Origin of the sequence: Anaerovibrio lipolyticus (assembly GCF_021531495.1) — a bacterium.
Classification (GTDB): Bacteria; Bacillota; Negativicutes; order Selenomonadales; family Selenomonadaceae; genus Anaerovibrio.
On record NZ_JADYTY010000002.1, the window covers coordinates 57,672 to 115,342 of the forward strand.

Here is a 57,671-nt window from a genome sequence, read left to right on the forward strand (position 1 = left end):
CGCGAGCAAGATAATACGGACGAAATTCCATGCCCATATCCACTGAGCCAGCATAATGATTCACCAATAAAATATTCATACAACAATCACTTATCCATCAAAAACTCTACTATTTTATTTCCAGCATGACCATCACCATATAGCTCATGCTTAAACTCCATAGCACCACCACGAAGCCTTGCTTCTGCTGACAATATTTTCTCTTCATCTGCTCCTGCCAGACAGTTATAACCATGCTTTACCAACTCTACCCACTCAGTTTCATCTCGTAGAGTGATACATGGCTTCTGAAAGAAAAACGCTTCCTTCTGCACTCCACCACTATCTGTCAACACAGCATCACAATGACTTTCCAGATACAACATGTCAAAATATCCCACCGGCTCTATAGTTACAATATTTTTTAACTGTATATTATGAGCAGCCAAAATTTTCTTGGTACGTGGATGCAACGGCAAAACTACCTTTTTATACAAAGATATCTTCTCTAATGCTCTCATGATAGCTGATATTCTTACTTCGCTATCTGTATTCTCTGCTCTATGAACTGTAGCCAAATAAAAGCTGCCTAATGAATCCACAAGTTGACGTATACCATCTGAAGCTTTATTCTGCCTGCGATAGAATAAAGAGGCATCCAACATCACATCACCAATATTCACCATATTTACAGCAAAATTATCATAACCCTCCTGGCTAAGGTTATCCATAGCCGTGTCAGTAGGGCAAAACAGATATGAAGATACTCTATCTGTCAAAATTCTGTTAATTTCCTCTGGCATATTCATATTGAAAGAACGAAGTCCTGCCTCTACATGAGCTACAGGTATATGCAGCTTGGCTGCTGCCAAAGCACCTGCCAAAGTACTATCCGTATCCCCATATACCAGCACTACATTTGGATTTTCATCCAGCAAAACCTGCTCTATTTTCTCCAGCATCCGCCCAGTATTGACACCATGAGTTCCTCCACCAACATGAAGATTATAGGCAGGTCTAGGAATACTCATTTCCTCAAAGAACACATCAGACATATTGACATCATAATGCTGACCAGTATGTACTATAATCTCCTCTATCTGCATCTGATGCACCTTATTCCATTCACCAATAGCCCGGGAAACCACTGCAGCTTTGATAAACTGCGGCCTAGCACCAACGATGGTTATTATCTTATACATAATGTCACCCTTTTCTCAAATTGCATATTATTGGCAAACATATCATTTAATTTATGGATACATTGCGTAGAAAATGTTATAATTAACTTATAAAATATGTTTACTCCACTGCTTTAAAATAAAATAATATTTCATTCCTTATAGACAATCTCACGGTTGTACTCATCAAACATCAAACCACCATAATGTGTATAATCTTGCCACTGGTAAAAGTAAGGAACTAAAGAACCTCTGCCAACCGCTAAATGAATACAGCATATTTTCCAATAAATATAAAGATTTCCGTAAACAAAACCTGACCATTGACGAATCAGTTAGGGAAGCAACCCATTATTGTTTAGAAAATAATATTATGTATGACTACCTAAAGAACAACGAAAGTGAGGTAATATCTATGTTTGGCTTTGAATGGAACGAAAAGGAAGAACGTGAAGCCCTGCTCGAAGCTGGTGAAGCCCGCGGCGAGGCCCGTGGTGAGACTCGCGGTAGATTGTTGGCACTAAAGGATCTAGTCCTTGATGGAACAGTATCACTAAAAACCGCCTCTCAGAAGGCTGGCATGTCCATAGATTCTTTCAAAAAAGCTGTAATGCTATAGACATCTCATCGCCCTGCACTATGCAGGGCGATTTTTCTCTTCTAACTCAATGCACAATCTATGAAACTTATCTTATTCATACAATATACAACGAGTTCATAATAAGATACACTCTATACCATGCTAATTAATTATTTTTGTATTGTGGCAATATTTTACTTCATTCATTTATACAATACCTAAATTTTTTTAATATTTTTATTAAAAAATTCTTTTTTCTAACTGAACATTCTAATGGTATTTCGACTACGCAACCGTCTATTTGAGCAGCATTTGGCAATAATGCAAAATCACATGTCAACATAGAATATCCACTCCTAGCATATATCCCATTTTTATTTAAAAATTTTATTAATTTTTGCGCTAGCAATTTTTCTTTCGCAATTATAACAAGCTTATATGCATTTTCTTTACCACGTTTAGCTTTTAAAAACCTCATGCCTGGAATTTCTATAGATTGGATAATATTATTACGTATCTTATTCTTAACTATCATATACTTACCTAAAGACTTGGCACATATATGACTTAGTATCGGCTGTTCAAAATCTTCAATACCATCTTCTTTGATGTCAAACACTTTATTAGTAAATAACACTAACAAAGATAATAATTTTCTTAGCAAAACACTAACATTATCATATATTTTGACTCGATTAATATAAAATTCATAGTAAAACAACTTGTGTAACCATTTATGACGTGTATAGTGTATAGAAGAACACATTTCACTCATCCAGTAAAATGCCCCCATAGGACCTGCTGTTGGTTTACCTGGTGAAAAAGAATAAAATCCTGCATCTCCAAAAGTTCCTACATATCGACCATTAAACTTTGCCCCCATAGCTTGTGCTCCATCGTCTATCATGAACCAATTATTTTTCTTACATATTGTTTCCAATGATTCATAATCTGCTGGATTTCCATACATACTTACCACTAAAACAGCAGAAATATCATATTGTTTTCCTATTCTTTCAATAGAAGAAATATTTGCATTCAAATCATCTAAGTTAATATCATAAAATATTGGTTCTATATTTAATAATCTTAACGGTATCAAAACTGTCTCACACACATATACTGGTATTAAGATTTTTCCTTTTATATTGCTATATTTCAAAATATGATATAATGCATATCTACCTTTAGAAGCATACCTCCATTTTTTTCCATACAAACTATACAAATCTACATAATCCATAGGTTCCCACGTGAAACACTCTGGTCTGAATATATCTATTTTTTTTAAATTTTTCATAAGTCATTGCCCATAATGAATTAATTAGTAAAAATATACTGAAAATAATAGTCCCTCATTGAAATACAGTTTAAACATTCCTCGTCTATTTTCTTTAAATATTCCAAAGAAAAATTTGTCAAATTCTTTGGATGTGAAATAAAAGTGATTGTATCTAATTCTGATTTTTTCATTAACTCAAACATGTGTTCTAAATCAAACACACCATCAATTGAAAACATTGCTCTTCGCTCAAATAGTTTTCGCAATAGCACAAATTTACTAACAGTCATACCATGTCCATCACCATAAGATGTAATCTGCTTCTTATTTGTCTTTGCTATCCATCTTTTATACAACTTATTTATAGGATTAGTCTTGAAAGTAGTTATTGGTATTTCAACAAATTCTCCATCTGTTTTTTCTACGGTAATCTCTTTAGAAAAATTATAATATTCTTTGTTAGGAGCATTGCGAAAATCAAAAAAATGACTTGATGACTTTTGATACATTCCTGAGGCTACAGAGCTATCAATTCTAATATCATATTCTTTAAAGGTGTTATATAATTCACTAAAAGGCTGTACACACCATCCACCAGCTCTATAAGCAAGCACTTTATAATTTGCATCCTCTGATTTTGCTATTGAATATAATATTTCTAATCCCTTTGCAAATATAGAACTTTGTTCTTCTTCAGAAAAAGTTTGCAACCTGTACCTTTTAAAATCAACAATGCCTTTATCTGTATCAAGCCAATGAGGATGTATATGTAATTCTATTCTGTGACCACAGGAAAGCACCCACTTTAACTGATTAATAATTCTATCGTATGCGGCATTATCTCCTTGACGTCGCAAATAGTCCAAAAAAAGAACATCAACAAAGAAAGTACCTTTCATTGAATGCCTATCCATTTCTTTTACTAGTTCTGATGTTGGAATCAACAATGAATTATCTATGGTACCAAACTTTACAAAAAACACCTCATAATCATATGTCAGTAATATGTTCTTCATCTATTGCATCTACTTCCCATCTATGTGTTCTAATGAAATTTATAAATTTATAAATCATATATTTATGGGGCTTATAAATATACTTCCAAAGCAATCCTTTGTGTAAATTTCCACCAAATCTCTCTTTAAATCTCTGTATTCCATGTAACTTGGCAGAAACATGATCTGACAATCTAGCTCCTACAAAATCATATTGAGTAAGGCCATTTTCCTTATAATACAGCATAGCTTGCCAATGCAATAAATTTAATGCGCCAGGAAATGTCTTTGTACAACTACCACCAAAAAGATAATATGCTGATTTTTTATCATGCACTATTACTGCACACCCCTGCAAAATATCACCTTGATAAGCAGCAATGAAATCCATTTTATCTGCTAATCCCTTTTTCATAGCTTCAAACTTTTCTAGGCTAATAAAACCATGACAAGATCTTTCTTGTGTTTCCTTTATAATTTCATATATCTGCTCTATGTGAGTTTTATTTATCTTGATTTCTATCCCATTTTTAATGGCTTTTCTTATAACATTTCTGTGCTTTGAATGCACTCCTTTCCATAATTCATCTTCTGTATTAGTTAGATCACATATGTAACTGCCAAAATATGTATATATTGCATTTTCTGGGTAATAATCAAAAATTGCATATGCCGGATTTTGACAAATAAAATCAACATTATGAACTTCACCTAACAACTTAATAGCATTATTTAAAAAACTGTATTTTTCTTCTAATCTACCATAATCTAAACACACTACAGAAGTTTGAAACTCAGCCAAGCAAAATGTTAACTTCTTTTTTAAAATAAACGCTATATAAAATACAATATTGTTATCATTATCTAAGCCATAAATATATCCATAATCCTGCCCCTTGGCTTTCAAAAATTCTTTAGTTGCAAACGCCACCAAATCATTAGTTTTTACTTGACACTCTCTAGAAACTACTATGTTCACAACATCGCCTCAATATTAATTCATAAGACTTGAATACAAAGCAAACAACCTTTGCTCATCCTCTTCCCAATTGTACTTTTCTCTCACTGCTTTTAATGCATTGATTCCCAATTTATCGCTATCTACAGGCTTTGCAAAACACTCCCCTAGACTTCCACTATCATTTGAATTGAATACTAGCCCACAATCATATTCTGACACTATCCTCTTTAATGGGTAGCAATCGCTGACAATAACTGGTTTTCCTAATACCATATATTGAAACAGCTTATGCGGTACTGTATAATTTCCATGTTCTGAAGCATATTGTGGTATTATTCCCATATCGCTTGCCGCAATATATGATGGCACCTGTGAAAATGGTATTCGTCCTAAAAATCTTACTTCCTCTTCAACTCCACACGACTTCACTAATGCTTTCAACGACCTTTCACAATGATCATCTTTGCCGCCTACTATCAACAATATTGCATTAGTTTTTTTCTTCAATATTTGTGGCATAGCTTTAATAACGGTATCAAGCCCCCGATGAAAATCTACGCCCCCAATATACGAAATTACAAATTTTCCCTTATAATTATTAGCAATGGCAGTATCTATACTCATTTTGCCAAAATAATTCATACTCTCAGTATTAGATACAACATATACTTTTTCAGGAGAAATCTTGCAATCTCTTACGATACGCGTTTTAGCTTCATCTACAACTGCTATAACAGCATCTGCTTCTTGTAGTATCTGCTTCTCATAGGCTACCCATCTAGAATATCTGTCAACAGAATACCTTCTAATAATGCTCTTTATAGAGTTATCCATAACATATGATTTGATAGCAGCTGGATAATTTTCATGCAGATCTGCAATTACTTTCATATTAAATTGCTTTGCTAACAATACTCCAACTTTTACCAGTCTTAAATCATGGACATGAATAACATCAAAATGCTTATCTGAAATATACTCCTGACACTTATTTAAAACCCATTTATTAACAAAATTTATTGAACCCCAAAAATAATGAAACCCTGTCCATAGATAGCTATATGACCATTCATGTGGTCTATAAATTGTTAGATTTCCTTCTGTAGTAATTTCTGCCTGATTTCCATCATTAGCAGCCATTATCGTTATGCTATATCCTTTTTTTAAAAGAGAGCTTACTTCTTTTTCAACCCTTATATCTGGATACTTTAGATACAATAACATAAAAATATTTTTTTTCACTTTTGCATCACCATATATTTAACCCATCTTTGAATATTTTCTAAAATTAAAATTCATTCATATATCTCTATCTTCTTATCAAATTTTTTTCTAAACAAGAAGAACATCGTATATGATAATCTTGTAGTTATAGGCAAATTATATAAATATTTCCCAACAATGGGTATCCTATAAAGAATTGACGATACAGGCGTTCCTTCTGTTGGAAGCCATTCTACTAATTCAAACCCAACACTGGCACATAAGGTTATAAAATGCAAAGGATCCCACCCATTAATATGGTGCATTGCTTTGTTATAATTTTCTAGCATTTTTTTAGAATGTTTACGTGCCCTCTTTTGAGAAAAAAACATTAAATTAATGGCATAATTAACATTAACAATATTGGGTAATCCTATCAGCAAATATCCATTTTCTTTTAGCATTTTATTAATATTTGATAGATATATTCCTGGATTATGAACGTGTTCTATGACTTGCGAACTAAATACCAAATCATATTTGTTAGGCGGGAATCCAAAATTATCTAACATTATAAAATCAATCTTATGTTCCCCCTCCGAGAAAGTAATTATGGCTTTCTCTAATTCATTACGTGATATATCTACCGCATCGACATGACAATTGTATTTTGATGCAAATAAATTACTAATTCCTCCCATACCACATCCATAATCTAATACATAGCTATTTTTATTTAAATCATCTGGTAATAAAGATTGCATTTGCATATGTCTATCTCTTTTATTTGTGAATACATGATTATAATAATCTGTTACGATTTTCTTCATTTCTTCTCTAGTATAATATTTTCCATCATGATAAATTTTCTGCACAGCAATTAACACCTTTCTTGTAAAATAATAAATATTAAAAGTTATTTAATATTCCCCACATGCCACGCGTATCAATTACACACTTTCCTTCAAATCTACTTCTAGGAATACAACAAAAATCTTTGTGGTCTACTAATCCCAATATTATATTGCTATCCTTTAATGCCTTATCCAAACTAACCAATTGTGCATTTTCACTACACAAACATACTGGCAATTCTTCTATATATGGTTCTACAATCTGAAGCTTATACCCCATACTAACCAAGCTTTCTGCAATCTTCAACGCAGGACTCTCTCTCAAGTCATCTACATTAGCCTTGAAACTCAAGCCTAGTACCGCAATAACAGCACTATCAACATTGTTTACAGCATCCTTGATTTTGTCTAACACATATTGCGGTTTACTATCATTGATAACACGTGCCTGCTTTATTAACTTTGCCTCCTCAGGAACAGAATCAACAATAAACCACGGATCTACTGCGATACAATGTCCTCCAACTCCTGGACCTGGATTTAAAATATTTACACGAGGATGTCTATTAGCAAGTTTTATCAATTCCCATACGTTAATGCCCAACTTATCGCAAATAACAGAAAGTTCATTTGCAAAAGCAATATTCACATCCCGAAAAGAATTTTCTGTAAGCTTTGACATCTCTGCTGTGCGAGAATCTGTCAAAACTATTTCTCCTTGACAAATTTCTGAATATACATCTCTCGCTAACTCAGATGATTTTTGATTAATACCACCTACTATTCTGTCATTATGAACAATTTCATACAAAATTCTACCTGGCAAAACACGTTCCGGACAATGAGCAAAGAATACCTCATTAACACCTGTCTCACTGCTTTTATGCCCATCAGAAGTTGTGTAGTATAAGTCTTTTCTATTAGCACAAATCCAATTGGCTATTTTTTCAGTTGTTCCCACCGGACTGGTAGATTCCAATATTACTAAAGAGCCCGCCTTTAAATATGGTGCTATAGACTCTGCAGCGGCTCTTACATAAGACAAATCTGCTTCATGATGTTCTTTAAACGGAGTAGGAACAGCTAATATATATACATTTGCTTCTACCGGTGTAGTCGAAAATGTCAACTTTCCTTTTTTTATAGAATCTGCTATTAATTCCTTTAAATCCGGTTCATATATATGCAAAACACATCTTTTTAAATCGTCGATAACTTCCTGTTTTACATCAACTCCCACTACATTTATTCCTTTATTAGAAAATGTGCCCGCTGTTGGCAAGCCTATATACCCTAGACCTACAATGCAAATTGTCATACTTACACCTCGTAATCTTTGATACAACGCCATCATCTTTTACCTATAAATTTCTGATGATTTTTATTATTGGCTTTATTCTTTCACTCATCGCCCAACTCTTTCTTTCAGAAACAATATTCTCTCTATAATTTTCCCATATAGTACGCCTTTTCATTTGTTTTAATATTTCACATAATTTCTCTATATCTGAATACAAACATGAACAACCAAATTTCTTTTTTTCTATTAAATCTTTTGCATCTCCTTTAGGTAAACATGCTATCATCGGTGTTGCTAAATTTATAAATTCGTAGATCTTAGATGGTACACAAGCACCTAAATAATCCGAGGTTAATGATACACATCCACAATCCATTTTTTCGCAAACAAATCTACAGTATTCATCATATTTCATAAAATCATAAAAATGTACATTCTTGTTGCCTCGGAACATACTAACAGGACTATATTTACTGCTATTGCCTACAAAATGAACATGAACACCTTTTACTTCCAAAGCTGCTTTTGCAAATATTTCTGGTCTTTGTAATTCTCCAAAATTACCACCATATACTATATTTAAAGTACCATCATAATTTTTCTCTTTTTTAGCATGCATGTCTTCTATATAACCAAAGTATCCATTTGTTATATTTAATTTTATATTAGAATATTTATGATGTAATGATTCTTTTAGCGTATTTGATGACGTAATTATCAGATCAGAATTACTAATATACTTTTTCTCATTTTCTTCCCGACTTACATGAAATTTTTTGTCTATTTTTTTATTACAAACAATGGTGTAGTCTATTGGATCATGTAAATTTACAATAAATTTACATCCATTAATTTTTTTCAACAGACTTCCAACCTTAATAGAAGCTAGTTCTCCACCACTTGTACAAAACAAAACATCTTCAGATTTTACCCTTGTTCTTAAGTAAGTTACGACGTTACGGCACCAATAATCTAAATAGTCCTCCAGTACACCGATCCTTTCTAAACACATACCGATTCTAAGATTAATAGTATAGGGAAAATATATGACATTAATTCCGTCAATTGATGTTTTATAATAGCTATTATTCCTATAATCAACGGTTAATACCTCAACATCAAATCCATTCTGTTTTAGTAGTTCTACATATTTTTTTCTTACAATAGTTCCGCCTGTATGCATAGGAAAGTATGACCTTGTTATGTAGTAGATTTTCATATATCTCTCCATTTCTATAAAGAAACATATAGTATGAAATAGATAAACTATTTATACTAGCATTACTTGCTCTCAAAAACTAAAGATACTTCATAATATTAACTATAAGTTCTAGAAAATTGATTCTAAAATAATTTGCGTATTTATCAAAATTTTCATTTTATTACCAAGCTATATTCTGTAATAAGTATATTCATACGCGAATTCATTTAATTATTCCTAACTTTTTATAAAAATCTGTTAATGCCCTCTTATAACAAATATGTATCTGCTCTCTCTCAATCGTTGAATACTTATTTTCAAAACTTGAATGAAATTCAAAAAGTCTACCTTTCAATCCTATTATATCGGGACATATCTTATACAACATAGTTTTTATTTTTTCTTTAATGTAAGTTTTTCCTATATATCTTTTAGATGGATATTTATTACTATTCTTTAGTAATTTAATCACATACTCTCCTGCACGTATATGATTTAGTCCATCATCACTTCCTATAATATCAGCACATATTTTCGAACGTTTTTCTTTTAGAGCTTCAAAATCCTTTATAAAACCATTTGCATAAAACTCATCTATATAGCATTGAACTTCATTGGTTGATTTTGCAATTGGACTTCCTGTAAATATTGTAGATCTGTCAAAATCTCCACCTTTAGGATTGATATAAAATGCTTCCTTGCCTAATAGCCAAGCCTCCATAAATGTTGTACTCTCATAACCAATCCATAAATCTGACACATTAATTATATCAGCTATATTTTCTTCATCGTATATAATAATAGTGTTGCGATACTTCTCTAAACCATAAAATTCAACCATAGATATATCCTTAACAGCTGGATGGACCTTTAAAACAAATAATATGTCCTCATTGTTTTTTATTATATTCCTCAACACATCGTTCATCATTTTTTTTGCTTCTTCATGAAATGAAGCCTCTTCACAAAAATATGTAATGCATTCTGGAGAAAATCCCCACCAGGATGGGATACCTACGATTCTTTTATATTCTCCACACGAATATTTACGTAAAAAATCTTCTTTATCCATAAAATTCATAAATTTATAACGATCAAATCCTGCTGCTCCCGGTATACTTATATTAGGATTACGGCTATTCCCTATATATTTTAAAACATAAGAAAATGATCGATAATTCCACATCATTTCTAAATCAGCTAGTATTTCATGCTTTTTGTTCCATCCCCAATAAAATTGTTCCGTCCATGATTCGATATAATCTCCCTCACCCTCATATTCTACGACTTTAATTCCCAATTTTTTAGCATATTTTACAATCTTTACATTATAATCTGATCCTTTAATACCACAGATCAACGCTTTCGGTTGATATTTTTCTAGCATATACACAAAATCTCTTACACAACCACGAACAATATTCAACTTATATTTAATCTCCAAATACGATAATACAGGCTCTACTATATCCACATCTCTGCCTGAACTGCTAAATGATAAATGCATGATATCACATGCCATAATCAAATATCCTCCCATTACATTAAAGTTACTAAATTGACAAATAGAATATTATAAGTTTTTATACTCTGACAAATATTATTAATTCCTTGCTTGCCAAGAATTCGAATATCTACTAGAAAATTTATTCAGTTCGGGAGTTCCCCCCCCGATTTTTCTAATGATTATTACCCATTCGTAGAATGTCTCTGGCATTTTATGAGTATATTTACCTTTGCGCATATCCCCTCTATACGGAAAATATCGTTCTTCTTCTACAGAAACAAATTCCTTCACCTGTTCCAGCATAGATCTTACATCCGTAAAGTAATTAGGATGTCCCTTTCTTCTAGCGGCCTCTTCTGCTATGTATGCCTGTTCATCATCCAGATTATATTTATTTCCTTTGCCTGAAATCAGAATCTTGCCACCATCCTTCACAACTCGAAGCATCTCCATAAGTGCAGCTTCCTGATAACAAGCATCAAACACGCCAACACACACAACCTTGTCAAAGAAACCATCTTCGAAATATAGATTTTCTCCTTCGGCAACCATAAATCTATCCGTATGCAACGGATATTTTTGCTTACAAACCTTTATCATTTGCTCTGATATATCAATACCGTAGTATTCGCTTCTTTGAGAAATATAATCAAAAAATCTCCCCAGACCACAACCATAGTCCAAAACCTTTTCCTTTGGTTGCAAATCCATATTATTCAAAAATTCAGCTATAGTATCAACACCACTAGTACTGTAATCACCAGGCACTTTTCCGTCTACCGTACTGATATCACTGCTCTTTTCAGCTTCATCAGTCATTTTTTTCCAATACTTAACGTAATCATCATTCCAATACTTAATCCTATCAATTTTATCATTTTTCAAATTTTCCATATGTTACCCCTTTTTCAAATCAAAACTAATTCAATAAAGTCTTATTCCATTTGTCAATTTTTTTATCATAATTAAGTATTTCGACTTTTCCATATGCGTTATTTGTAGCAACGCCAATTTTGTCTATATACGGATATGGTACACTGTCAGCATCAAATGTATATACCCAAACATTTTTCTTATAGAAATCAAAATTATCCCATAAATACCTTCCATCATTCAGTTTTAATGCCAAATAAGGCTGTGGCCCGAAAATATCATTTTGAGTTGCTACCTTTAATACTATTCGTCCATCCTCATTTTTAATGTCAGCCTGCATACCTATATCACTGTACTGTAAACCACAACAGCACCTCATTGCAGTAATGGCATCAGAATATAAATATTCAACATCTTTAAACTTGGCAGCTGATTTTTCTATGAGTGCTCTTATTCTATTTACATCAAATTCCATATTTTTATAATCATGATCCGTAAAAGCCAATATTGCTGTTCCCGTTTGCTGTGCACAAGCAAAGGCCTCATCCACATCCTGTTGATTTATTTCACGTAATCTGGCATACATATTCAAGCATCTAGTAATCCATCTGCGACATTCTCCCTTTTTTTGATAATCATCATGGGAGGGATGATATGGCTTCCATTCAACAGGTGCATGGCGCCAATCCCCAAATCGTCCATATGCTACCCTGGGCTGATTATCTATTACATTTGCCACTGCTTGATTTGCATAATCAAAGGGTATCCATTGTTCAAGAAACCAGTTTGAATCTGGTCTTTCTGTATGAAAACCGGGTCTATATACCGTTGGAAACCAGCTTCTATCTATAATTTTTCTTGTCAAAATATCATCAAGTGTGTTTCTTCCCCAATATGAAATACCACTTTCATGGAAATTGCCAGAATGTGGTACGGGATGATGGTGAAATTGCACTATATCTCCTAAATTTTGCTTTTTAATTAATGACATATATTTATCAAAAATCTTGTGATGACCACTATCTCTTCTCCTAGGATTATCTCCCGTAAACCCTACATGATCCATACAGAACCAATTATATATCCAACCATGACCACTTGAATCCAACAGCTTATTTCTGAACTCTGGAGTGGTTATATGCTCAATATTGTGAAATAGTATTTCCCAATCACCGTTTATAGCAAATTTATTAGGATCGATGAGATTATATACACCTTTTGTATTATCTCCAAAATCCAATTCCTTTTTTAATAATTTTTTATAATTCGATTCCGTAGGCATTAATTTTATGCCAAATTCCTTCTCCAATAAATCAAATATTGCTTCATGACTTTCATATAAAGGCCCCTCAGTATCAATACAATGTACTACATAAACTATAGGTTTCACATCTAACATCTCCATAAAACATAAACACAATTATCCAATCAATTCATTAAGTATTTAATATTTCTTTAGCTCGTAGAAATATCTTCCTCATATTATCATCTCTGCTTACTAGATACTCTGCAATTATCTGCATTAGTTCAAAATCACCTTCATTATCTAAATCCAACACAGCAGTATCTTTCATAAAAATAACTCCATTCTGTGCATCTTTCGCACGTTTATTTGATCCTAAAAACGCAGGTGTATACGCATATAACGACGCATTCATATCATAAATAACAGGTGCCTGCTGTCTGGCAACAAAATCAGATTTTATAACTACATGAGAAAATCCTTCTTCATCTATTGTAACCATATTAAAATACGGATTTCTTCTTGCATTTGTCACTGAATATACAATGTCATATTTTCCTTCAGTATATTTTTTTATTAAATTTTCAATATCATGAACAGTACGCAAAGGAGATGTTATGTCACAATCAATAACTACATCGTATTCCATATGATTCTCTGTGCACATAGTCTGCCAAGTATCTCTTATAACATCGATCTTTGCAACATAATCTCCAGCTAACTCTTCTTTTCTATCAATGCAACTAATACCCAAATCTAATCTTTCAATTAATCTAATCATGTCGACACTATCTGTGTTCAAAGCAATATCAATACAATTTTCTGAATGCTTTTCCTTATATAACTCTATAGCAGCTACGGTATAATACAACAATGGGACACCTAAAAACTCTCTAAAGTTCTTACCTTTTATTCCCTTTGAACCTGCCCTACCACATACAGTAAACAAGATATTCATTATAAAATCCCCTTTGCTATTTTTAGCACATCAAACGCATGCAAAATAGTATTCTGATTATTATCTTCGTCAGCCAAATTCAAAAAATATCCTAACTCTCTAAGCTGATAACTATCCCTTTCTTCCTGCAAAGAAATCACTTTACCTGATTTCAAAAACCGTATTTCGCTCTTTGTGAAATCACCAACAATAACTTCATCATCACAATACAATTCTATTTCTCTTTTGGTATAGCGCCCAAAATAATCCAGCGAGAGACTAACTAGCATACTCTTATAAGCTGCAATATAAATTGCTATATCATCACTGGTTATTTCTAAATCAGAATACTTACCACTATACATATTCACGCGTTCTGGCATACCAAATAATTCAGTTAGATAATCCCATTCATGAATAAGCTCTAAACCTATATCGCCGCCACTTTGTTTGCTAGCGCTGTAACATTTTCTGTAATCTATCATGGGACGCCATTCTGGCAAATAACTAGAACAGATTGCCCTAGCACTATATATTTTCTTACTACTAACCAATTTTTTTAAAAATTTAAATACCTTAGTGTAACGTAATGGTGCTGCCACGTAGCAAATTGTATCCTGAGGAATTTCCAATAATGATAAATCTATATTTGCATTGGAAAACACTGGCTTTTCTATAAATATCTTTTTCGCTTTAGAAACCACATTTTTTAGTGTTTCATAATGGAGTGATGTCGGATTAGTTATAAAAATCACATCATACTGTTCATCTATATCTTCATAACTTGTCATTTGCTTATGTATAAGTTTGCAAATTCCTGTTTCGAGCTTGCGTGCAGTTCCTCTCAGTGCATGGATCTCAAATAATTTATGTTTTTCATGAAGCAATTTTGTTATATTCCTCAAATGACGGGTTCCAATGGAACCTAATCCTATAAACAGTATCTTCATATCAATCTGCCTCAATTTCATCAATTAACTTCAATATTTCTTTATCCTGCGTGAATGAATATCTTGGTAGGTCACTTTCATTAATAGTAGCAAAAAAATTGCGAATTTCGTCAGCATATGCATTCTCAATTATATTGCTACTGTATCCTTCTATATGCTCCGCTTGCATATCATCATACAAATTAATAGTATCCATATTTCCAGATTTCAGATTTTTGCAAATCAATCCATGAGGAGTTCCATTCCATTTTAGGAATATATCTTCTCCAAAAACAGATAATTCCCGCACTGCTTCCCTAGAAATAACATCAACAGCCAATACACCTTTATGTCCAGTTTCATGCTCTATCAACAATAAATAATTATCTGCATAATCAATAGGCAACTTGGAAGACTTACTTTTGACAACATCATATTTAACAATCCTGCCGAATGCATTTACTATCCATGGCAACTCTATGGCAAACAGTTCTCTACAACCATTAGTAGCTTTTTTACTGATAAAAAATTCTTCTAATACATCCCACGGATGCCAATCTGGCAAATATTGACCTACATGGTAAGTATAATTGACAGAACAATCAGCTTCTTTTATACAGCGAGCAATATATTGTATTTCTTTTCTATATAGCATGGTCGATGACAAAAATAACACCTTATTATTCCGCTTAGCTAAAGCGATATTTTTTTCATAATCTGTATCTACAAGGTTTAGTTCTGTAAAAACATGTATCCCATGTTCCAGGCAAGTAGTTATTAAACTTGTATGCGCTAAAGGGGAAGTTGCGATAAATGCTGCATCAATTAATTTTTCATCAAGTAATATACTTAAATCTGAAACACATACTACCCCATATTCATTTTTTACTTCTATACATCGCTTCTCATTAGAGTCCACGCCATAAATTTCAACATTTTCACCTAAAATATTTTTTATTAACCTAATACGTCTTTTTCCCATGGAGCCAAGTCCAATCACTGCAATCTTCATGAGTAGCACCTCTATTTTTGTTTATACGATCATAGCTTTCCAAATTCCATTTGTGCCCTTTCAAAATCATCCAATCTACCTATATCTAGCCAATATTCCCTTACTGGGTATATACCTGCCTTTTTACCCTCACCTATGATTTCTGAGAACAACTCTGGCATATCAAAAAATTCTTCCTTGTTAACCTTTGCTACAACTTCGGGATTTAGTACATAAATACCCGCATTAACAAAATATGTCTGTTCTGGCTTTTCTTCTATACTGATAATTCTATCTTCTTCACAATTAATAACACCATATGGCACTTGATAACTATACTCACGCACAGCCATTGTCGCTGCTGCATTAGTGTTTCTATGTGCATCAACCAGTTCACCAAAATCTAACTTTGTCAATAAATCTCCATTCATAACAATAACAGGTTCTACAGGCTTCTCAGGCAGAAAATACAATGCCCCTGCTGTGCCCATTCTTTTCTTCTCATGAATATATTTGATTTCAATACCAAGCTTGCTTCCATCACCAAAATATTCTTCAATCATTTGTGCTTTGTAATTGACTGCTAAGTAAAATCTATGGAAACCGCTATCTATAAAGCTTTCTAAAATATTCTCTAATATTGGTTTATTTCCTATTTTCAACAGTGGCTTCGGACAATCATCGGTAAGTGGTCTAAGCCTTGTTCCCAAACCGCCAACCATTAAAACTACTATATTATCACGTTGTACACAAAACGATAAATCATCTTGAGCAATAACATCTATTAATTTCCCACTTGCATCAACTACTGGCAAATATCGAAGTTTATTTGCCTTCATGCATTTCAATATGCTAGATTTATCAATATTAAATTGTATAGTCTTTGGATATATATTCATTACAGATTTTATTGGTGCTGACAGAATAACATCTTTTAAAATACCACGGCGAATATCTCCATCCGTAATCGTTCCTAATAAATGATTTTGCGAATCTACTACAAACAGAATTTGCTTAGCTGTAATATCCAATAAACGTAGAGCTTCTTTTATACTACTGTCGGGACTTATACACAACTCTTCATAATTCATATAATCAAACCTCTCTTGCAGGTACACCATAAGCCTTGCAATTATCTGGTATATCCTTCACTACTACCGCACCTGCCCCAATAATCACATTGCTGCCAATATGGACTCCCTGTATTACAATTGCACCTGTACCAATATGAGTGCAATCATCTATGGTTACACCACCGCTGATAGTTACACCGGGAGCAATATGCACATGACTACCAATGCTGACATCATGGTCAATGGAGGCTCGCGTATTAACAATGCTATTGTCTCCTATAAATGCACCAGCATTAACAATGCATCCTGGTAACAGTTGTACTCCGTTTGCTAAAACGGCATTTGACGACACAATAGCAGATGGATGTATTACATTGGAAAACAAATATGCTTTATTCTTAAAATACTCGTATATATTCTTTCGCTTATTCATTGAGCCAACAGAACCCATCCCATTTACTAACTCTATTTCATCTGTGTTATAAGAAAAAACGACTTCATCTCCACCTAACACCGGTACTCCATTAACTAAACTTCCCCATTTTTTCTTATCAAAATCTGTTAACCCGATCACCTTTCGTTCACTACTCAGTAATGCATCAAGTAGAACCTTAGCATGTCCACCAGCACCTAAAATTATCACAGGCTTCATAACGCAATCAACTCATCTTCTTCATAATCTCTCTCAGCCCTCTGTCCTAACATCTGCCAATATTTCATAGGACTTATACCATTTCCTGGTCTTTTAACAGCTAAATTATCCCTTGTAAATATTTCACCTTTTTTTATTCTACAGGCAGCAATAAGACTTTTTCTAACTATAACAATATTAGACTGCTCCTTACTTCCCGGAATTTTTATACCATTTCCAATGGCTTGCTCTATCTGCCTGATACCATCTACCATCGCTTTCAACTCATCTGGTTCCAGCGAAGCCTTATGGTCCGGCCCTGGCAGATTTTTATCCAAGGTAAAATGCTTTTCAATAATTTTTGCTCCCTTTGCCACAGCGGCTAAAGGAATAGCAATTCCCTTGGTATGATCTGAATACCCAACCTGTAAACCAAAAGCATTTGCCATAGTTTCCATAGCATCCAAATTAACCTCATCAAATGATGCAGGATATTCGGTCGTACAATGTAGCAATTGAACTTTTTCTTTTAACAATCCCACATTCTGAGCTTCTATGTACGCTCTTGTTAAGTCTGCTAAATCAACTAGTTCCTTGTCATGCAAATAGCCAAAGGCCAACACTGATAAAGCATCTTCTATATCCCTTAGCGTACTCATACCTGTAGAAAGAATTACTGGCAAGCCCGTTCTTGCTACAGATAACAAAAATGGTGCATTAGTAATCTCTCCAGAAGGTATTTTTATCAAAGGAAGTCTGCATTGCTGTACCAAAAATGCCAAACTCTCCTCTTCAAAGGGAGTAGAAAGAAAATCTATACCCTTTTGCTTGCATAAATCTATTAGATGTGGATAGACATCCAATGGCAATTCCAGCTTTTTTAGCATTTCAAATTGACTTTCTGCAGCATCCGTAGTCTTATTTTGGTAATCAGCCTTGGACGCTTTCAGACTGGCAAGCTTTTCAGCTTTGAAGGTCTGAAATTTTATGGCATCTACCCCTGCCTCAGCAGCCACCTCAATTAGCTGCTTAGCCAGTTCGACATCACCATTATGATTAACACCTGCTTCTGCAATAATATAGGTTTTGCCCATATTCAAACCTCATTTCAAATCATAAAACTTCTTTTGACATATATTTGACAGTTCTGCTTGCTTTAACATATCTTTCATTGTAACTGCAATTTTTCCATCAGTATGTGGGATTTCCATAGATTGTATTTTCTGCAAAAATTTACTGTCTCTCAATGATTGAATAGCTGATAATAATTGTTGTTTATCCTCATTACAATCAATAACTGAAAGATATCTCTTTCTTCCCTTTTGTCGGTCACCAATATTAATTGTTGGAACATGCAACACTGGAGCCTCCAGCAATCCACTGGAAGAATTTCCCACCACTGCTGCACATAGCTTCATTGCACTTAAATATCTAAGCTGCCCCAATGATTTAACTAACAGAACACGTTCCTTATTCTTCTTTGCATAAGCTTCTATTTGTTCATTTATAATTCGCCCACCAGCATCACTATTAGCTTGTGTAAAAATTAGTTTATACTCTGGAAACTCATCAAAAACAGCAAATAGTGTTTTCAAAGCTTCAACAGGAGATTTACCCGTCAGCGTCTCTGGATGATATGTAACTAAAAAAAACTTTTTACCTAATGAAAAATTTATCTGTTTCTCTAAATCCTGCAAACTAAGCAATTTCAGTCGTACGATATTGTCTATTCCTACGGCTCCAACTTCAAAGATACTTTCTGGATTCTCACCTAGTTGAATGACTCTATCTCGATATTCCGGCTCAGACACAAAATGAATTTGAGACATTTTAGTTATGGAATGACGAATAGCTTCGTCAATAGCGCCTTCTGTGCTTTCTCCACCATGAATATGTGCAATAGGTATTCTTAATATCATAGCTGTCTGGGCAGCAGCCAAGGCCTCAAACCTATCCCCTAGCAATACCATAATATCTGGTTGCAATCTTGCTAAGGCATCAGCAAAGCCAATAGTTCCTAAGCCTACTGACTTGGCAATACCTACAGGGGAATCACTGGACAACAGCATTTCAACCTTTGCATTTATTGCAAATCCATCAGCTTCGATATTTTTATAGGTAAGTCCAAACTCTGGCGATAAATGCTGACCTGTAGCGATGATTTGTAATTCCAATTCATCATCGGCCTGTATTTCCTTCATAAGCCAATAAAGCAGCCCATATTCAGCTCTTGTTCCTGTAACTACACATATTTTTCGTTTAGTCATTCTATATCGACTCCAATAGACTCCTCCAAAACCTTTTTTATATTTTCCGCTACATAATGTATTTCTTCTTCCGTAATTTGGGTGCTGGATGGAATATTCAATATTCGTTCCGCATAATATGGTGCCTTTTCTAGCTTGTATGTTATCTCGTGGATATATGGCAGCTGCTCGTTAATAAGCCCCCATATAGCTCTGGTTTGAACACCTTTTTCCTCCAGCTTCGTAATAATCTCCTTCATAGTGGCTTTTACCTTATCTCGATTTATTTCCAAGGAATAAAACCACATGTTGGAATCAATATCACTGCGAAAACCTATCATATGGCCTAATTCAAAACCATCGAAAAGCTGGCAATATAATTTATAATTTTTTTGCTTGCGACGAATAAACTCTGGCAACTCCTCCAACTGAGCTACACCTAAAGCTGCCTGAAGATTGGTCATCCTGTAGTTATAACCTACTTCATTATGTATATAATAATGAACATCATCCTTGGCCTGGGTAGACAAATAACGTATATGATCTACAACCTTGGTATCATTGGCAGTTACAGCACCGCCACCACCAGTAGTTATTATTTTGTTTCCATTAAAGGAATAACAACCAAAATCTCCAATAGTACCAGCATATTTACTAGCTAATGGACCATCCATATATTTAGTACCTAATGCTTCAGTTGCATCTTCAATTACTTTAAGATTATACTTATGAGCTATGCTCATAAGTGCAGTCATATCTGCCATATTGCCAAATACATGAACAATCACAACAGCTTTTACTGGATTCCCCTTATATGTTAGTTGTTTTCCATCAAAGGCGCACTCCTGCTGGCAAAAATCCTGTAATTTTGTGGCATCCATACAGAAACTATCATCACAATCTATGAATACCGGCGTTGCAAACTGATACTTTACTGGATTAACAGCCGCTATAAAGGTCAAAGGTGGCACCAATACTACATCACCTGGCTTAATACCAGCCTCAACCATAGCCAGATGCAAGGCAGCAGTACCACTTTGACAGGCCGCCACATTATCAGTATGCAAAAACTGTGCTAAAGATTTCTCCAGCTTATTAATATAGGCTCCACCAGTAGAAACCCATCCCTGTTCAATAGCATCATCTACATACTTTCGCTCATTGCCCTCAAAATTTGGAATTGATAACGGTACAAATCTGCCCATATCTCCAGCCTCCATTTACTACATTTTACTATCCAATGATTTGCCTGTTTCTATATGCTCAAAATTTGGCAAATAATCTGACATAATAGATACAACCTCATCCTTGGTAGTATCAGATTTTTCAAATGCTGCATTTAACTTCTTAAATAAAATTTCAATACGAGATACATCTGGTATCTCCTTATTAGTAACCACGCCTAGGGATTTCATTATGGTGAGATTCACTGTTTCCTTATCCGTATAAAATTCTTCAAAAGCCTTCTCTCCAGAAGTATTAGAACCTGAATAATGTACTGGGTACAAATTACTTCCATGTTTCAGCTCTACAGCCTTATTAATGGCCTCCTCATCACTATCGCACAGCAATACCTGATAACCATGAGCTTCCAAGAAGGCAGTAGCAATTTTATCAAAAGTCATCATCTGAGCTTCTTCCAGCCTTGGGAAAAAAATTTCTCTATTTTCCCCTAAAATACAAGCCAGCATACAAATCTGACCGCTTTCTTCTGGTGAAACAAAATACCGCTTAACATCAGATGGAGCACTAAGCGGCTGCAGTTTCTGCAATCTTGCTATAAAACCAGCTGGCAAAGATCCATTGGAAAATGCTACATTGGCAAATCGTGCTGTTTTTACTGGGAATTTATCAGAATATGCAAAAATCACATCTTCCATGATCCGCTTGCTGGCCCCCATAATATTAACTGGATTGGCAGCCTTATCTGTGGATACACAGAAATACTCCTCTGGTGGTAGCTCTGACAACAAATCCAACAGCTTTTTCGCCTGCAAAACATTATTTTGCAACAGTGCCTCTATAGAATATATATCCTTCTCTGAACGCACATGCTTGTGAGCTGAGAAATTGGCCACGATATCAAAACCGCCACGATTTCTAAACATCTTCTCAAATACCCCAGAAGCAAAATTCATAGGATATGGTACATAATCCTCCGGCACATACAGTCCTTTAGTCGAGCGCAAATCCCGAGTAAGCTCAGCCAAGCCATTTTCATTTATATCAACCACCACAAGGGAAGCAGGACGAAATGGCAATATAGCCTTTATAAAAGACGAACCAATGGATCCAGCTCCTCCGATAACAAGCACCGATCTATCCTTTATTTTTTTGGATAATTCGACCTTATTGTGAGCAATGTCCGCAATAAACATTGATTCTTCTCTCTTAGTAACATAAGTATTAATAAATTGATCTAGACTAAACATATAATTTCCTCGTCTTATACCTTGAAAGCTTGGCCATCCTTAAACTCTATCTTATAATCACATTCCGCCAAGGTACTCAATCTATGAGCTATAGCTATAATTGTTATCTGCCCTTTTAGCTTTAATATGGTATCTGTAATAGATTTTTCAGTATCATTATCCAATGCCGAAGTAGCTTCATCTAAGATTAGCAGCTCTGGCTTTTGATATAATGCTCTGGCTATGCCTATACGTTGGCGCTGTCCTCCGGATAACTTTACACCACGTTCACCTACAAAGGTATCTATACCATCTGGCAAGGTAAGAACAAAATCTGATAACTCAGCCATTGACATGACTCGATTCAATAAAACCATATCTATATCATCTTTATTCTCGCCTAATGCAATATTTTCAGCTACAGAACCATCTATCAAATATATATCCTGAGGTACATAGGCTAAATTAGCTTGCCAACTACGAATATTTTTATTAATATCCATCCCGTCACACAAAATCTGTCCACTAGATGGTTTCAACAACCCCAATAAAATATCTATAAACGTTGTTTTACCTGCCCCTGAAGGCCCCATAATCCCAATAAATTTACCTTTAGGAATACGAAATGACACATCTTCAAGAATATATTTTTGAGACTGGTTATACCTAAAAAATAAATTCTTTACTTCTAAAAGTTTGATAAAGGAAATATGTTGCTCTGAATGCTTTTTGCATGTTTTTCTATTACTACTTAATTTTTCCCTAATTTGTACTAAATCAGGATATATCTCATTGAAGAATGGCATTTGATTTTTTACAGCATTGTAAAAACCAACTATACGATTTGCACTTGGCATTAATCTAAAAGCAGCCAAAGCTAGAACTCCTAATACTGGCACAATGGATTGAGGATTTATTTCTATGATAACCTTATATATAATCAATAATAATAAGCTGCAAATTACAAGGCATTCAATTATTATGCGTGGCATTTCTGCCAAAAAGTAATACCTCTGCCTTGCTTTTGCATATCTTGAATAATCATTGCTAAATGCCTCTAAAAAGAACTCTTCCTTCCTCATTACCTTGGTTTCTTTTATAGCTCCCAATCCCTGATTAATCCATTTTATATAGGATGCTGAAGCTTCATTATCAATCTCGCCTTGTCTGACCATTTCTTTTCTGAACAATTTAAGTATTGACATTACAACAAAGGCCATTATTCCAGCAACAATTGTTGCTGTAAATGGATCAACTACTACGAGCATAATCCATATTGCAATTGCAGTTAATATCTCTGTACACAAGTTCAAGATTGGTACAAGCATCTGACTAAATATAGCACTAGCACCTTGATTGACATTCCTCAACAAAACCGCTGTATTTACCTCAACTAATCTACTATATGGCTCATTTAAATAATGAGCCATTAATTCTTTGGAATATAAAATCTGATTTCTTTCTGCAAATCTACGTTGAATATGTATTTCAAAAGCAATATATATATTTTTCATAATGTATAGAACAATCAATACAACCGCACAAGCTATTATGAGTTCTGTATGATTTTCTATCCCAAAAGGTCTTATTATTTCTGCCACTTCCTTATGATCAGCTAAATAATCAATCTGCCCTATAAGTGAGATCAAAGGTAAAATGGCACCTATACCTACAGCTTCTAAAACAGCCCCAATTATCATAATTGCAAACAAAACGGCAAATTCTTTTTTTTGTTTTGTTGTGAAAATGGAAATGTATTTAAATATATCTCTCATAAATATCCTTAGATTTTATACATAAACTATAATTCTTTTAATGCTTTACAAATTTTGGCAACAATATTTTCTTCAACCCAAGCGCCCATAGGTAAGCTCATTACTTCTCCTGCTACCTTCTCTGCTACTGGTACGCTGCCGGTGCCCTGATGGAGATAGTCAAACATTGGCTGCTGATTCAATGGTATTGGATAGTGTACGGCTGTTGGTATGCCTGCTTCTTTTAGCTTGGCCTGCAGTTCTTCTCTGTTCTGCACCCGTACAGTGTACTGGGCATATACTGAAGTATTATGTGGCTCAATATATGGAGTTATAATGCCTGGTACATCAGCCAAAAGTTCAGTGTATTTTGCGCCTACTTCAGCCCGTAGCTTTACTTCTTCCTCTAAAATGGTCATCTTGGCTAGCAAAACTGCTGCCTGCATGGTATCCAATCTACTGTTCAAGCCCATGCGTACATGATGATATCGTCTATCCTGACCATGCTTGTGAATCATATCCATAGCTTTGGCTAATTCATCATCATTGGTAAATACAGCTCCGCCATCACCATAGCAGCCCAGTGGCTTGGTTGGGAAGAAGCTGGTACAGCCAATGGTAGAGAGTCCACAGGAGCGTCTTCCCTTGTAGGTAGCTCCAAAACTCTGGGCACCGTCCTCTACTACTGGCATATTATATTTTTCAGCAATGGCATTAATAGCATCAAAATTTGCACACTGACCATATAGGCTTACTGGCATAATAGCCTTGGTTTTGTCTGTAATAGCAGCTTCTATTTTGCTGGCATCCAGATTGTATGTTTTTTCGTCAATATCTACAAATACAGGGGTTGCTCCCAATCTGGCAATAACCTCACCAGTGGCTACATAAGTAAAAGCTGTAGTTATTACCTCATCCCCTGCCTTTATCCCTAATGCCATAAGGGCAATCAACAGGGCATCTGTACCATTAGCACAAGTAATGCAATGTTTTACCCCTACATAATCAGCCAGCTTGGCTTCCAGCTCCTGCACCTCTGGGCCTAAAATATATTTACCATGAGCCAAAACCTGAGCCAACCTTCTGTCCAGCTCTGGTTTTATTTTCTCCTGCTGTGTCTGCAAATCTATAAAAGGTATCATCCTATCCTACCGCCTTATATCTTGTTTTATTTCTTCAACTGCACATCTATGCCACATCTTGGACATTTCAACTCTACTGCATCTGCTGGCACTGTAGTATCGCCACAAGCACACATATAGCCATGAATACGGGCTGGATTGCCATATACCATAGCATAATCCGGCACATCTTTGGTTACTGTAGAACCAGCACCTACAAAGGCATTCTTTCCCAAGGTAGTACCGCAAACAATGGTGGCATTAGCACCAATACTGGCACCACGGCCTACCAAGGTTTTCTTGTAGTCTGCTGAGGTATTGCGGGGATATTCACATCTTGGGGTTCTTACATTGGTAAAAACCATACTAGGGCCACAGAATACATAATCCTCCAGCTCCACCCCCTCGTAGACACTAACATTGTTCTGTATCTTTACATGATTACCGATTTTGACATCATTGCCTACAAAGACATTCTGGCCAAGATTACAGCCCTCTCCGATTTCTGCTCCCTTGGAAATATGAGAAAAATGCCAGATTCTGGTTTTTTTGCCAATTTTTGTCCCCTCATCCACATAGGATGATTCATGAACAAAGTAGTCCTTTTCTTCATTATTCATGGTCAAATCTCCCTACAAAATCCAATGTACTGCATTCTTTCAATGGTAATTTCACAGCCTGGCCCTCGGCGGCAGACTTGTAAATCGCCAAGACCATTTCCAGCGCATCCCGCCCAGCCTTGGCATCCACATAAGGCTGGCGATCCTTTTCTATAGCTTCTACCACATCCGCAAAAAGGCTGGTATGTCCATTGCCATATACATTGCTGGCAGCCTCTTCCAAGCCCTTGTTGCTTCTATCCTCGTCTGTTTCATCAGCAAAATCCCACACATCAATATTGTTGGTGGATTTGCCCCCCAGCTTGACAGTGCCACACTGTCCAAAAACATATAAAGTTTCCTCCAAGTTCTGAGGATATACATTGGTTGTTCCCTCTATGGTAGCCACGGCACCATTGGCAAAATTTACCACAGCCATGCCTACATCCTCAGCCTCCAGATAATGATGGAATTGCTGCTTGGTCTGTCCATAGACAGATACCACCTCACTACCCATCATCCAACGCAATAAATCAATGCCATGAATACACTGATTCATCAAGGCGCCGCCATCCTGAGCCCAGGTGCCCCGCCAAGGAGCCTGTGTATAATAGTCCTTATTGCGATTCCAGCGGACATGGATGCTGCCATGAGAAAGCTTGCCAAATCTGCCAGCTTCTACAGCTTTCCGCAGCTTCTGTACGGCAATATTAAATCTGTTCTGATGACAGGCAGATACCTTCACATGGTTGGCTTCTGCTCTACGAATAATTTCATCTGCATCTGCAATGCTCATAGCCATAGGCTTTTCAATAATCAGATTGATGCCCTGATCTATACAGTAAAGAGCAATTTCAGCATGACTGCCACTCTCTGTGGCAATACTAATAAGTTGAATTTCTGGATGTTCCTCTATCATCTGGCGATAGTCTGTGTAGCGAAGGATTTCCTTATTCTCTGCCAAGCCCTGCTTGGAAAGCAGCTCTTCCATTTTACTAGGCAGTACATCGCATACTGCCACCAGCTCCAACTGGTTATTGATAACGGCCTTGATATGATTGATGGCTATTCGGCCACAGCCAATAAGTGCATATTTCATCTTTTACAAAACCTCTATATTTTCACGCTTGCTAATATTCTTCATCACATTCTTGGTGTCAAAAATAGCCTTGGCATATTTCTGCACCATTTCATAATCTACATTGGTGTGAGCTGTGGTAATAACCACAATATCTGCCTTTGCCAGCGCCTCTGGACTCAGCTCCTTCAAACCCTGATATGTTTCTCCCTTATATCTGTACTGAGGCACCCAAGGATCGTAATAGCTAAGATCTGCGCCTCGCTTCTGGAATTCTTCAATAACTCTCAGAGCTGGACTTTCCCGATAATCATCAATATCCTGCTTGTAGGCTACTCCCAAAATCAGTACCTTGGCACCATTAATAGACTTCTGGAAGCGATTCAACACCTCGCCACAGCGGCTAACAGTATATTCAGGCATCCGATCATTAATCATGCCGGAAGCCTCTATCAGAGAGGTATGGAAGCCATATTCTCTAGCTTTCCAGCTAAGGTAATATGGATCCAGAGGAATACAGTGTCCGCCTAGGCCAGGGCCTGGATAAAAGGCCTGAAAACCATATGGCTTGGTCTTGGCTGCATCTACTACCTCCCACATGCTGATACCCAGCTTATGACAAAGCATGGTCAGCTCATTAACCAAGGCAATATTAATATTGCGATAGGTATTCTCCAGTATTTTTTCCATCTCTGCCACAGCAGGAGAGGATACCTCATATATATCACTGTCCAATACCTGACGGTACATCTCTGCAATGACATGAGTAGCTTCCTTGCCAATACCACCTACTACCTTGGGGGTATTCTTGGTTTTGTAAATAAGATTGCCTGGATCTACTCTCTCTGGTGAAAAGCCTAACAGGAAATCCTCCCCGCATTTCAAGCCAGAACCCTTTTCTAAAATTGGCTTCAACAAATCCTCTGTGGTACCTGGATAGGTGGTGGATTCCAACACTACAATAGTGTCCTTGGTTAGATGCTTGGCAATAGCTTCTGCACTGCCTTTGACAAAACTAATATCTGGCTGCTGATGGGCATCCAATGGGGTAGGCACACAGATAGCAATAAAGTCTACATCCTTGACAAAGCTAAAATCTGTAGTAGCTGAAAGCATGCCAGATTCTACCAATGCCTGCAAATCCTCATTAACCACATCCCCTATATAGTTGTGACCTGCGTTAACCATATCTACCTTTTGCTTCTGCACATCAAAGCCTATGGTTTTGAATCCAGCTCTGGCCTTTTCCACAGCCAGAGGCAGACCTACATAGCCCAGTCCTACCACACCTACAGTTGCCTTATGGCTGACGATTTTTTCTTTCAGCTTTGTCAATGTATCCATTCTCTCACCTATTCTTATCCAAATTTTCTAATGCCTTGCTATTGTACGTTGGTATCAAATCCTTGATGGTATGAAGGATGATATAATTGTCTTTTTCATGTTCCAAAGAGGATATTCTTTGCATAATCTCGTCTGTTACAATACTGCCTAAAGGGGCTTCAAAAATCCGCTCATGGCAAGTCTTGCGGGTTCCCTCCTCGGCGGTTAACAGCTCCTCATAGAGCTTTTCTCCCGGACGCAGTCCCGTAAAGACAAATTTAATATCCTTGTCCGGTATAAGGCCATGAAGTTCCACCAAATCCCGAGCCATATCCAGTATCTTCACTGGCTCACCCATGTCCAACAGGAATACCTCCCCACCCTGAGAGAAGGTGCCTGCCTGCAAAACCAGCTGAGCCGCTTCTGGTATGGTCATAAAATACCGCACCATCTCAGGATCTGTAATGGTTATAGGCCCGCCCTTGGCAATCTGCTTCTTGAACAGAGGCACTACACTTCCCCGACTGCCTAATACATTGCCGAATCTCACAATGGCAAATCTAGTCTGACTGTGGAGATTCATATTCTGTATCACCATTTCGGCCAATCGCTTGCTGGCTCCCATAACACTGGTAGGATTCACAGCCTTGTCGGTAGAAATCATAACAAAGGATTCGGCGCCGTATTTGTCCGCTGCCATAGCCACATGCTGGGTGCCAAAAATATTATTTTTTACTGCCTCCACAGGCTGAGCCTCCATCAGAGGCACATGCTTGTGAGCTGCAGCATGAAATACCAGCTGAGGACGATAGGTGCAGAATACTTCATCTATTCGCTCTGCATCCCGAATATCTGCAATAATCGGAATATATCGCTGAGCCCCAAATTTTTCGATTAGCTCCTGATGTATCTCATAGATACTATTCTCACCTCTGCCCAAAAGTAGTAACTTAGCTGGCTTGGCTAAGGAAATCTGCCGGCACAGCTCGGAGCCAATGGAGCCACCGGCTCCTGTAACCAAAACCACCTTGTTTTCTATATATCTGCTAATGGCAGCCATATCCAACTTGATGCTATCTCTGCGCAGCAAATCCTCTAGCTCAATATTACGCAGCTGTTGGACAGATACCTGACCATCTATCAGCTCATATAGACCAGGCAATATCTTGACATGACAGCCTAGGCCACGACATTTGCTGGCAACCTTTTTGATAATACTGCCTTTGACTGATGGCATAGCTATGACAATTTCCTTGATTTCATTTTCGTTTACCAAGGTATCCAAGGCATCTGTATTGCCCAGTACACTATAGCCCAGGATTTTCTTACCTACCTTAGAAGCATCATCATCCACAAAACCTAAAAGTTTTTTGCCCTCGCCACGCTGTACCAGTTCTCTGGCAATCATGACACCAGCATCCCCGGCGCCTATAATAAGCATTTTCCGCAACTGGGCCTCGCTGGCCTCAGACTGACTCATCATCAAAAGCATCCTTACTGACAACCTGGAGAAGCAGATTAGGCCTACATCCAAAATATAGGAGATAATATAAATGCTTCTAGGCAGGTCTACCTGTGTATAAAGACCTAATAGAGCTATAATCACATTGGCCACTGTACAGGCACCAATAATGGCAAACATATCTCGTACAGTTGCATAGCGCCATATTCTGTTGTAAATCCCACACAGATAAAACAGTACCAGCTTGATAACTACCGCCACTGGCAGCACCGATAGCAGCACAGCAAAATAACGGCTGCCTGTATTACCATCCAGCCGTAACAGCAGTGCTACAAAGGGCACCACAGCCAATACAGCAGCATCAAACAACATCAAAAGAATAAATTTTTTCAATATATACACTCCATCCCATGACGGACTTATCAAGCTATGGAAAACTTGACTACTATTTTTTTACACCTATTCATTATAATATCACATTGCTCACTTAACAACAATAAATATCAACAAAATTCCCTAAAAAACAACCTGCAAGCACAACTTTCAAGCATAAATTTACTCTTATGAAAAAAGCTAGTAATACTATATATTTTTTGTCATGATACACCTGCTATGCAAAAAATGCCGCCCCGATATGGGACGGCATTTGCATAGGTATATGGAGAAGTTATGATTTTACTTCTCTTTTATTTGCTTATTTCAGCAGGTTGCTCATGGTTTCAGCTACATTTTCCTTGGTGAAACCGAACTTCTTGAAGAGAAGCTCTGCTGGTGCGGAGGCACCGAAGCCCTTCATGGTTACGGTTGCACCATCCAGGCCTACATACTTGCCCCAACCGAAATCGGAAGCAGCCTCTACAGCTACACGAGCACGAACAGCCTTTGGCAATACCTGCTCCTTGTATTCATCAGACTGAGCCTCAAAGAGCTCCACACATGGCATGGATACTACTCGAACATCCTTACCCTGCTGAGCCAGAATTTCCTTGGCCTCCAAGGAGATACCAACCTCAGAACCGGAAGCAATGATAATACCATCTGGAACATCCTTCTTGGCATCAGCAATTACATAACCGCCCTTGAGAGCGCCTTCCTTGCTGCTTGGGATAATAGCCAGATTCTGACGGGTGAGAGCCAAAGCTGTTGGGCAGGTAGTATCTGCTACAGCAGTGTACCAAGCAGCAGCAGTCTCTACAGCATCTGCTGGACGGAATACCTGCAGATTTGGCAAGGCGCGAAGCATAGACAACTGCTCAATAGGTTCATGAGTTGGGCCATCCTCACCTACACCAATGGAATCGTGAGTCAGTACATAAGTGATAGGCAAGCCCATCAGAGCAGCCAGACGCATCATTGGCTTTACATAGTCAGAGAATACGAAGAAGGTTGCTACATAGGCAGTTACGCCGCCGTGAAGAGCCATACCGTTGCCGATAGCACCCATAGCCAGCTCACGGACACCGAAATGCATATTGCGGCCGCTTCTATCATCCTTGCTGAAGAAAGTCTCACCCTTCATCTCAGTCTTGTTGGATGGAGCCAGGTCAGCACTACCGCCCATAAGGCTAGGTACAATATCCTTCAACTTGTTAATGATATTGCCGGAGAGAGCACGGCTGGCAGTTGGCTTCTCAGCAGGTGCCCAGAAGGACTCATCATTCAGAACAGCCTTGATAGCTTCCTTGTCATAGAACTTGGCATGAAGAGCTGCATCCTCAGGGAACTTAGCCTGCCACTCAGCATACATAGCTTCCCACTTATCCTCAGCCTCCTGGCCCTTGGCAGCCTTAGCTGCATAGTCAGCATAAACCTCATCAGGTACGGTGAATGGATCATAGGTCCAGCCCAGATTCTCCTTGGTAGCCTTCAGGTTCTCCTCACCCAGTGGCTCGCCGTGAGCGCTGGCAGAACCCTGCTTAGCAGGACAGCCATAACCAATCTGAGTGTGAACAGTAATAAAGGAAGGACGAGTCTTGTCTGCCTTAGCTTCCTCAATAGCCTTGCCAATAGCAACCAGATCAGTGCCATCTGCTACATCAATAGTCTGGAAACCAAAGGCCTCCATGCGCTTCTGAACATCCTCAGTGAAGGCAATATCAGTGGAACCCTCAATAGAAATACGATTGCTATCATAGATAATAATCAGCTTGGACAGACCAAGAGTACCTGCCAGAGAGAAGGCCTCGGAGGAAATACCCTCCATCATGCAGCCGTCACCGCCCAGAGCAAAGGTATAATGATCATATACAGGATAGCCTGGCTTGTTGAACTTCTCAGCCAGATGTGCCTCAGCAATAGCCATACCTACAGCCATGCCCATACCAGCACCCAGAGGACCAGTAGTTGCCTCAACACCTATGGTATGACCATATTCAGGATGGCCAGGAGTCAGAGAATCCAGCTGACGGAAGTTCTTCAGATCCTCCATAGTCAGGCCATAGCCAAAGAGATGCAGCAGGGAATACAGCATAGCAGAACCATGACCGCCAGACAGGATGAAACGATCTCTGTTCAACCACTTTGGATTCTTTGGATTGTGATTCATATGGTTGCCCCACAGCTCATAGGCAATTGGAGCACAGCCCATTGGCAGACCTGGATGACCGGACTTAGCCTTCTGAATCATTTCTGCTGCCAGAATACGGATAGCGTTTACACTGGTGTTTTCGATTTTGCTCAAAGATAACACTCCTTCTCTTATATAGAAAATCCCTTAGGAACAGCTGCCCCAAAGCAATGGTTAATCCTTCCAGAATATTCTTGCCTCAGAGCTGCAAATCACAACAAAATATTAGATATTATTTGGAAGCAATAACATCAATCTCCACCAAAGCATCCTTTGGCAGCTTGCTTACCTCTACACATACACGAGCTGGGCAGTTTTCTGTAAAATACTGACCATAAATCTCGTTAACAGTGCCAAAATCCTTGATATCTGCCAGATAAACAGTGGTCTTGACTACATCAGATAGCTGATAACCAGCAGCCTCCACAATACCCTTCAGATTGTTCAACACCTGAGTAGCCTGCTCCTTGATGCCGCCCTCCACCATAGCACCAGTAGCTGGTACCAGAGGAATCTGACCGGAAACAAACAGCATCCCGCCAGCAGTCTGAACAGCCTGAGAATATGGCCCAATAGCTCCTGGACCTTTATCTGTAGAAATAATCTTGTTCATAAACAAAACAACCTCCCTTATACTATGCCTTGGCATAATTACAGCTTTATTATACATGCGTGCACGTGAACGCACAAGCATTTCTCAAATCTTTTTTGCAATATTATTTTCTACCTGCTTACCATTATAAAGCTGTGCACCTGCACAAGCAAGCAAAATCTTTGTATAATCATGATTTCGCTAAATCCGGTCTAAGATTCTGTGCTCGTCCTCTATAGATATGCTTGATTTCTTTTTGCTTTTTATCTGTATCTACCAGAAGCAATACCCTGATACACATGGTCAAGGCTCCCTCCACATCCATCTGGCGGGCATCAAATAAAGGCACCATATCAAACCCCGGCAGGGCTCTGGCTCCCTTGGCAGGAAAGGCTGCCGTTATATCCTCTGTGGCAGAAAAAATAGCCGCTCCAATATCCTCAGTGGCTATTTCATTAGCCTCCAGCATGGCAGTTACTACCTCCTGGGTAGCAGTTATAACAGCCTCAGCTGTATTTTCCTCAACAGTAATAGCTCCTCTGATTCCTCGCAACTACTTTTTCCTCCTGTCAGCTTTTATTATATTCCACAACAGCTTGCTGCACAACACCATAGCAGCCAAATAGCCCAACACTCCCAAAAGAGGTATTTCCATAATCTTTGGTGTCATTTGGGTGGTGCAGATGGTGCTGGAGCCCAGCAAAAGGGCAGCACTGATAATAGCCATAATCATCTTGTTTATCATGGCATCCAACTGCCGCAATGGCTCCTGAGAACCCGTCATATCCAGATTTACCTTGGTCTGACCACTAAGAGTCATTTTCAAAATATCCGATATCTGCTCTGGCAGCTGCATGGATTTTTTTACCAGGGTATATCCCTCACGCTTGGCCTTGTTTATCTGATTACGCCAGCTAAAATCCTTTTCCAGACTGATACGCAGTCCCTGCCCGAAAATCTCAGAGAAATTGACCTTGGGACAGCAACGAGTCATAACTCCTTCCATAATCAGCATACCTCTGCCAAACATGCTAAAACCATGCGGCACCGAGATATTGTTGCCCTGCAGTACTTTGAGAATCTGTCGTACCAGCTCACCTGCCTTGACGTGCTCAAAGTCCAAATCCCCATACTGGTTCATCAGCATGGCCACATCATCATAAAGCTGGACATGATCTACCTTGCCTCTTGGCACGCCTAGAGCCAATATAGCTTCCTTCATCTCATAGACATCGCCAGTTACCAATGCCATAATGGCCTTGCGAAAGCTGGCTCTATCCTTGGCAGAAAGCCTGCCCATCATGCCCAGATCCAGCCAAAGGATTTTGCCATCCTTTACCCAGATATTGCCGGGGTGAGGATCTGCATGAAAAAAACCGTCCTCCACAATCTGCTTTACATAGTTGACGCCTAACAGCTTGCCTATCCGCTCCATATCTACCCCAGCCTCAGCTAAGGCATCTGCATCATCCAAGGGAATGCCATCCATGCATTCCATAACCAGAATACGAGGGGTGGTTAGCTGCCTATCCACTTTGGGACAAAGTATATTTTCATCATCCTTATTGAGATGGGCAAATTCCTCAATGTGGTCAGCCTCCAGAATAAAGTCAATCTCCTGCTTGGCAACCTCCCACATTTCGTCTACAATGCTTTCGAAGTCCACAACACTTTCTGAATCATGAACTACATTTACCACAGAAACAGCCTTTTTCAGCAGACTGATGTCCTTGGCCATAACATCGTAGATACCAGGCCGCTGTACCTTGACAACCACCCTGCTGCCATCCAGCAGCACCGCTCTATGAACCTGAGCTATGGAGGCTGAGCCCATAGCTTCAGAATCTATATAGGAAAAAATCTGATCCCAGTTCTGCTGATACTCCCTATTGATAATCTCCTTGACCACAGAAAATTCCATAGGGCGCACATCAGATTGAAGCTTGGTAAGCTCATTCCGATATTCTGTAGGCAAAAAATCAGGACGCATACTGATAATCTGTCCCAGCTTCACGAAGGTCGGGCCCAAATCTTCCAATACCTGTCTAACCTTGACTGGGGTAATTCCCTGCAGCAGTTCCCGCTGTCGAAGAACATTGATAATCTCCTTAAGCCGTCCTGCTGAGGACATTTCCGCTGCGTCAGAGCTATTATCTTCATTTTTATTCCATAGCCTGTACAGCATAATATCTCCCCTTAACAGCTGCTATCAGCTGGACAATACCTCTACACCTGTCTCGGTAACGTAGATTGTTTTTTCCCACTGAGCTGACAAGGAATGATCCTTGGTGCGAACTGTCCAGCCATCCTTTTTGTCTACTGTTACCTTGAAACGGCCTGCATTAATCATTGGCTCCACGGTGAATACCATGCCTGGCACAATCAGCATGCCAGTGCCTGGCATACCTACATGGGCAATATATGGATCCTCATGGAAGTCCTTGCCTACGCCGTGGCCGCCTAGCTCTGTAACTACGGAGCAGCCGTTGGCCTTGGCATGAGCATTAACTGCCGCACCAATATCTCCCACATAGCCCCAAGGATGAACTGCCTCGATGCCTACCAGCATACATTCCTTGGCAATCTCCACCAAGCGCTGTGCCTCTGGTGCCACCTTGCCTACTGTGTACATTCTGGAGGCATCTGCATAATAGCCATCCAAAATAGTTGTAATATCTATATTGAGAATATCTCCCTCTTTGAGAATGGTTTTCTTGGATGGAATACCATGACAAACCACATCATTTAGAGATATACAAATGCTCTTGGGGAAGCCCTCATAGTTCAGACAGGCTGGAATAGCACCGTTGCCTTCAATAAATTTCCGGACTGCTGTGTCAATGGATTCGGTATCAATACCCTCCCGCACCATACTGCCAGCCAGGTCAAGGGCTGCGTCGTTAATAACACCAGCCTTGCGGATACCTTCAATATCTGCAGCATTTTTGATAATCTTATGAGGTGGTCGAACCTGTCCTTTGAAAAAATCAAATTTCATCCCATCCAGCTTTTCATCAAAGGCCAAATGACATTTTTTGTACTTCAGGCCGCTGCCACACCAGCATAAATCATTTCTATTCATACAATAAATAGCTTCCTTTCAATTACACTCTCTAGAGGGACATATACTGTCCTTCTAGCAACTGCTACCAGAGAAGATTGTCAACTTTTGTTAATATCGCATCTTCGCTATAAATAACAGTACATATATAATTATAAGGAAATTTGCAAAATAGTCCACCCTTATTTTAAGGTTATTATCTATTTTTCTAAAGTCTACCCATCTGTATATTATAACAAAACATATGTATCTATAACAATCATGAGAAAGCTTTTTAGTATATTCTTGACTATACATACTTCTCGGGTTACAATGAAAAGAAAAATCAAAGGTCGTGTTATTATGTTACCAACGCTAAGACAGCGTTGTCTGGTTGTTCTTTATCTAGTGATAGCAGTGATTTTCACTAGCTTTCTTTCCTTTGTCAGAGATGCATCTACTGGTATTCCTGTGCTGAACTATCATCAGATTAATGATAGGGATCACAATGCCCTGACTGTACCTGTCAGTGAGTTCGAACGGGAAATGGCCTACCTAAAGGCTGAGGGCTATACCTCCATTACACCGGAGCAGCTGTCCAACCATTTGAAATACGGCAGTCCCTTGCCGCCCAAGCCTGTGATGATTACCTTTGATGACGGTTATCGGGATAATTACACCAATGCCTTCCCTATATTAAAGAAGTATGGTTTTACGGCTTCTATTTTCCTTATATCTGATTTTATGGATCGCTTTGAGAATTATCTTACATGGGAGCAGGTACAGGAAATGAGCGAAGCTGGCATAAATATGGAGAGCCACACCCTCAGCCATGTGGAGCTGGCTGGACTGCCTCACGATGAGCTGTACAATCAGCTAATGGGGGGCAAGCTGGCTACTGAGTGGAAAACCTTAAAGTTTGTCAAATATATGGCTTATCCATGCGGTACTATGGATGAGGCTTCTATGGCAGCCGTAAAGGACTGTGGCTATGATGGTGGTTTTACCGTTCGTTATGATTTGGTTCATTCCTGGGATGATCCATACGAAATACCTCGTGTGCCTATCTTTGGCAATTTCGAAGGTTCCTTTATGAGATTTAAGCTGCGACTTCATGGTGCCCCATTATTTGGACGTCTGGAGCGACTTAGAAAATATCTTTTGAATAACGGGCATAGCACCTTGGCTACCCTGTTTTATCTACCATAGAAAATATATTAACGATATTAATACCACATTTTTACAGAGGTGATATTTTTGCTTTTTTATGTTGGTTTTATGTTATTCATGGCTATAACCTTTTATATGGCTATGAAGCGAATTATGCGTCGTGACAATTATATTAACAGCTTGATTAAGGCCTTTCTGGAGGAAGGCACTTTATCCAAAAAGGAGCTGTTGGACAAAATGTATGATTACGGCTGTCAGGATTTCCGCCTAAAGCGGATTATTGAAAAATATCATGCTACCCGACAGGACTACGAGGATATTTTTGATAAACTGTTCCACTGGGCAAACTTCCGCAAACGCCGCCGTTATATCCCTATCAACTCATTTTTCTTTGTCAGCTCCCTGGAAACAATCCTAAAGCATAAGGATATAGACAGCAAAAAACTAACACAAAAAATGATGAACCATTTCCATTTTTAAGTAAAAAAATCCGCTATTCATGCGCATGAATAGCGGATTTTATATACATAGGATATTAGACCTGTTTATAAAAATAACTGGTATAAAAAAGCACAAGAAAAAAACGGCATATTATTTTGCTAATATACCGCCTAAAGCCTTATTCTATCTAGGTTTTGGTGGAGACGAGGGGGATCGAACCCCTGACCTCTTGAATGCCATTCAAGCGCTCTCCCAGCTGAGCTACGCCCCCATGCACAATTGATATTATACGTGATATGTACTTATGTGTCAAGAAAATTTATTGATATTTTCTATAACTTCCTGTAAAAATTTTCTTTAGACAGGAAATTTCTACTTATGTTTTTCCTGCAGCTGTTTGATTAAATGCACAGCCCCTATGCCCAAACCTGTAGCCTTGGCTATTTCCTCCAGTTCATAGCCATCAGCCAGCATATCCCTAGCGGCCTTGGTAGCAACCTCTGTATCCAGGCCTTGACCTTCATCAGTATAAGGCAATTGTTCACCCTTACCAGCATTGCTTACAGTCTGAGCAACATTGGCATTACCTCCCGCGCTAACTAGACCATCCAGATTGCCAGTCTGAATATCCACTGCCTGCTGCAGAGCATCAGACTGCTGTACTGACTGCATGGTATTGGACTGAGCCTCATACTGTGCCTCCAGCTTCATAGAGGCCTCACGAATATACTCCCAGGCCTTTTCATCTGAAGGAGTCATGTCATAGCTATCCTCAATATTATTAGCGGTCGCTGTTTCCCTGCCAGTATATACAGCAGCTGGAGTCTTTTCCTCCATATCAAGGTTTGTAGCTGACATTTTAACATCCATGTTGCCCATAGACTGCAGCATATCAATTTTTTGCTGCAAAAGCTCAGCCTTATAGTCAGCCTCCCTAAGCATACGCTCCAAGCGATCCACATGCTCTGTCATGCGATTAATAATCTCATCGGCTGATTGCTCCAGCTCATATCTGAGTCTGCCTGTGGCCGCCTCCAATACTTCGGGATCATCCTCGCTTTTATTCAAATGCTGTCTAGCCAGCAGTACAATAACTGCCCCCAGAATAATAATAAACCCCAATATCTCTGTGGTCATGCGCAACTCCATCCTGATAACAAATTAGCAGCTTATGTCTATACTGCGTCCTCTATATTGGTCCACAGCCATAGGCGGTTCCTCTGGAGCTTCCAAGGCTTCCTGCTCCTCCATAATCTCCTTAGGAGATTTGCGACGACCTCTAGCCTGCTGTCTACGGCCCTGCTTTCGGTCTGGATTATCCTTAATTTTCTCTCCCTCAGCCTCATCCTTGGTACGTACCTGGTTCTGCTGACGCTCAATAAGCTTTTTGTGCTGTTCCGCCTTAAAATCCTGCTGCAAAGCAGCCTGCTGATTAAGATTGTGCTGTATTTCCCCCACATCATTGGCATGTGGGACAGCCATACGCATATTCATTGGTGCAAAATCCATAAGTCTTCGCCTCAAATCTTAAATCAATAAGCACCTACCATGATAAAATCATCCTTAACATACTGGGTACAATGAGATTCCTTAACCTGAACATTCTTAACAATGGAGTTAATGCTCAGTCGTACACCTGGATACATGGTATCTGCCACACATACTCGGCCATGCTTCATATTCTGCATCTCCGCATCAATTTCCCTCAACCGCTTTTCACTGCGCTCCACCTTCCCTGCTAATGGGAACTGAGAACAAACCAAACTGTTCAGCTGCTCCACTTTATTAGGCGGCAAAAGCTTTACATCTATTTTTTCCAAGGTTGATAAGGTCTTATTCAGCATTTCCAGACGCTTTTGGGCCTCATTGTATTCCTTAAGTGCCTGCTGATATTCCTTTTGCAGCATAGGATTAACACCTACGCTCAAACGGGTAATAACATTTGCTTCATTACCTATGCATCTAGCTCGAATTTCCTCACCAGCCGCTAGGTTGCCACCAGTAATCTGTCCCTTGCCTTCATCCATAATGAGACGGCGACCTGCCCGTATAGTGGAATGCATAGCCACATCCTGAATGAAAATATCTCCACCAGCTTCGATATCAGCATTCTCAGCAAAGGAAGCATGAAAATCCCCTCTTGCCTTAATAAAGCCTCGGTTCATACCTCGAACGCCACCCTTGATAAATATATTGGCGCCTTCTACATTGGCTGCACTAACCATACCCATGATCTCAATATCTCCGGCTGCCTTTACCACAAAGCCAGCTTCCACATTGCCGCTAATAGTAACAGATCCATCAAAATCAATATTGCCGGTTTCCATGCAGACATCCCCTTTGATTTCCAAACGAGGATCCACATCTATCTTGCTGCCCTTGTCTACAATCTGGCCATCCATATCTGCCACTACAAAATTTTCGTCCTTGATAATGGTGTTCTTGCCAGCAGGCACAGGCTTGGGCTTACCATTTCTGGCCATAATCCTATTGCCAAATACATTTGTACCGGGAATTCCTTTGGTATGAGGTATTCTCTCCGCCAATACCTGGCCCTTGTTAGCCCGCAGGAACATATTTAGATTCTTATAATCTGCCCTATCATGCTCATCTACGACTGGTACGCCCTTTTCGCCTACATTAAACTTACGGATAATCTGAGCATCCTGCCCATTCTGAGGAGCCTCTCCCTTGGCCACCTCCGTAGGACGACCGGTATGACTTGCTTTCTTAACGGCCTCATCATTAATACCATATCTGACATTTTTTACCTGCAACGCTTCATATATCATTTCTGCCGTAGGAATAGACTGCTTACCAGCCACATTAAATCTTATGGCAGCAGACAATTTATCTGAAGCAATCTCTACAATAACCTTGCCATATTCTACATGCTCCTGCAAGGCTTCCTGATCTACTTCTTCATCAGCAGCCTGACTGGAATAGCCCTGTGGCAAAGTAAAATCCTTGCCCAAATAAACAGGAACGCCGTCATTTTTTCTCAGTGCATCAGTCATAGCCATGAGGTCATAATCCAAAACACTAAAATCCTTTAAAACCCGACGCATATCAGAAACCTCAAACATCAGGCCAGTCCCATCCTTGGGGTATACGGTTAGATAGATACCATCTGCACAGAATTCCAACAGATAGCCTTCTTTCTCGCCACCTACTTTTGCTATAATCTTACGTTCATCCATGTACAGCCCCCCTGGCTATTCTTCAATACTAGATGCCAGTATCTGATATATGTAAAATGTATCAGAGTTCATTCATATTAGCCAAAAATCCCCTTAGCTTGAATATAGCCTTGGTATGCAACTGGCAAATACGCGCTTCTGATAAATGCATTATCAAGCTTATTTCCTTCATGGTCAATTCATCATAATAATATAAAGACACCACTAGCTTTTCTTTTTCGGTCAGCTCATCCAATGCCCCCATGAGAGTTTCCTTTAGCTCTACGTATTCGGCACTGCTGTGAGGATCCATATCCTGAGCCCCTGCGGCCTCAGATTTCATATATTCCCCCAGAGGTATAATAGTTGCTGCATTTATCTGCTGCTCCAGATGATGTACCTGCTCCACAGTCATATCTAATTCCTGAGCCAGCTCCTCATCTGTTACCCCGTGGCCTAGTCTACCCTCCAGCTTGTTTACCGCAGTCTCATATCTACGGATTTTTTGTCTGAGGGAAACGGATATCCAATCCCTGGAACGCAAATCATCCTTCATGGCCCCGCTGATACGCAGGCCGGCATAAGTCTCAAATTTGTTTCCTCGCCGGATATCATATCTGGCCACTGCGTCCATCAGACCAAAATATCCGCTGATTATCAAATCATCCCTGTCCACATGGGCCGGCAGACTCATGGCCATACGGCCAGCTATAATATTTACCAGAGGCAGATAGTGCTCCACCAGCTGATTGCGAATTTCCAGAGTTGGATTCTGGGAATAGACCTGCCAAAGATTATTTATATCCTCAGCTGATTTATGATCATTCTGCACTATGCCTCACCACCATTGCTTGTATCACCTGATTACGATTCACTGCTGCCTGTTACCTTGCGGAGAGAATCTGTATCCAGAGGTGCAAATCCTTCCTGATTACTCCTCTCCGGCTGTGGCTCAGTAACAGCATCCTTATCCTGAGCATCCCCCGCTGCTTCGGCTTCTGCCTCAGATTGCTCCTGCTTTTCCTTCTGCTTCAAATCCGTCATAGCCTGCTCTGTTTCCTTAATAAGAGAGCCATAACCTATCTTTTCAAACAGAAAAGCACCGATATAAACCAATACACCGGTGGCTAAAAAAATGCAAGCTGTCCGCATGAGAATAACCGATATGCGGACATCACTCAGCAATCCGGCAGCTATAGCCGTCAAACCTGCTATAGCTGCAAATACCAGGGCCGCCGTAAGCTTACAAATATCTATCATGTTAGATTTCCTTATCACCTTTGTCTATGGTTTTTACCTTATAGACACCATTGGCCAAATCAATCTGCACAGTTCGTCCATAGTTACCGCCTGTATCCTCTCCCACAACAGGAATGGATAAACTAGCCAATATTTCCTTGGAGGCTGCGGCATTACGCAGACCAACTCTCATAATATCGGAAGCATTGGCAAAAGCAAACATCTGGGCACCGCCAGCCAGCTTGGCAACCAATCTGGACTTGACAGCTCCCATGCTAATAAGCTCCTGTAGCATATCTTTGATTCCCGTATCGGCAAATTTTGCTCTATTCTCATTGGAACGGGATTTGCTGCTATCAGGCAGCATAATGTGCAGTAGACCACCAATTTTTGTCTGAGGATCGTACAGGGAAATGCCTATACATGAACCCAGACCATAACTTATTAAGATATCAGGTGCACGGCCAACCTTATAGTCAGCCATCCCCACCTTTACTAAATCTGGCATATAGTTACACTCCCACTGCTTGTAATATTATCTCCAACGAACCTGGATCTGGTACGAGGAAAAAATGACCCTTGATACCATCATCCTCAGTTTTGAATTCAGTTTCAATAACCAAGGCATGGTCACCCATCTGGCCAAGCTGTACCAGCACAACGCTAAGAATAGCCCCTGCCATATCCATAGCCAAAGCTGGAATAGATGGCAGCAGGGAAATATTCGTAAAATTAAACAGCGCATTAAGGTAGGCACCAGAAAGAATATTGCCTATCTCCATCAAGGCTGATTCATCCATAAAGTCCAGCTTCTGGGTGTCGCCATGCTTTTTGCCCATAAGCATATCCACCAGATAGAAGGCGCTATCCCTTGGCAGCAAGAACAAAATATTGCTAGGCGCCTTGCCATATACCCGCAGGAATACGCCTACCACCATTGTATCAGGACCGCCTACCAGCTCTGGAACCTCTTCCAAAGGTACAATAGATACCCTTGGCACGTCCATATCTATACGACGATTGATAATCTGTGACAACGCTGTAGCAGAATTTCCTGCACCTACATTGCCTATTTCTCGTAGTGCATCCATCTGCACCGGAGAAAGACTTGCGATATCATCTGACATTTCCTTTATCCCACCAATCTATACAATCTGAAAGACTTATTCCTCACCACTCAGTCCTATAATTTCGCTGATATTGAGCTGGATAATCAATCTGCCATCCACTTTGCCGATACCGGAAATAAACTTAGAGCTGGAATCCGTACCAGAGGTAATAGCTCTAGTGGTATCAATATCTGCTGCACTAATAGTACGCACCTCTGTTACTGCATCCACCAGCATACCTACAGAAACTTCATCGTACTGTACAATAACAATTCTAGTATTAGCAGTATATGGTGTATCCTCCAAGCCCAAACGCTTTTTCAAATCAATAACCGGCAATACGCTGCCACGAAGATTGATTACACCCTTTATGAAATCAGGCGCAAAAGGAACACGGGTAATATCGGTTAATCCCTTGATTTCCTGCACGTTTAAAATACTGAAGCCATATTCTTCATTTCTCAGCTTAAAGGCAACTACCTGTACATCATCGTCAGTCATTACCTTATCATCCTTAGCCATCTTCTGTACCCCCTTCGATTACATCAATGCGCTGACATCCAGAATCATAGCCACATGGCCATCACCCAGAACAGTAGCACCTGCCAACATCTTCAGGCCGGACAAAAGCTTGCCTAAAGTCTTAATAACGATTTCCTGCTGGCCAATAAGATTATCTACCACAATACCAATCTTGTGGTCACCAACATGAACAACAACCACAAAGATATCATCCTCTTCATTGGACTTACCCTGTGGTACACTCAGTACCTCATTAAGGCGAGCAATTGGTATAATCTGTCCACGCAGAACAATAACTTCCTTGTTCTGTACGGTCTTAATGTCATTAGGAGTAATATTGATGGTGCTATCAATGGAGCCCAAAGGAATAGCATACATCTCATCCTGAACCTTAACCAGCATAGCCTGAATAATAGCCAAGGTCAGAGGCAGCTTAATCTTGAAAACAGAACCCTCATCAATCTTGGTTTCTACATCTACATGGCCGCCCAGGGACTCAATCTTGCTGCGTACTACATCCATGCCTACACCGCGTCCGGATACGTCAGTAATGGTTTCAGCAGTAGAGAAGCCTGGCAGGAAAATCAAACGCACTGCATCAGCATCTGGCAAAGCATCAGCTTCCTCACGGCTAATCATACCCTTTTCTACAGCCTTGTTACGAATCTTATCAGCATTAATACCTGCACCATCATCCGTAACCATGATAACTACATTGTTGCCCTCGTGACGAGCAATCAGGCCAACCTCACCGGTTCTTGGCTTACCCTTGGCCTCACGATCATCAGGATGCTCTACACCATGATCCAGAGAGTTTCTCAGCAAATGCATCAGTGGATCACCGATTTCATCAATTACGGTACGATCCAGCTCTGTATCCTCACCCTCAATAGTCAGGTTAATATCCTTATTCAATTCCTTGGCCAAATCTCTAACCATACGTGGGAAGCGGTTGAATACCTGGCTAACAGGCACCATTCTTACCTTCATAACTACGGACTGCAAGTCAGTAGTTACTCTATCCATCTGCTCCAAGGTCTCTGTCAGCTCAGTAAGACGATGAGTCATACCAATCTGCTCCAAACGTACCTTGTTAGTAACCAGCTCTCCTACCAGATTCATAAGGGTATCCAGTTTTTCAATATCAACACGAACAGACTGTCCACCTACATGATTCTTTTTATCGTGCTTACTATTGCCATTAGCTGCTGGATGCTTATCTGCTGCCTTGGCAACAGGATCTGCCTTTGGTGCTGGAGTGGAAGCCTTGGCAACAGCAGCTCCAGCCTTTGGTTCTTCAGCATTCTTTGGTGCATCCAAAACAATTTCGGTAGCTTTTACTGCACTGATTTCGGAAATAGCAGCAACCCCTTCTTCTATTTTATGAGCATCTGCATCAGTTACCAGACAAACATCAAAGCTATGGTCAAATTTTTCCTGCTCCAAATCCTGAGCTGGTGGCACAGACTTAATAACATCGCCCAGCTCGTCCAGAACATTCATAACCATGTAGGAACGAGCGGATTTCAAAAGACAAGTATCCGCAATCTCCACATGTACCCAGAACGGAATCAAGCCACTATTCTTGGCCTCTCTAATAACCAACATATCTGTATCATTCAGCTCGCATCCCTCTGGCAGCTGGGACTTAACAGGTTTTGCCGCCGGCTCAACAGGAGTTCCTGGCAGCTTCACACCAGTTTCTGCCTCAGCCTGTGCCACAGACTCTCCTTTAGCGATGGCATTAACCATACGAACCAGCTCAGATACATCAACTGCATCCTCACCGTCTCCGTTGGCTATATTATCAACCATTTCCTGCAATGCATCTACACATTTGAAGATTACATCAATAATTTCCTCGCTAACCTTCAGCTGTTCCTTGCGGAGCATATCCAAAAGATTCTCCATATCATGAGTCAGCTCGGCAGTCTTGGTATAGCCCATAGTAGCAGACATACCCTTCAAGGTGTGAGCATTACGGAAAATCTCATTAAGGACTGATAAATCCTCAGGATCATTTTCCAGGCTCAGCAGACCATCATTCAGAGACTGCAAATGTTCCCGTGATTCATCCAAAAACATTTCCATGTACTGATTTGTTTCCATTTCTATTCCCCCTGATTTGATTAATTCCTAACTCTTTTTATAATCGCATCTGCTATCTGCCCTATTGGCAGAACCTCATCTGCAATGCCAGCCTCCACTACAGATTTTGGCATACCATATACAACACAGGTTTCCTCAGCCTCAGCTATAACATAACCCCCAGCCTTCTTTATCTTTTTCATTCCAGCAGCACCATCGCATCCCATACCTGTAAGGATAACTGATACCACCTCAGAACCATATTTTACCACAGAATCAAACATTATATCCACCGCTGGCCTATGGGAAGCCAAAGGCGGATCCTGATTCAGAGAAATCTCTCTTTTTGCAGCATTTCCTCTAACTGTAAGATGATATCCACCTGGTGCAATATAAACATGACCTGGCAAAATAAGATCTCCCTGCTCTGCTTCCTTAACCGTAACATGAGACAGAGAATTCAATCTCTCGGCCAATGATTTGGTAAAGCCTGGCGGCATATGCTGCACAACTACCATGCCACATGGCATATTAGCTGGCAACCTTGGTATTACCTGCTGCAGGGCTCTTGGTCCTCCTGTTGAGGTTCCTAGAGCCACAAGCTTGGTAGAATTACCTCCAGCCGAACTGCTATAGAAGGATGTAGCAGGCTTCTGCTTCATTAGAGGATTCTCATGCTTGGCCAACATACTGGTATATCCATGAGATGTAGATAGACCTGTAGGTTTGCTTATCTGAGAGGATTGATTTCCATAACCTTTCCTCTCAAATATATTAATTCGCTTTAAATTCGGCGCTTCCTGCTTTTTCTGAAAAATATTCTGGATATTTTTTGTTTTTCTTACTCCAACAGAGGCAACACTGCGACATTTTTCAATAATATCGTCCTCTATGCTATCTATTTTGGAGATTGAGCCTCCTGCCTTGCAAAGAAAATCCACTGCTCCTAGTTCCAAGGCCCTAATGGTTTCATCCGCATCCTTCTTGGTAAGACTGCTGAACATCAGCACGGGCACAGGGCAGTCCTTCATAATGACCTGCAAAGCCTGCAATCCATCCATTACAGGCATGTTAATATCCAGCGTCAACAGATCTGGTTTTTCTTTGGCAACCAGCTCTACAGCTTCCTTACCATTTCTGGCAATACCTACTACCTGAAAATCTGGTGTTTTGGTAAAAAGGTCTGATATTACCTTTCTCATAAAGGCAGAGTCATCTGCTATAACCACGCGAATCATTTGCCTGCCTCCTCTCACTTAGTGCCAATTCCCTTGGCCAGACTTTGTCTTTGTATTTCAAAAATAAACTTTACCAGCTTATTCTGATGTACCTTGCTCATATCCAAGAATTTTACACCTATCTGATAAGTAGGTGTGATTGCATTTTTGATAGGAACACATCGCATTATCTGACCGGTAATCCGCAGCATTCCCACTCCCGGAATGCTGGTCAGCTCTACTACTGCCTTACTGCCTACAGGCAGCTCCTTGTCATTGGTAAGGGCAATGCCACCGCCGCTGATATCAGTAATGCGGGTGATAATCATATCTTCCATGGCACCATATTCATTAAGGGGCCGCAAAATTACTGTATAGTCTGCTGATACACGAACAAATTCCCTATTCTGAATCTTTTGTACCTCAGCAGGCATAGTAACAATCCAAACAGGGATATTCCCTTCCCTAGCCTTATCCAAGTAATGGGTACTAAACTTGTAAAAGCATCCATCACCAGGAGTTTTGCCCATCATAGCTTCTCCCGGTCTAGGAATAATTGGTACTCCTTTTTCGTTCATGGGCATAGCTGCCAATATTTTACCATTTTTGATTTCTTCTACACGACTGCTTACACCTTCCGGTGCTTCCTCTGGATAGAACTCCAGTCGCGAACCAATCTTTATTACCTTGTCTGCAGCTAATTTTGTGCCTTTAAAACCACTCATTGGTATCCCCTCATAGTAAATTAGTATAAAGCAACCAAATTCATCTTTTGGTTACTGAAAAATCTCGCCTTTTCTTCTATTTTATCTAAAAACACATATTATTGCAAAAATATTAACGAACGTTATGAAAAAATTTTCGTAAAAACCCCTGCCAGCCCATTTTCACCTGCTGTTCTCTGCCTGTCAGCAAGGAATCAGCCAAGGAGGCTATACATTTAGAAGCCAAAGAATCTGGATATGCAGCCATAATAGGAACTTGTTTCCTAACAGAGCGCATCATATTGTTATCGTCTAAAATAAATCCCAAAGATTCCAATTTCATATGGAGAAATTTATCTGCTGTACAAATAAGCTTGTTGGCCGTTTCATGACTTTCCATAAGGTCAAAAACACGATTTACCACCAGTCTGATAGGCTGCTGGGCTCCCAAACTGCAATATGCCTTCAAAACCGCATAGCCATCTGTCAAGGAGGTTGGCTCTGGCGTAGTAACCAAAACTACCTCGTCAGAGGCCATAATAAAGTCCAAAACATTTTTACCTACACCAGCGCCAGTATCCACCAAAATAATATCTGCCCAATCATCACAACCAGCCAGTTTATTAAAAATAACCTGCCTTTGAATAGTAGACAGCTCCCCGGCATGCTCCATCCCAGAGCCGCCAGATATATAGCTGACTCCGTAAGGCCCCCGTATCAGCACGTCCTCCAGCTCTACACCTTCATTAACCAAAGACATCATGGTCTGACGAGAACTGGTCCCCAGCAGTACGTCCACGTTGGCTGTGCCAAGATCTGCATCCACCACTACCACACGTTTGCCCTTTTTTCCCATAGCAATGGCTAGATTCACCGTAAGATTGGTTTTGCCTACGCCTCCCTTGCCACTGGTAATAGCAATAACTCTGGCTCCCTGACTAACTGGCTGATAAGCCATGCTCTGAGAACTTCCCTGCAATCTCCCGGAGTCCATTGTATCTTCTTTTGTAATTTTCCCCTCTACAAGCATTCTCAGCCTGGTAGCCTGATCATCCATACCCTCTTACCTCAGCAACAACTCCGCTAATTTTTCAATACTAGCAGGCTCAATATCATCAGGCACACTCTGACCGTTAGTCAAATAGGACAAAGCTGCCTTACGTCTATGCAAAATATTCAAGATTATGCCATGAGTCTTGGTTTCATCCACCTTGGTAAAAATCACCCTGTCTGGCTTGCACAAGGAGAAATTATCCAAAAGCTCCAATCCATCACTGGTCTTAGTGGTAGCACTCATAACCAGATGCTTTTCAATATCAGCATCTATATTCAACAGTTCGCTAAGCTCCTTCATCTGGTAAGCATTGTACTGACTTCTACCAGCTGTATCCAGTAAAATAAGCTGCTTGTCCCGATGCTTTTCAATAGCCTCCTGAAGTGCCTGTGGATTGTAAACAATTTCCAAAGGCAAGCCCAGAATATCAGAATAAGTTTTCAGCTGCTCCACAGCAGAAATACGATAGGTATCTGCTGTAATCAAAGCCACCTTGGCCCCTTCTTCCAGAACAAATTTAGCAGCAATCTTGGCTAGAGTTGTAGTTTTGCCTACACCAGTAGGACCTATCAAAGCCACAATCTTTGGCTTGTCGGAATACAGAGTAATGCCATTGGCGATTCGAATTGCCTTGCGAACATATTTCTCCAAGGCTTTCAATGCCTTGATAGAATTCTGAGGCGCCAAGATCTCTGTGCCGTTCAACTTGGAAATCATATCCTCCAAAACATGCTGACTGATTCCCTGAGCCTCCATAGCTCGCTGCAAATTAGGTATGCCACCTGCTTCATCCCTGTTGCGGCTCATTTCCACCAGCATAGATTTCATTTCCTCCAGCTGGTTCTGCAAATCCAAAATTTCCTGTTCCTTAACATCCAAATCAGTAGCATCTTCAGAAGCCGTCACCGTATCCCTATCCTGTGACAATGATTCTGGCGCCACTTTCATAGGCTCAGCCAACTCCTCCTTGACCACTGGCTGTTCTACCCCAGAATTCACATCAACAGCTGGTTGCACAGGGACAACTTGCTTATTAACAACTGGTTGATCTGACAACTGCTGTGGCAATGTTCCAGAAGCACTTTCCCCTGATTCGACCTGCTCCTGCGCTTTATTGACACTAGCTAGCACCTCACCAAAGGTGGGACTAGGGGTATTCTGTGCCATAGCATGACTAATAGCCTCTATGGTGCCTGCCGTCTGATACTGGCTTACCATATTTCGTGGCGTAAAATTCCCTGTAGGCTGTGGCTCTGGTGCAGAATTTCTGCTGGCTCTAGCTGCCGCTGCCGCCTGCAATACCGCCTCTGAGGCAGCACCAGTATCCATAGCAGGCTTCTGCTCCTTTACTACTGGCTCGTCCTCAATAGCTGCAATAACCTCCACAATTTCCTTGGCATGAAATCCCAAGATACCGCCCTTTTTGATTTTGTTTGTATGAAGAATTACTGCATCTACTCCCAGCTCTGACTTAACATTAGCCATAGCCTCCTTGAGAGTAGGTGCCTTAAAGCTCTTTATCTGCATTTATAACTTCACCACCCCTATAATCTGAATCTCAACAGACTGATCAATCTCCGCATGTGACAGAACAATAATTCCTGGCACAGAACGCTCTACCAGCTTTCTAAAATACAAACGCACAGTAGGGCTGGTCAAGGCAATTGGCTGATAACCCATATCTGTCAGCTTTTGCAACTCCTTGGTAAGAGAGTTCAGCAGCTTCTGCATGGTGTCAGGATCCAGGCTGACATAGGAACCTCGCTCTGTTCTCTGCACAGCTCCTGCAATCCTGTTTTCAATAGCAGGGTCCAAGGTAATACAGGTCAGCTGATTGTTCTGAGTATATTGCTGGGTAATCTGTCTTGCCATAGCATGACGTACATACTCTGTCAATATTTCAGTATCCTTGGTGGCCTGAGCATAATCTGCCAATACTTCCAAAATAGTAGTCATATCTCTGATAGACACCCGCTCCCTAAGCAGGTTAGCCAAAACCTTCTGAATATCTCCCACACCCAAAAGATCTGGCACCACCTCGTCCACAAGGGATGGATTGGTTTTCTTAGCATTATCAATAAGATTCTGAGTTTCCTGACGTCCCAGTATTTCATCAGCATGAGCCTTGATAACCTCTGTAAGATGGGTAGCCAATACGGATACAGCATCTACCACAGTATAGCCATTTAGCTCAGCCTGTTCTCTGGAAGCCTCTGGAATCCACAAAGCTGGCAGGCCAAAGGCTGGTTCAATAGTATCAATACCCTGAATTTCTTCAAATACAGTACCAGAATTCATAGCCAAATAATGATCTAAAAGCAACTCGCCCTTGGCTATCTCAACACCTTTGAGTTTAATAATATAGGCATTAGGCTTAATCTGAATATTATCTCTAATTCTAATGGTTGGTACCACCAGTCCTAGTTCCAAAGCGCACTGGCGTCTGATCATCACAATACGATCCAGCAAATCGCCGCCCTGACCGGTATCAACCAAAGGTATCAAGCTGTAGCCAATCTCCAGCTCCATGGGATCTACCTGCAACAGAGAAACAATATTTTCCGGCTTGTTGGCCTCTGTTTTTGTCTTTTCCTTTTTCTCCACCACAGCAGTTTCCTGTACCTTTTTGTCTCCATTAGAAATCTGACGACCAATGAGGCCACAGACAGCAGCCAAAATGGCAAAAGGAGCTCCTGGCAAACCTGGCACACAGGCCATAGCCAATAGTACGCCACAGACAATGTAGAAAACTCTTGGCTTAGCTCCCAGCTGATGAATCAAATCATAACCCAAATTGCTTTCGGAAGCAGCTCTAGTAACAATAATACCGGTAGCTGTAGAAATCAACAGGGCAGGAATCTGATTTACCAAGCCCTCACCTACAGTCAACAGTGTGTAGTTCTGCAGAGCCTGCTCCACTGTCATATTACGCTGTACCATACCGATGACAAAACCACCAGTAATGTTGATGATAATGATAATAATTGCCGCAATGGCATCGCCCTTAACGAATTTGCTGGCACCATCCATAGCACCGTAGAAATCAGCCTCTCGCTGAATCTTTTTACGCCGCTCACTAGCTTCAGCATCTGTAATAGCACCCTGATTCAAATCCGCATCAATAGCCATCTGCTTACCAGGCATAGCATCCAAGGTAAAACGGGCAGATACCTCAGCTACACGCTCAGCACCCTTGGTGATAACCAGGAACTGAATGATAATCAGAATAACGAAGATAATGAAACCTACAACTGCATTACCACCAACTACAAAATTACCGAAGGAACTAATAACCTCTCCTGCATAGCCCTCCAGTAGAATAAGTCGTGTTGAGGAAACATTCAGCGCCAAGCGAAATAAGGTGGTAATCAACAACAAGGAAGGAAATACGGAAAGATCCAGAGCCTCCACATTGTAGATTGCGCTCATTACTACCACCAGTGCCAGAGTAATATTCATACACAGCAGCAAATCCAGCAATATTGTAGGCAACGGAATAATCATCATAACAACAATGGTTACGATGCCTACTGCTATCATTACGTCGCTATATTTTTTTACAAAGCCGATCTTGCCGGCAGTCATTTCAGGTGCAGCCATATTCTATCTCCTGACACTTTTCATATTCTATGCATAACGCCTTCTATGGCGATGTTTAAGCTTGTATACATATGCCAAAACCTCTGCCACTGCCTTGAACAGTTCCTGAGGCACACTGCCTCCCACCTCAACTGCAGCATAGAGGGCTCTGGCCAAAGGCTTGTTTTCCACAATAGGAACCCTATTATCTCTGGCAATGCCCTTAATTTTTTGTGCCACCGCATCCTGGCCCTTGGCCAGCACCACTGGCGCCGTCATGCCGCTTTCGTATTTCAAGGCCACGGCAAAATGAGTAGGGTTGGTGATAATAACATCCGCCTTGGGCACCTCCTGCATCATTCTGGACATAGCCATCTGACGCTGCTTCTGGCGAATCTTACCTTTAATCTGAGGATCACCTTCCTGCTGTTTGAATTCCTCCTTAACCTCCTGTTTACTCATTTTCAAATCCTGATTGTTCTGCCATTTCTGATACATAAAATCCAGAACAGCCATAATCATAAACAGGCCGATAATCTTGAAGGCCAAATCAAAAACTATATCTGACACCTTGGCTGCTCCGGAGAAAATATCCGTAAAAATCAGCTTCGGCATCTGAAACAGCTCATCGGCTAAATAAATATAGACCAATGAACCGATAATGGCAATCTTAAACAATGACTTTACCAGTTCCACCAGAGAACGCTTGGAAAAAATTCTCCCAAAACCGCTGATAGGATTTAACCTGCCAGGATTAAAGCTGAGCTTCTCCGTGGAAAAATTAAAGCCCACCTGAGCCACATTCATGGCCAGGCCAATAATCATAATAAAGACCATCAAGGGCATGGCTGTTTTGGCCAGCAAAATCACTATGCCAATAAACAGCTGCATAATGGATTCCTCGTTTACATCGAAATTCAGATTACCGAAAATGTAAACAGTATAATTCATAACCTCCTCCACCGCTGTGGAGCCTAACATTTTCAGTACGAAAAATCCCGCCAATAGCACAAAGGCAGCACTGATTTCCTGACTGCGGCCCACCTGGCCTTTTTTCAGAGCATCCTGCTTGCGCTTAGCCGTTGGTTCCTCTGTTTTCTCACCAGCAAAAAGCTGTAAATCAAAAACAAAATCCACCTGGCCACTGCCTCTGTCTTTATTGTCTTTTCTATTGTAATGCCCGTAGGGCAATGGAAATATTGCCATACATTTCATTGAACAACACATCCAAAAACATCACATAAAAAGGCATAATCACTGCAACAGTAAAAATACCTATCACAATCTGCATGGGAATACCTACCACAAATATATTCATCTGAGGCATAGTTCTAGCCAATACACCTAAAGATACGTTAGTCAACAGAATAGAAAAGGTTAATGGCATGGCAATTTTCATGCCTGTTACAAAAATCCCAGCGGTAAAATCTGTTATCAAGGTAGCAATATCCGTATTGAAATTCACTCCCAGCAAGGGAATGGAATCCACACTGCCTACCACAGCCGCCAAAAGCATATGATGCCCATTAGTGACCACAAAAACTATCAAGGTAAGATAATATAAGAAGCTGCCAATCAGAGGATTTTGCTGATTGGAGGTAGGGTCCATCTCATTAACCACCGCAAAACCTGCCTGTAAATCCATAATTTTACCAGCCATATTCACAGACATCATAGCCACATAGGCCACAAAGCCAATCAGCCAGCCTATAAACAGCTCTGACACTACAGCCAGAGTATACCCCAATATGGATACAGGCGCTGTCACTGCCATCTTGGCATCCACCACGGGAAAAAGCACCAAGGTAATGGCAAAGGCTATGCCTGCTCGAAAATAAATCGGAATATTTTGACTGCCCCAAAAGGGTGCAATCAGAAACAGCCCGCTGACTCTGGTCATCAAAAGCAGAAATACCGCTGCGTGATTCTGCAGCAATTCATAAAAATCCACAGCGCCACCTCTTAGCCTATGTAATAAGGCAGATTTACCAAGACATTGGTTACATACTCCACCATAAGCCTCAGCATCCAAGGGCCAAAAATCAATATGGCCACAAAAACGGCCACAATCTTTGGAATAAAGGCCAAGGTCTGCTCCTGAATGGAAGTAGTAGCCTGAAAAATGCTGACTGCCAGACCTACCAGCAAGCCAAGCCCCAGCATCGGTGCAGAAATAATCAACACCATCCGCAGGGCCTCCTGTGCCATCTGTATTACTAAATCACCTGACATATACCCACCTGTTTCTACTTAAAGCTGATAATCAAGGACTTAATCAAAAGATGCCAGCCGTCTACCATAACAAAAAGCAATATCTTGAAAGGCAGAGAAATCATTACTGGCGGCAACATCATCATACCCATGGACATCAGGGTACTGGCCACAATCATATCAATAACAATAAATGGTACATATAACATAAAGCCTATCTGAAAGGCTGTTTTCAGCTCACTAATCATATAGGCAGGAATCAGAGTAAAGGTAGAAACCTCCTCGGGACCACTGGGTCTTGGACCATCTGCTAAATTTACAAATAGTGCCAAATCTGATTCCCTGGTTTGTTTGAACATAAACTCCCGAATAGGCTCTACTGTCCTGTCAATAGCCTCCTCCTGGGTTATCTGACCAGCCAAATAGGGCTGCAGACCGTTCTCATTGGCCTGACTCCAATAAGGAGCCATAATATAAAAGGTCAAAAACAAGGATAAGCCTATAATTACCATATTTGGCGGAGCTGTCTGGGTTGACAAAGCATTACGTAAAAAACCAAGCACCACAACAATTCTGATAAAGGCTGTTGTCATTATCAGAATCGAGGGTGCTATGGACAAGATTGTCAACACGGCCATCAGCTGCAGGGTAACTGCTACATCCTGTGGATTTTCTGATGAACCGACATCAATATTTACATTTGGTATCAAGGGGGCTGCCGAAGCAGCATCCACCCACATAAAAGCTAATAGCAGAGCCATTATGCAAGGGCACAAAAGCCTCTGTACTCTGGTCACTATCTCCACAACTCCTATCCTCTGCGATTCAATCCCTCACGAAACAGAGACGGCACTCGCTTGGTCAACTCCTCCAGAGAGGACAACTGACTAGCAAAGGCAGTATTATCTATAGGCTGTACCACAGCCTGACGTCTCAGCCGATCTATTTCTTCCGGGTCCTCAATCTCCCCCAACAGAGTAATTTGCTGTTCTGTAACTCCCAGTAGCAAAAGCTTGTCAGCAATTTCTACCACACAGACAGATTTGTTTGGCCCTAGAGCCAAATGCTCCAATAATCGTCCTCCTGTAGATGTTGTGCGATTCTGGAAACGACCACTCAGAAATTTGGACGCAAAATAAGCCATGACAACCACAAAGGCAAATACAGCCACAAGGCTGACCAAATATGCCAATGTTGACCACCATGACATTTGAGAAGGTTTTGGATCTGTATTTTCATAGCCGGACAGATAGCCGCCACCTGAACCAGCCGTATCAGCAGCTGCCGCCAGACAATCTGGCGACAGTACTGAAAACACCAAAATTAAAATACATAGGACAGATGCCATGGAGTAAAAACGACTCCAGTTACTCATCAGCCGACTGCTTTACGAACAGCCTCCAGTACGCGGTCTGGCTGGAAAGGCTTTACAATGAAGTCACGGGCACCTGCCTGAATTGCTTCAATAACCATAGCCTGCTGACCCATAGCAGAGCACATAACGATCTTTGCATTAGGATCAACCTTCTTTATCTCCTTGACAGCACTAATGCCATCCATCTCAGGCATAGTAATATCCATGGTAGTCAAATCTGGCTTCAGCTCCTGGTACTTCTCCAATGCCTTCATACCATTCTCAGCCTCACCAACAACCTCATAACCGTTTTTAGTCAGGATATCCTTTACCATCATTCTCATGAACGCTGCGTCATCAACCACCAATACTCTAACTGCCATTTGTCATCTCTCCTTGTCTATTTAACGTATAACAAGCTAAATTTCGTCTATAATCAATACCATTGTACTTTAAACCTGAAAATTTTTCAAGTCCCAGTACGATTTGCTATCCTACAAAGACTGAACTCTTTCCATAGGACTTACTATTTCTGTAATGCGGACACCAAAATTCTCATCAATAACTACAACCTCGCCCTTGGCCGTCAGCTGGCCATTAACATGAATGTCCACTGGCTCACCAGCCAGTTTGTCCAACTCAATAATAGAGCCAGTAGAAAATTCCAGAATCTCACGAATTGATTTTTTAGTGCGTCCCAGCTCAACAGTAACCTGCAGTGGAACATCCTGAATCAAGCTGATATTCGCTGCATTAACCTCTACTGGTTCATTGGTAAGAGGTGCAAACTGTGCATTCTGCACCGGTACTCCTGAAGATACCACATTATTAGCATAAGCAGGAGGTGCATATACAGGCTGAGCCCCCATAGGCGGAGCCGTATACTGCGGCTGCTGCGGAGGAGCTGCATACTGAGGTGCTGCTGGCTGTGGAGCCGGTGCAGCTGGGGCTGGAGCTGCTGCTACTGGAGCAGGCTCTGGAGCCACTGGAGCTGGTGCAGGCTCTGGTGCTGGTGCTGGAGCTTCCTGAGCCTCAGCTTCTGCACCGCCTCCCATCAGGAAGGACACCATTTCCTTAGCCACATCCAAAGGAAGAATCTGCATGATTTCGCTGTCAATAAGGCCATCTACCTCCATGCGGAAGCTGGTTTTTACCACTGGCTCATCATTGTTCACCAAATCTGTAATTTTATCTTCGGCCCCTAAATCAATAAGATTTACCTTTGGTGGGGAAATATCTATTTTTTTGTTAAACATGGTAGAGAGAGAGGTTGCCACTGTACCCATCATCTGGTTCATGGCCTCACCCACAGCACTCATATGAATATCAGTGAGCTCTTCCTGTGGATTTAATCCATCTCCACCCATCATCAAATCTGCAATAATAGAGGCATCAGAAGCCTGAATGGCCAGAATATTATTGCCATTGATACCTATTACATAGCCTACTTCAACCACCAAGTAAGGCATTGGATACTGATTCTGAATCGTAGACATAGTATCCACACTTACAGTAGGAGTTGTAATATTAACCTTATGTCCTAACAATACTGACAATGTTGTTGCAGCACTGCCCATAGAGATATTACCAATCTCACCCAGGGCATCCTTCTCCATACTGGACAGCAGATCATCCGATAATACAGAAGAAGCTTCCTCATTAGATGCCGAATCACTGGCAGCAGGCTCTGATGTAGCGCCGTTCAGCAGCGCATCAATTTCCTCTTGCGTCAAATCAGCCATTAGTATCTTCATCTCCTTCCGAAATTATTCTGGTAATCTGTACTGCTTTTTTATTGCCAGAGGTACCAGGACGGCAATAAAATTTTTCCATATTGCCTACTATACATTTTAATTCATCATCAACCTTGGTATCCATCTGTAGGACATCCC

At 40.1% G+C, this 57,671-nt stretch carries 57 protein-coding genes and 1 tRNA gene (2 of these 58 cut by a window edge); 3 read left to right on the plus strand and 55 right to left on the minus strand.

What is annotated here, in order from left to right:
- Positions 1 to 79, minus strand: the 5' portion of a protein-coding gene (locus tag I6E26_RS01850) for a glycosyltransferase family 4 protein (RefSeq protein WP_235320134.1). The gene continues 1,157 nt to the left of window position 1, outside the view; only the first 79 of its 1,236 coding nucleotides appear in the window; it begins with the start codon at positions 77 to 79; its stop codon lies beyond the left edge, outside the window.
- 7 nt (positions 80 to 86) lie between these two features.
- The gene (wecB, locus tag I6E26_RS01855) at positions 87 to 1,181 is read right to left on the minus strand and encodes a non-hydrolyzing UDP-N-acetylglucosamine 2-epimerase (protein ID WP_235320135.1); all 1,095 of its coding nucleotides are present in this window, start codon (positions 1,179 to 1,181) and stop codon (positions 87 to 89) included.
- 187 nt (positions 1,182 to 1,368) lie between these two features.
- Here wecB and I6E26_RS01860 point away from each other — a divergent pair, with 187 nt between their 5' ends.
- Positions 1,369 to 1,779 carry a hypothetical protein gene (locus I6E26_RS01860; protein ID WP_235320136.1) on the plus strand — a complete coding sequence of 137 codons (411 nt, stop codon included), beginning with the start codon at positions 1,369 to 1,371 and terminating at the stop codon, positions 1,777 to 1,779.
- A gap of 160 nt (positions 1,780 to 1,939) precedes the next feature.
- Here the strand turns inward: I6E26_RS01860 and I6E26_RS01865 are convergent, their stop codons facing one another.
- The 30 genes from I6E26_RS01865 to map all read right to left on the minus strand — a co-directional run bounded on the left by I6E26_RS01865 (position 1,940) and on the right by map (position 35,954).
- A complete protein-coding gene (locus I6E26_RS01865) occupies positions 1,940 to 2,983 on the minus strand; it encodes a DegT/DnrJ/EryC1/StrS family aminotransferase (RefSeq protein ID WP_235320137.1) in 1,044 nt (347 codons plus the stop codon).
- Positions 2,984 to 3,060: 77 nt separating this feature from the next.
- Positions 3,061 to 4,038, minus strand: a complete 978-nt coding sequence (locus I6E26_RS01870) for a hypothetical protein (RefSeq protein ID WP_235320138.1) — start codon at positions 4,036 to 4,038, stop codon at positions 3,061 to 3,063.
- Positions 4,013 to 4,996, minus strand: a complete 984-nt coding sequence (locus I6E26_RS01875) for a lipid II:glycine glycyltransferase FemX (protein WP_235320139.1) — start codon at positions 4,994 to 4,996, stop codon at positions 4,013 to 4,015. Before I6E26_RS01875 ends, I6E26_RS01870 begins: the two co-directional genes overlap by 26 nt.
- Positions 4,997 to 5,011: 15 nt before the next feature.
- Positions 5,012 to 6,220, minus strand: coding sequence for a glycosyltransferase family 4 protein (locus I6E26_RS01880; RefSeq protein ID WP_235320140.1), 1,209 nt, complete (start codon positions 6,218 to 6,220; stop codon positions 5,012 to 5,014).
- A 53-nt stretch (positions 6,221 to 6,273) separates the two neighbouring features.
- Positions 6,274 to 7,056 (minus strand): class I SAM-dependent methyltransferase, encoded by a 783-nt coding sequence (locus I6E26_RS01885; protein ID WP_235320141.1) that lies wholly within the window; start codon positions 7,054 to 7,056, stop codon positions 6,274 to 6,276.
- A 34-nt stretch (positions 7,057 to 7,090) separates the two neighbouring features.
- Positions 7,091 to 8,353, minus strand: coding sequence for a UDP-N-acetyl-D-mannosamine dehydrogenase (gene wecC / locus I6E26_RS01890; protein WP_235320142.1), 1,263 nt, complete (start codon positions 8,351 to 8,353; stop codon positions 7,091 to 7,093).
- Between the two features lie 43 nt (positions 8,354 to 8,396).
- Positions 8,397 to 9,518: a hypothetical protein gene (locus tag I6E26_RS01895; protein ID WP_235320143.1), complete on the minus strand. Its 1,122-nt coding sequence runs from the start codon at positions 9,516 to 9,518 to the stop codon at positions 8,397 to 8,399.
- Between the two features lie 241 nt (positions 9,519 to 9,759).
- Complete coding sequence (locus I6E26_RS01900) at positions 9,760 to 11,058, minus strand: BFO_1060 family glycosyltransferase (RefSeq protein ID WP_235320144.1); 1,299 nt, start codon at positions 11,056 to 11,058, stop codon at positions 9,760 to 9,762.
- A gap of 81 nt (positions 11,059 to 11,139) precedes the next feature.
- Entirely contained in the window at positions 11,140 to 11,937 is a 798-nt protein-coding gene (locus tag I6E26_RS01905) for a class I SAM-dependent methyltransferase (RefSeq protein ID WP_235320145.1), read from the minus strand.
- A gap of 25 nt (positions 11,938 to 11,962) precedes the next feature.
- Entirely contained in the window at positions 11,963 to 13,306 is a 1,344-nt protein-coding gene (locus I6E26_RS01910; RefSeq protein ID WP_235320146.1) for a hypothetical protein, read from the minus strand.
- Between the two features lie 46 nt (positions 13,307 to 13,352).
- Positions 13,353 to 14,117, minus strand: a complete 765-nt coding sequence (locus tag I6E26_RS01915; protein WP_235320147.1) for an acylneuraminate cytidylyltransferase family protein — start codon at positions 14,115 to 14,117, stop codon at positions 13,353 to 13,355.
- Complete coding sequence (locus I6E26_RS01920) at positions 14,117 to 15,046, minus strand: Gfo/Idh/MocA family protein (RefSeq protein WP_235320148.1); 930 nt, start codon at positions 15,044 to 15,046, stop codon at positions 14,117 to 14,119. Before I6E26_RS01920 ends, I6E26_RS01915 begins: the two co-directional genes overlap by 1 nt.
- Position 15,047: 1 nt before the next feature.
- The gene (locus I6E26_RS01925; protein WP_235320149.1) at positions 15,048 to 16,037 is read right to left on the minus strand and encodes a Gfo/Idh/MocA family protein; all 990 of its coding nucleotides are present in this window, start codon (positions 16,035 to 16,037) and stop codon (positions 15,048 to 15,050) included.
- 29 nt (positions 16,038 to 16,066) lie between these two features.
- On the minus strand, positions 16,067 to 17,107 hold the full coding sequence (locus I6E26_RS01930; RefSeq protein WP_235320150.1) for a nucleotidyltransferase family protein: 1,041 nt from the start codon (positions 17,105 to 17,107) through the stop codon (positions 16,067 to 16,069).
- Between the two features lie 4 nt (positions 17,108 to 17,111).
- On the minus strand, positions 17,112 to 17,741 hold the full coding sequence (locus I6E26_RS01935; protein ID WP_235320151.1) for an acetyltransferase: 630 nt from the start codon (positions 17,739 to 17,741) through the stop codon (positions 17,112 to 17,114).
- Positions 17,738 to 18,814: an N-acetylneuraminate synthase gene (gene neuB / locus I6E26_RS01940; RefSeq protein WP_235320152.1), complete on the minus strand. Its 1,077-nt coding sequence runs from the start codon at positions 18,812 to 18,814 to the stop codon at positions 17,738 to 17,740. The genes I6E26_RS01935 and neuB overlap by 4 nt, the downstream gene beginning before the upstream one ends.
- Positions 18,815 to 18,823: 9 nt before the next feature.
- Positions 18,824 to 19,987, minus strand: coding sequence for a UDP-N-acetylglucosamine 2-epimerase (neuC, locus tag I6E26_RS01945; protein WP_235320153.1), 1,164 nt, complete (start codon positions 19,985 to 19,987; stop codon positions 18,824 to 18,826).
- Positions 19,984 to 21,171: a LegC family aminotransferase gene (locus tag I6E26_RS01950; RefSeq protein WP_235320154.1), complete on the minus strand. Its 1,188-nt coding sequence runs from the start codon at positions 21,169 to 21,171 to the stop codon at positions 19,984 to 19,986. The genes neuC and I6E26_RS01950 overlap by 4 nt, the downstream gene beginning before the upstream one ends.
- Positions 21,172 to 21,189: 18 nt before the next feature.
- Positions 21,190 to 22,281, minus strand: coding sequence for a polysaccharide biosynthesis protein (locus tag I6E26_RS01955; RefSeq protein ID WP_235320155.1), 1,092 nt, complete (start codon positions 22,279 to 22,281; stop codon positions 21,190 to 21,192).
- Between the two features lie 131 nt (positions 22,282 to 22,412).
- On the minus strand, positions 22,413 to 24,152 hold the full coding sequence (locus I6E26_RS01960; protein ID WP_235320156.1) for an ABC transporter ATP-binding protein: 1,740 nt from the start codon (positions 24,150 to 24,152) through the stop codon (positions 22,413 to 22,415).
- 26 nt (positions 24,153 to 24,178) lie between these two features.
- A complete protein-coding gene (locus I6E26_RS01965; RefSeq protein ID WP_235320157.1) occupies positions 24,179 to 25,273 on the minus strand; it encodes a DegT/DnrJ/EryC1/StrS family aminotransferase in 1,095 nt (364 codons plus the stop codon).
- A gap of 26 nt (positions 25,274 to 25,299) precedes the next feature.
- Positions 25,300 to 25,872: an acyltransferase gene (locus tag I6E26_RS01970; protein WP_328227920.1), complete on the minus strand. Its 573-nt coding sequence runs from the start codon at positions 25,870 to 25,872 to the stop codon at positions 25,300 to 25,302.
- Positions 25,865 to 26,950: a Gfo/Idh/MocA family protein gene (locus I6E26_RS01975; RefSeq protein WP_235320158.1), complete on the minus strand. Its 1,086-nt coding sequence runs from the start codon at positions 26,948 to 26,950 to the stop codon at positions 25,865 to 25,867. Before I6E26_RS01975 ends, I6E26_RS01970 begins: the two co-directional genes overlap by 8 nt.
- A gap of 3 nt (positions 26,951 to 26,953) precedes the next feature.
- The gene (locus tag I6E26_RS01980) at positions 26,954 to 28,273 is read right to left on the minus strand and encodes a nucleotide sugar dehydrogenase (protein ID WP_235320159.1); all 1,320 of its coding nucleotides are present in this window, start codon (positions 28,271 to 28,273) and stop codon (positions 26,954 to 26,956) included.
- 4 nt (positions 28,274 to 28,277) lie between these two features.
- Entirely contained in the window at positions 28,278 to 30,107 is a 1,830-nt protein-coding gene (locus I6E26_RS01985; protein WP_235320160.1) for a polysaccharide biosynthesis protein, read from the minus strand.
- Positions 30,108 to 30,408: 301 nt separating this feature from the next.
- Positions 30,409 to 32,394 (minus strand): transketolase, encoded by a 1,986-nt coding sequence (gene tkt / locus I6E26_RS01990; protein WP_235320161.1) that lies wholly within the window; start codon positions 32,392 to 32,394, stop codon positions 30,409 to 30,411.
- A gap of 118 nt (positions 32,395 to 32,512) precedes the next feature.
- On the minus strand, positions 32,513 to 32,893 hold the full coding sequence (locus I6E26_RS01995) for a RidA family protein (RefSeq protein ID WP_235320162.1): 381 nt from the start codon (positions 32,891 to 32,893) through the stop codon (positions 32,513 to 32,515).
- Between the two features lie 169 nt (positions 32,894 to 33,062).
- Entirely contained in the window at positions 33,063 to 33,425 is a 363-nt protein-coding gene (gene aroH / locus I6E26_RS02000) for a chorismate mutase (RefSeq protein WP_235320163.1), read from the minus strand.
- A complete protein-coding gene (locus I6E26_RS02005) occupies positions 33,426 to 35,057 on the minus strand; it encodes an ABC1 kinase family protein (protein ID WP_235320164.1) in 1,632 nt (543 codons plus the stop codon).
- Between the two features lie 24 nt (positions 35,058 to 35,081).
- Positions 35,082 to 35,954 carry a type I methionyl aminopeptidase gene (gene map, locus I6E26_RS02010; RefSeq protein WP_235320165.1) on the minus strand — a complete coding sequence of 291 codons (873 nt, stop codon included), beginning with the start codon at positions 35,952 to 35,954 and terminating at the stop codon, positions 35,082 to 35,084.
- A 321-nt stretch (positions 35,955 to 36,275) separates the two neighbouring features.
- On the opposite strand from map, the gene I6E26_RS02015 reads away from it, so the two are divergent.
- Positions 36,276 to 37,121, plus strand: coding sequence for a polysaccharide deacetylase family protein (locus tag I6E26_RS02015; RefSeq protein ID WP_235320166.1), 846 nt, complete (start codon positions 36,276 to 36,278; stop codon positions 37,119 to 37,121).
- Between the two features lie 78 nt (positions 37,122 to 37,199).
- Complete coding sequence (locus I6E26_RS02020; protein ID WP_235320167.1) at positions 37,200 to 37,562, plus strand: hypothetical protein; 363 nt, start codon at positions 37,200 to 37,202, stop codon at positions 37,560 to 37,562.
- Positions 37,563 to 37,718: 156 nt separating this feature from the next.
- Here I6E26_RS02020 and I6E26_RS02025 read toward each other — a convergent pair.
- The 23 genes from I6E26_RS02025 to fliM all read right to left on the minus strand — a co-directional run.
- Positions 37,719 to 37,794 (minus strand) — tRNA-Ala (locus I6E26_RS02025).
- A 101-nt stretch (positions 37,795 to 37,895) separates the two neighbouring features.
- On the minus strand, positions 37,896 to 38,660 hold the full coding sequence (locus I6E26_RS02030; RefSeq protein WP_235320168.1) for a hypothetical protein: 765 nt from the start codon (positions 38,658 to 38,660) through the stop codon (positions 37,896 to 37,898).
- 24 nt (positions 38,661 to 38,684) lie between these two features.
- The gene (locus I6E26_RS02035) at positions 38,685 to 39,032 is read right to left on the minus strand and encodes a hypothetical protein (protein ID WP_235320169.1); all 348 of its coding nucleotides are present in this window, start codon (positions 39,030 to 39,032) and stop codon (positions 38,685 to 38,687) included.
- Positions 39,033 to 39,055: 23 nt separating this feature from the next.
- Complete coding sequence (locus tag I6E26_RS02040) at positions 39,056 to 40,723, minus strand: DUF342 domain-containing protein (protein ID WP_235320170.1); 1,668 nt, start codon at positions 40,721 to 40,723, stop codon at positions 39,056 to 39,058.
- Between the two features lie 61 nt (positions 40,724 to 40,784).
- Entirely contained in the window at positions 40,785 to 41,534 is a 750-nt protein-coding gene (locus I6E26_RS02045; RefSeq protein WP_419179898.1) for a sigma-70 family RNA polymerase sigma factor, read from the minus strand.
- 32 nt (positions 41,535 to 41,566) lie between these two features.
- The gene (locus tag I6E26_RS02050) at positions 41,567 to 41,962 is read right to left on the minus strand and encodes a hypothetical protein (protein WP_235320171.1); all 396 of its coding nucleotides are present in this window, start codon (positions 41,960 to 41,962) and stop codon (positions 41,567 to 41,569) included.
- A 1-nt stretch (position 41,963) separates the two neighbouring features.
- Positions 41,964 to 42,449: a chemotaxis protein CheD gene (locus I6E26_RS02055; protein WP_235320172.1), complete on the minus strand. Its 486-nt coding sequence runs from the start codon at positions 42,447 to 42,449 to the stop codon at positions 41,964 to 41,966.
- 4 nt (positions 42,450 to 42,453) lie between these two features.
- Positions 42,454 to 43,068 carry a chemotaxis protein CheC gene (locus I6E26_RS02060; protein WP_235320173.1) on the minus strand — a complete coding sequence of 205 codons (615 nt, stop codon included), beginning with the start codon at positions 43,066 to 43,068 and terminating at the stop codon, positions 42,454 to 42,456.
- A 36-nt stretch (positions 43,069 to 43,104) separates the two neighbouring features.
- Positions 43,105 to 43,572 (minus strand): chemotaxis protein CheW, encoded by a 468-nt coding sequence (locus I6E26_RS02065; protein WP_235320174.1) that lies wholly within the window; start codon positions 43,570 to 43,572, stop codon positions 43,105 to 43,107.
- Positions 43,573 to 43,590: 18 nt separating this feature from the next.
- Positions 43,591 to 45,681, minus strand: a complete 2,091-nt coding sequence (locus I6E26_RS02070) for a chemotaxis protein CheA (RefSeq protein ID WP_235320175.1) — start codon at positions 45,679 to 45,681, stop codon at positions 43,591 to 43,593.
- 20 nt (positions 45,682 to 45,701) lie between these two features.
- Positions 45,702 to 46,898, minus strand: a complete 1,197-nt coding sequence (locus I6E26_RS02075) for a protein-glutamate methylesterase/protein-glutamine glutaminase (protein ID WP_235320176.1) — start codon at positions 46,896 to 46,898, stop codon at positions 45,702 to 45,704.
- Positions 46,899 to 46,912: 14 nt separating this feature from the next.
- A complete protein-coding gene (locus I6E26_RS02080; RefSeq protein ID WP_235320177.1) occupies positions 46,913 to 47,602 on the minus strand; it encodes a flagellar brake protein in 690 nt (229 codons plus the stop codon).
- A gap of 112 nt (positions 47,603 to 47,714) precedes the next feature.
- Positions 47,715 to 48,638 (minus strand): MinD/ParA family protein, encoded by a 924-nt coding sequence (locus I6E26_RS02085; RefSeq protein WP_235320178.1) that lies wholly within the window; start codon positions 48,636 to 48,638, stop codon positions 47,715 to 47,717.
- A gap of 6 nt (positions 48,639 to 48,644) precedes the next feature.
- A complete protein-coding gene (gene flhF, locus I6E26_RS02090; RefSeq protein ID WP_235320179.1) occupies positions 48,645 to 50,162 on the minus strand; it encodes a flagellar biosynthesis protein FlhF in 1,518 nt (505 codons plus the stop codon).
- Positions 50,163 to 52,235, minus strand: a complete 2,073-nt coding sequence (gene flhA / locus I6E26_RS02095; RefSeq protein WP_235320180.1) for a flagellar biosynthesis protein FlhA — start codon at positions 52,233 to 52,235, stop codon at positions 50,163 to 50,165.
- A 27-nt stretch (positions 52,236 to 52,262) separates the two neighbouring features.
- Positions 52,263 to 53,420, minus strand: a complete 1,158-nt coding sequence (gene flhB, locus I6E26_RS02100; RefSeq protein WP_235320213.1) for a flagellar biosynthesis protein FlhB — start codon at positions 53,418 to 53,420, stop codon at positions 52,263 to 52,265.
- Positions 53,383 to 54,165 (minus strand): flagellar biosynthetic protein FliR, encoded by a 783-nt coding sequence (gene fliR, locus I6E26_RS02105; RefSeq protein ID WP_235320181.1) that lies wholly within the window; start codon positions 54,163 to 54,165, stop codon positions 53,383 to 53,385. The genes flhB and fliR overlap by 38 nt, the downstream gene beginning before the upstream one ends.
- Before the next feature lie 11 nt (positions 54,166 to 54,176).
- Positions 54,177 to 54,446 carry a flagellar biosynthesis protein FliQ gene (gene fliQ, locus I6E26_RS02110; RefSeq protein WP_235320182.1) on the minus strand — a complete coding sequence of 90 codons (270 nt, stop codon included), beginning with the start codon at positions 54,444 to 54,446 and terminating at the stop codon, positions 54,177 to 54,179.
- Between the two features lie 14 nt (positions 54,447 to 54,460).
- Positions 54,461 to 55,186: a flagellar type III secretion system pore protein FliP gene (fliP, locus tag I6E26_RS02115; RefSeq protein WP_235320214.1), complete on the minus strand. Its 726-nt coding sequence runs from the start codon at positions 55,184 to 55,186 to the stop codon at positions 54,461 to 54,463.
- A gap of 50 nt (positions 55,187 to 55,236) precedes the next feature.
- Entirely contained in the window at positions 55,237 to 55,800 is a 564-nt protein-coding gene (fliO, locus tag I6E26_RS02120; protein ID WP_235320183.1) for a flagellar biosynthetic protein FliO, read from the minus strand.
- Positions 55,800 to 56,162, minus strand: a complete 363-nt coding sequence (locus I6E26_RS02125) for a response regulator (RefSeq protein WP_154406942.1) — start codon at positions 56,160 to 56,162, stop codon at positions 55,800 to 55,802. Before I6E26_RS02125 ends, fliO begins: the two co-directional genes overlap by 1 nt.
- Positions 56,163 to 56,273: 111 nt before the next feature.
- The gene (fliY, locus tag I6E26_RS02130) at positions 56,274 to 57,521 is read right to left on the minus strand and encodes a flagellar motor switch phosphatase FliY (RefSeq protein ID WP_235320184.1); all 1,248 of its coding nucleotides are present in this window, start codon (positions 57,519 to 57,521) and stop codon (positions 56,274 to 56,276) included.
- Positions 57,514 to 57,671 carry the end of a flagellar motor switch protein FliM gene (gene fliM, locus I6E26_RS02135; protein WP_235320185.1) on the minus strand. 847 nt of this gene lie beyond the right edge of the window, so the window shows 158 of its 1,005 coding nt (coding positions 848–1,005); the start codon falls outside the window, past its right edge — the gene reads right to left on this strand; its stop codon occupies positions 57,514 to 57,516. Before fliM ends, fliY begins: the two co-directional genes overlap by 8 nt.

Bases quoted from the DNA above. Each gene is read 5' to 3' on its own strand.
- wecB (WP_235320135.1), bottom strand. From the start codon at position 1,181: ATGTATAAGATAATAACCATCGTTGGTGCTAGGCCGCAGTTTATCAAA.
- I6E26_RS01865 (WP_235320137.1), bottom strand. From the start codon at position 2,983: ATGGATTATGTAGATTTGTATAGTTTGTATGGAAAAAAATGGAGGTAT.
- I6E26_RS01870 (WP_235320138.1), bottom strand. From the start codon at position 4,038: ATGAAGAACATATTACTGACATATGATTATGAGGTGTTTTTTGTAAAG.
- wecC (WP_235320142.1), bottom strand. From the start codon at position 8,353: ATGACAATTTGCATTGTAGGTCTAGGGTATATAGGCTTGCCAACAGCG.
- I6E26_RS01895 (WP_235320143.1), bottom strand. From the start codon at position 9,518: ATGCATACAGGCGGAACTATTGTAAGAAAAAAATATGTAGAACTACTA.
- I6E26_RS01900 (WP_235320144.1), bottom strand. From the start codon at position 11,058: ATGGCATGTGATATCATGCATTTATCATTTAGCAGTTCAGGCAGAGAT.
- I6E26_RS01905 (WP_235320145.1), bottom strand. From the start codon at position 11,937: ATGGAAAATTTGAAAAATGATAAAATTGATAGGATTAAGTATTGGAAT.
- I6E26_RS01915 (WP_235320147.1), bottom strand. From the start codon at position 14,117: ATGAATATCTTGTTTACTGTATGTGGTAGGGCAGGTTCAAAGGGAATA.
- I6E26_RS01920 (WP_235320148.1), bottom strand. From the start codon at position 15,046: ATGAAGATACTGTTTATAGGATTAGGTTCCATTGGAACCCGTCATTTG.
- I6E26_RS01925 (WP_235320149.1), bottom strand. From the start codon at position 16,037: ATGAAGATTGCAGTGATTGGACTTGGCTCCATGGGAAAAAGACGTATT.
- I6E26_RS01930 (WP_235320150.1), bottom strand. From the start codon at position 17,107: ATGAATTATGAAGAGTTGTGTATAAGTCCCGACAGTAGTATAAAAGAA.
- I6E26_RS01935 (WP_235320151.1), bottom strand. From the start codon at position 17,741: ATGAAGCCTGTGATAATTTTAGGTGCTGGTGGACATGCTAAGGTTCTA.
- neuB (WP_235320152.1), bottom strand. From the start codon at position 18,814: ATGGGCAAAACCTATATTATTGCAGAAGCAGGTGTTAATCATAATGGT.
- neuC (WP_235320153.1), bottom strand. From the start codon at position 19,987: ATGACTAAACGAAAAATATGTGTAGTTACAGGAACAAGAGCTGAATAT.
- I6E26_RS01950 (WP_235320154.1), bottom strand. From the start codon at position 21,171: ATGGGCAGATTTGTACCGTTATCAATTCCAAATTTTGAGGGCAATGAG.
- I6E26_RS01960 (WP_235320156.1), bottom strand. From the start codon at position 24,152: ATGAGAGATATATTTAAATACATTTCCATTTTCACAACAAAACAAAAA.
- I6E26_RS01965 (WP_235320157.1), bottom strand. From the start codon at position 25,273: ATGATACCTTTTATAGATTTGCAGACACAGCAGGAGAAAATAAAACCA.
- I6E26_RS01970 (WP_328227920.1), bottom strand. From the start codon at position 25,872: ATGAATAATGAAGAAAAGGACTACTTTGTTCATGAATCATCCTATGTG.
- I6E26_RS01975 (WP_235320158.1), bottom strand. From the start codon at position 26,950: ATGAAATATGCACTTATTGGCTGTGGCCGAATAGCCATCAATCATATC.
- I6E26_RS01980 (WP_235320159.1), bottom strand. From the start codon at position 28,273: ATGGATACATTGACAAAGCTGAAAGAAAAAATCGTCAGCCATAAGGCA.
- I6E26_RS01995 (WP_235320162.1), bottom strand. From the start codon at position 32,893: ATGAACAAGATTATTTCTACAGATAAAGGTCCAGGAGCTATTGGGCCA.
- I6E26_RS02005 (WP_235320164.1), bottom strand. From the start codon at position 35,057: ATGCTGTACAGGCTATGGAATAAAAATGAAGATAATAGCTCTGACGCA.
- map (WP_235320165.1), bottom strand. From the start codon at position 35,954: ATGAATAGAAATGATTTATGCTGGTGTGGCAGCGGCCTGAAGTACAAA.
- I6E26_RS02015 (WP_235320166.1), top strand. From the start codon at position 36,276: ATGTTACCAACGCTAAGACAGCGTTGTCTGGTTGTTCTTTATCTAGTG.
- I6E26_RS02020 (WP_235320167.1), top strand. From the start codon at position 37,200: ATGGCTATAACCTTTTATATGGCTATGAAGCGAATTATGCGTCGTGAC.
- I6E26_RS02030 (WP_235320168.1), bottom strand. From the start codon at position 38,660: ATGACCACAGAGATATTGGGGTTTATTATTATTCTGGGGGCAGTTATT.
- I6E26_RS02035 (WP_235320169.1), bottom strand. From the start codon at position 39,032: ATGGATTTTGCACCAATGAATATGCGTATGGCTGTCCCACATGCCAAT.
- I6E26_RS02040 (WP_235320170.1), bottom strand. From the start codon at position 40,723: ATGGATGAACGTAAGATTATAGCAAAAGTAGGTGGCGAGAAAGAAGGC.
- I6E26_RS02050 (WP_235320171.1), bottom strand. From the start codon at position 41,962: ATGATAGATATTTGTAAGCTTACGGCGGCCCTGGTATTTGCAGCTATA.
- I6E26_RS02055 (WP_235320172.1), bottom strand. From the start codon at position 42,449: ATGCCAGATTTAGTAAAGGTGGGGATGGCTGACTATAAGGTTGGCCGT.
- I6E26_RS02060 (WP_235320173.1), bottom strand. From the start codon at position 43,068: ATGTCAGATGATATCGCAAGTCTTTCTCCGGTGCAGATGGATGCACTA.
- I6E26_RS02065 (WP_235320174.1), bottom strand. From the start codon at position 43,572: ATGGCTAAGGATGATAAGGTAATGACTGACGATGATGTACAGGTAGTT.
- I6E26_RS02070 (WP_235320175.1), bottom strand. From the start codon at position 45,681: ATGGAAACAAATCAGTACATGGAAATGTTTTTGGATGAATCACGGGAA.
- I6E26_RS02075 (WP_235320176.1), bottom strand. From the start codon at position 46,898: ATGATTCGCGTGGTTATAGCAGATGACTCTGCCTTTATGAGAAAGGTA.
- I6E26_RS02080 (WP_235320177.1), bottom strand. From the start codon at position 47,602: ATGAGTGGTTTTAAAGGCACAAAATTAGCTGCAGACAAGGTAATAAAG.
- I6E26_RS02085 (WP_235320178.1), bottom strand. From the start codon at position 48,638: ATGGATGATCAGGCTACCAGGCTGAGAATGCTTGTAGAGGGGAAAATT.
- flhF (WP_235320179.1), bottom strand. From the start codon at position 50,162: ATGCAGATAAAGAGCTTTAAGGCACCTACTCTCAAGGAGGCTATGGCT.
- flhA (WP_235320180.1), bottom strand. From the start codon at position 52,235: ATGGCTGCACCTGAAATGACTGCCGGCAAGATCGGCTTTGTAAAAAAA.
- flhB (WP_235320213.1), bottom strand. From the start codon at position 53,420: ATGGCAATATTTCCATTGCCCTACGGGCATTACAATAGAAAAGACAAT.
- fliQ (WP_235320182.1), bottom strand. From the start codon at position 54,446: ATGTCAGGTGATTTAGTAATACAGATGGCACAGGAGGCCCTGCGGATG.
- fliP (WP_235320214.1), bottom strand. From the start codon at position 55,186: ATGGCTCTGCTATTAGCTTTTATGTGGGTGGATGCTGCTTCGGCAGCC.
- fliO (WP_235320183.1), bottom strand. From the start codon at position 55,800: ATGAGTAACTGGAGTCGTTTTTACTCCATGGCATCTGTCCTATGTATT.
- I6E26_RS02125 (WP_154406942.1), bottom strand. From the start codon at position 56,162: ATGGCAGTTAGAGTATTGGTGGTTGATGACGCAGCGTTCATGAGAATG.
- fliY (WP_235320184.1), bottom strand. From the start codon at position 57,521: ATGGCTGATTTGACGCAAGAGGAAATTGATGCGCTGCTGAACGGCGCT.